The following is a 57,671-nucleotide window of genomic DNA, read 5'->3' on the forward strand; positions in this document are numbered from 1 at the left end:
TATTGGTTAGCTCTTGCTTTTCGCCTTTCAGTTGAAAAGAAAAACGTGTATGACAAAAATTGCATTCATTTATAACGTAAACCTTCAAAAGCAATTGATTTAAGATCTTATTTTTGTTTACACTGATAATAAATCAATTAATAATGATTCATAACTAATTTTCACTAAGGAACCTTGAAATGCCACCAATTTCTGATGCAGATGTTATCATTTATTGTCTCATTAAGTTTTATATAAACAAACCAGAGCAACAGTTAATGGATAGGTTTGGCTCAGATAAATTCAGTGAAAACCATTTAAATTTTGAAGCTAAAATTAAACCCTTTTTGAATTTAAAAATTGGCTTGGATCGAATATATGATTCTCTTACTAATACATCTAGAGCCTATGTACTATTTCGAAACGCGATAGCTAAATCTGATGTACAATATAAACAAAATGATGAAAGAAAAGTATTTATGTCAATAAATAACATGTTGGTTAATAGTCTTATGATAGAGTTTTCAAAGTTCAATGAGCTAATCAACAAAACAAAAAGATATTTTATAAAAGATGTTGAACTTAGAAGTTACTTTCTAAATCTGGATAACTTTAATAATAGAATATCAAATTCGCAATTAAGAAGAATTAGAAATGGATGGTTTGCACATCCCTTTGAGGACGAAACAAATTTAACTGTTTTCAGAGAGGGTAGTTTTCAAAACTCAATATTCAAAGTCCTTGAAGAACTAACCTCACCAGAAAGTAAGAATGACTTTAATAAAAGTAAAGATAGAGTCCTTTTTTTCTGTGAAAAGTATCTTTTTTCATGCAAAAATAATTGGACTGCAAAAAATGGATTTACTATATCAACCAAACCTCAAGAAATCTTAATTGATATGAACAAATTTTCTTCTGAGCTAAAAAAATTAAGACTTTATAATATCGAACCTTTTTTCTCAGTAGACGATAAAGAGCTTTATATATTCATGGAAGACCCTGCACACTATATATATAATGACCCTCACTTCAAAAAATAAACATTTAATTTTTTTTGTATATTTTTAAAATAAAGCCCTTTTGTTTCTTTAAATGAAAACGAAAATGAAAATTAACGATTGGGATAAAAAAATAGTACTACCAAACACTATATTAACATATTTACTTTAGCGACATAAGATAAAATATATAATATGGGAAGGAATTCGTATGGATATAAAAACAATCAATCTCCGATATTTAATTATAAATCTCATTCGTTACATCCATTATTGAGGTCTCATTGTGTTAGTGTCCGATTAAATGCTAAGGAACTATAACCTCTTAATATAAATAGAGGCTCTTACAGAAAAGGCGAATGGCTCCGCATGTAATTTCTGCAAAACCAGCCACCAGTAATACCGACGATTAATACTGCAGCCTAGAAAAAATTGTCTGACATATCGCAAAAGCTAAATCGAATAGCGACCCATATATATTGTAAAAGCAAAGAAAGTCAGCTTACTCATACTGAATTGTTCGCTGTAAAGCGACAACTGGAAGAGCTTCGTCACAACTTGTTGAGACCAGATTTTTGGAGTGTCCCTCGTGAAGGGTATGCGGAAGATCAAGAGGGGTAAGAGCTTCGCTGGTGTTGTTCGTTATGCATTGCTGCCGGGAGCACATCATAAAAGCGATCCAGTCGTAATCGGGGGCAATATGCTGGCTGGCTCCGCTCTTGAACTGATTGCTGAATTTGATAACACCAAACAGCTTCGGCCAGATGTTCAGAAGACCGTTTGGCACAACTCGCTTCGCCTGCCTGATGTTGAATCACTAACGGCTGAACAATGGTCCAGCATCGCAGATGACTACATGAAGATGATGGGGTTCAGTGATACCCATCTCCGTTGCTATGTCTTACATGACGACGAAGGCCAGCATATACACATTATTGCCAGCAGAATCGACATAGCCGGTGGGAGGCTCTACTTGGGTAGGAATGAAAATCTCATCAGCACACAGATCATCAGTAAACTTGAAGTCGCTCATGGCCTGACAGTGACAAAAACTGCATCCCCCCCCCTCGTAAGCACAACCGAAGCGGAAGAGTGTGACCCGTAATGAGAAAATGCTATCGGACGAACCGGGGTGCTTTCACCAAGAGAAGCTCTGCAGCAAATACTTGATAAAAGTTTAATATTATGTACACCTAATACCTCGAAAACTATCTCACTTCCTTACTAATAAACGGTCATAAAAATAATGTAAGTTATTCTGTAAGGTTTTAAGCCAAAATATGGAGCCAAACTTTACATTTTCATAAAAGCTCTTAGTCCAATAGATATAAAATTATCCGCTTCGCTAGGAGTTTCATTTCATCAGGACATTTAATTAGAGAGAGCTAGGTCTCGTAAACATATATCTGTTTGGAAGCATTAAGCTCTGAGATCGAATCTAAAGGTTCTCTCAAATTTCCTACAAGGTACTGACTGAGCCAGCAAATGATTTGTTTATTCAACTCGTTATTGGGTAAGTCATAAATCACTTCTGGATCAAAGATCTTGTAAAAAAGATCTCCGCATAAATTGCACATATGGTTATCTTCACTCACAAATTCTTCGATATTCATAATATGTCTCCCCAATTTAACTAAGCAACATTATTTCTGCTTGTTTCGATAACTGATTGAATCCACTGGTCAACTTCACTCTCGACAAAAGCAACGGCACGAACTTCGATCTTTACTGGTGCCGGAAACCGACCTTCACTGATCAAACGATAGATCCATGCCTTGCCGAAATCAGTTCGTTTCAAGACTTCTGGTAAACGAATTAAGCTTTGATTGATTGTATTCATTTGGCTGTCTCCTCCGCTTCCGTTAAGGAGATATTAGCAACACAGATTTGTATCTATGAAGAGAGTGCTGATAACTGAAAATTTAGATGAGGGATGAATGGAGAGAAAATTCGGGGAAGAAAAATATTTTCGCCCTCCCCTCGACAATTAACATGATGATTTGAAACTAGAAAGAGCCGAGTTCAAAAATCGGTATGTTGAGGAGATGGCTGTTTTTGCTGATAAAGTATTCGAGACTACGGGTTGTTTCTCCATTCAAAGACTTCTCTGCAACAGGCCTGTCTGTATCTTTAATGTGATCTTCTCCTCTGATCTCACTTGTAAAGTCGGGATACAAGATACGAGACAACACCATATTTGAGATTTTTACTTTTTTAAATTTTGCCCAAATCAATAGGTCCATCATTGGGATAATATTGTAATCGACAACTTTTCTTATTTTTTTCAGTCCAATTTTTTCTGTTTTCACTGGCTCAATTTCATATTCTTTCCTAAGATCTGGTAATATCGTTTGTAAGGCTGTTATAATTTCTTCATCGCTGGATATTCCTAAATCAAATGAAACATACATCTTGCTGCTATTTTGGTTTAGAAAAAATTTTCTCTTAGTTTTTGTTATTGGTTTCTTTTTCAACTCTTTTTTGAAATCGCGATTTTCTTCAAAAAAATCCATGCTAAACATTATTAACTTGTTTTCTAATTTTTTATATCACCAAAGCTAACCTGCGCAACAGGTATTTGGCCCTTGCCAAAATGACCATGATTATTATCTTGCCTGCTTAAAATTGGATTACCTTCAAGGATAGACCTTAAATTTTGATTATCATCTTCCCATCCAAAATTTACACTGTCGAAAATCGCTTCCCTAAATGCAAGATCAGTATGCAGTTCTTTAATTGTAAGTGATATTAACTGTTCATAATTTTCGAGACTAAACCAGCTTTTTAATTCTTCATAAGGGCTTACTACTTTCATTAATCTCTCCATTGTTTCAAAGCTTGAATGAGTTAACACTGCTTATTTTAATTAATTCTCCCTTAACAAGGTTGATAAGGGAGAACGATTACTTAACTACTTATTCATAGTTAAATTCTTTTAAAATCAAATGGTGAAACTTGTCTTATTCTAAGGAGGTCAAGGTAATCGGCCCACCACTGCAACATAAGCTTTCTCTCATCAAGGTGCTCTGCTTTATGTATATAGGCAGCACGAACTGAGTTCCGCTCCTGATGGCTCATTTGACGTTCAACAGCATCTTTCGACCACAAACCGGATTCAATCAAGGCACTACAAGCCATAGCCCTGAATCCATGTCCACAGACCTCCACGGTTGTGTCATAGCCCATAGACCTCAAAGCCTTGTTTACCGTATTTTCACTCATAGGCTTTCTGAAATCATGGTCGCCAATGAACACGAGTTCATGATCACCGCTGATCTCTTTAATTTCCGTCAACACAGCCAATGCCTGACAACTCAAAGGAACAAGGTGTGGAGTTCGCATTTTCGAACCACGATGTGAATGTTTCACTCCGGGTAATAGCTCTCGCTCTGCAGGAATAGTCCACATAGCATTGTCGAAATCGATCTCTGGCCAACGAGCAAACCTGAGTTCACTGGAACGGATAAAAATGAGCAATGTGAGCTTTACAGCTAACTTAGTAAGTCTCCTACCTTTGAAGCTCTCGATACGCTCTAAAAGCTCTGAGAACCTCTCAAATGGTAAGGCTGGCCTATGCACCCGCTTTGCTGTCGCAATAGCCCCTGCCATTTCCTGGGCGGGGTTATAATGAATTATGCCGTTCTGAACAGCGTATCGCATCACTGCCGTTGTTCTTTGCTGTAAACGGGACGCAACTTCCAATCTTCCAGATGCCTCAACAGCTTTGATGGGAACGAGAAGATCTCTTGTTTTAAGTTCGGCAATTTTCTTTTTGCCAATAACAGTGAAAAGCTCGTCTTCCATGCTTTTTAGAACACGTTCGCTATGGGAGGCCGACCATTTCCTTTTGCAGGCGGTATGCCAGTCTCTGGCAATGGCTTCAAAAGTTAGAGCTTCGCTTTGCTCGATCTTGTCTGCTTTTTTCTTTTCTGAGGGGTCGAGACCAAGCGATACTAATTTTTTGGCTTCATCTCGTTTCTTGCGGGCTTCACTAAGAGAGACCAATGGATAAACACCCAATGCTAAAACTTTCTGTTTGCCATCGAAACGGTATTGGAGTCGCCAGTACTTCGAGCCGTTAGGATTGATCAGCAGGTGCATTCCCTGGCCATCGGTGAGTTTGAAGGGTTTGTCGGAGGGCTTGGTAGTCCTAACTTTGATATCGGTGAGAGCCATCAGTTGATACATCCAGTGTTGGTACCAAAATCAATCGAACCGGGAATACCATCAGTTATACCCTCATCAGTTGGTATATGTTCAAGGAATTGAGTAGACGTGTACAGACTAAGAAAAGCCAGAAACCTGCTTAACTTACTGTTTTTATGGAATAAAGTAGACGTTAGTAGACTTGAAAAAAGCTTTGTATGGTGCCGAAGGCCGGACTCGAACCGGCACGTATTTCTACGGTTGATTTTGAATCAACTGCGTCTACCGATTTCGCCACTTCGGCACTGAAGGGGATGCGGAAACGTTGTGGATTATACCTGTCACGCGCCGCCATGCAAGCGGCGGCGCGCTAAACCTGCGCTAAGTGTTGAAAAAACCAGCGTAACCGCCCTTACAGGTCTGACACCGCATAGCGGATCAGCCCAGCGGCGTTCTTCTCTGGCAGCGTCAGCACGTTGTTCCACAGGTCCTGCACCAGCTCGCAGCTCACCTTCTCTTTGCCCACCGCCTTGTTCGGCGCCTGCAGCAGTTCGAAGTCCTGGCCGTACTTCTCTGCCAGCTTCTGCACAATCGGCACCACGTCGGTCTCGGCGCGTTTTACCTCTTCCGGGGTCACGGTGTGCTTGTTCGGGCCGAAGGCGGCACGCATCATGGTGGCATCTGCCTCCATGCGGCGCTGCATCAGCTCTTTACTCAGCAGGCGCATCGGGTTCACGCCCCCTTTCACTTCCGGATAGAGGAAGCGGAAGCAGCTATCGTCGCTCACCTTCTGCATGGCGGCGGTCTGCTCCATATTGATCTTCATATACTCCACCACGTTGGCATCCGGGGCGTTTTGCAGGCGCGCCATCTGCAGATGCAAAATCTGCGGCTGGATGGTGTCGATAATCTGCTGCTCGTTCTTGCCTGCCTTTTGCAGGGCGATCATCTCATCCTGAACTTTTTTGCGGAACGCCGGGTCTTGCTCTTTAATCACCTGCCACACCGGCATGCTGCCCAGCGCGGTGTCGAGCTGCTGTTCCGTGGTGGGCTGCTGGTCGCGAAAGATCCAGCCCGCTACTACCATGCCCAGCACGACGGCTGCCGCAATACCTAACCCCTTTTTCATTATCCTTTGTCCTTATCAATTAAACCGGCACGCCGCTATGAAAGCGGAACTCGCTATCTGCAGACGTGATAAGCGTAGCCTCGACGTCGCCAAAGTGCTTAATGCGCGGGGTGATGTCTTCGTCACTCACCTGCTGCGCAAGGTGCAGATAGTCCTGATAATGGCGCGCCTCAGAGCGCAGCAAAGACAGGTAAAACTTCTGCAGGTCGTCGTCGAGGAAGGGGGCCAGCGCGGCAAAGCGCTCGCAGGAGCGCGCCTCGATATAGGCCCCACAGATCAATTTGTCGATCAACGTCAGCGGCTCGTGGGTGCGCACGGCTTTCAGCATCCCTTTGGCGTAGCGGCTGGCGGTGATTTTGACGTACGGGATGTTACGTGTGACCATCGCCTCGCGCACCTGCCAGAAATGGTGCAACTCTTCTTTAATTAACAACACCATGCTGTCGATAAGCGCCTGACCCCAGGGGTCGTCGGTTTTGGGCATCACGCTTTTGCTTATCTGCTTATGCAGGGCAATAAAGTCGGGTTCCGGCCCGTCGCGAAAGGTGAAGGCTTCGTAGGGCTTAAGCCACGCCAGCAACGCGTCGGCACCGCTTTCATCGGCGACGTATTTTCGCACTAATAACAGCGCGGTCTGGGCGGCCTTCAGTTCGCACACCATATGATCGGTAAGCAACAGCGGCAGGTTGGCCGGGTCGCGGGCTTTGTCTATCCACGCTTGCGGGGTGGGGCACGGGAGGAAGTTTAGAACGGGAGCAAGTATCTGCGGGTAATCCATGTTTGAACCTTGAAAGCGGCAGTGTGCACTGCCGCTAATACGCTATTAGTGACGCACGCCGTCGTCATCTTCGTCGACGTAGTCTTCGTCGTCGCCTTCTTCACCCTCTTCGCCGTTCGGATCTTCGAAGTAGGTGCCCCAGCCGTCGTACTCCACTTCAAAGCGCTCGGCCAGGTCCATCAGCTGTTCTACCTGCGCGTCGATCAGCTCAGCTTTCAGGGCGCCTTCGCTCAGGATATCGCAGCAGATGACGGTGTCGCCCTCTTCCACTTCCAGCTCTTCCGGCTCGGTCACTTCATAACCCAGACGGAACGCCTCCACCGCCAGCTTCTCCAGCGCTTCAAAATCATCCGCAGAGAAATGGTGCTCAATGGTGTACAGCGCATCCGGATCGCTGCCATCTTCCAGCAGCTCTTCAATAATCAGGCGCGTCTCTTCGCGTTGCTCTTCCAGTAGTTCCGGGTTTGCCATGGCTCAATCCTCTTTAAAGTGCGGCAGTACTTCTATTTTCACACACGGATGTGTTTGCCTCCACCTTTCGACGAAAGATTTGTGAAACAGGGTTGCAAATGAATATTCATATAGATAAATTGAATTTTAATTCATTAAGTGGCCTCTGCCATGTGAGGATAAAATGTCTGAACTGTTTAAAAAACACTTCCTGAAATTGCTCGACTTTACCCCTGCCCAGCTTACCGGGCTGCTCGCCCTGGCGGCGCAGCTGAAGTCCGACAAGAAAAAAGGGACTGAAGTACAAAAGCTTACTGGCAAAAACATCGCGCTCATCTTCGAAAAAGACTCAACCCGTACCCGATGCTCTTTCGAAGTTGCCGCTTTTGACCAGGGTGCTCGCGTCACTTATCTCGGCCCAAGCGGTAGCCAGATAGGGCATAAAGAGTCAATTAAAGACACCGCGCGGGTGCTGGGCCGCATGTATGACGGCATTCAGTATCGCGGTCATGGCCAGGAAGTGGTTGAAACCCTGGCGCAGTTTGCCGGCGTGCCGGTGTGGAATGGGCTGACCAATGAGTTTCATCCCACGCAGCTGCTGGCGGACCTGCTGACCATGCAGGAGCACCTGCCGGGCAAGGCGTTTAACGAGATGGTGCTGGTCTATACCGGCGATGCCCGTAATAACATGGGTAACTCGATGCTCGAAGCGGCAGCGCTTACGGGGCTGGACCTGCGCCTGGTCGCGCCACAAGCCTGCTGGCCGGAAGCGAGCCTGATAGCCGAGTGCAGCGCCCTGGCCGAGAAGAACGGCGGTAAGATCACCCTTACCGAAGATGTGGCGGCCGGTGTGAAAGGGGCCGACTTTATCTATACCGACGTCTGGGTGTCGATGGGCGAGCCGAAGGAGAAGTGGGCGGAGCGGATTGCTCTGCTGCGCGGTTATCAGGTGAATAGCCAGATGATGGCGCTGACCGGCAACCCGAACGTCAAGTTCCTGCACTGTCTGCCCGCCTTCCACGATGACCAGACCACCCTGGGCCAGCAGATGGCGAAGGAGTTTGATTTGCACGGCGGCATGGAAGTGACCGATGAGGTCTTTGAATCTCCGGCGAGTATCGTGTTTGACCAGGCGGAAAACCGCATGCACACCATTAAGGCGGTGATGGTGGCGACGCTGGGGGAGTGATCTCAGGTTTGTCCTCTGCGGTCTGATGCCCTCACCCCGGCCCTCTCCCACAGGGAGAGGGAGCAAATAATAAAAAGCCAACTTACGTTGGCTTTTGCTTTTACCTTGGCGCCATTCGATTGATTTTTCAGCGAAAAACAGGTACTTTTTTCGCCTGTTTCCAGCGCGAGTGATGCCTGATTATGCCTATTATTCAATCTGTTGAACGTGCCTTACAGATCCTCGACCTCTTTAACGAGCAGGCCACGGAGCTGAAGATCACTGACATCAGCAAACAGATGGGGCTGAGTAAAAGCACGCTTCACTCGCTGCTCAAAACCCTGCAACTGCATGGCTATATCGATCAGAACCCGGAGAACGGTAAATATCGCCCCGGCATGAAGCTGGTCGAGCGCGGTCATTTTGTGGTGAGCACCATCGACATCCGCCAGAAGGCGAAAAGCTGGCTGCAGGCGTTGTCCGATCGCACCGGGCAGACTACCCACCTGGGAATTCTGGACGGGCGCGAAGGGGTCTATATCGAGAAGATTGAAGGCAAACTCGCGGCCATCGCCTATTCGCGCATTGGCCGTCGCCTGCCGGTGCATGCCACCGCCATCGGGAAAGTGTTGATTGCCTGGCTCGGCGAGGCGGAGCTGAATGCCCTGCTGGAAGGGTACGACTACGCCACCTTTACCCCGGCGACCCTCGCCAGCCGCGAGGCGCTGCTGGCGGCGCTGGCCGAAACCCGTGCGCAGGGTTACGCCCTGGACAGCGAAGAGAACGAACAGGGAGTGCGCTGCGTGTCGGTGCCGGTGCGCAACCATGAATCACGCGTCATTGCCGCGCTAAGCCTCTCTACCCTCACCTCCCGGGTGGACGACGCGGAGCTGGCCCGCTTCCGCGAGCAGTTGCAGGAGGCCGGGCAACAGCTGTCACGAGCCCTGGGCTGCCCGGCCTGAGGCGTTACGCCTCTTCTGGCGTGTAGCTAAAGTAGTCGAAATCAGCGTGGCAGCCGTCACCGCTGATATCCTCGCAGTGCAGCCCGACAAAGGCCCCGGTAAAGAAGCCGCGCCCGCCAATATAGTCATCTGACAACTTCCACGCCTCGAAGGTGATGGGCACGCTGTGCCAGGTTTCACCGTCGAAGGAGTAGCTGTAGTGATACTCAAGACGATCGACCTCCACCCGCAGCCAGATGCTTTGCGCGTCGTCAGGCACCGGGATGGGCTGCTCGTGCAGCGGCCAGAGCGGCTGGTTCTGATCGAGCTGAATCACCTTCAGAGTGCGCCCCTGCCCCTCCTCATAATCGACAAAGCAGTAGCTCCAGTTTTTGCTGTTGTAGTAGCAGGTGAGCCCGGCGCTCTGCTGGAAGTGGCGCGGCGAAAATTCCATGCGCGTCTCGGCCGTAAAGGTGAAATGTTGCCAGCGGCGTGCGACGGTAGATTGCACAAAGGTCGAGTTCAGGGAGTCGTTGCCGTACAGCCGCAGCCAGCCCGCGCGGGCGCTCAGGGAGCCGAGCGAGGCATCGAACGGGATGCGCAGGGTCTGCAGTTCCGGGTCGAGGGTCGCGTGGTCAAAGTCATCCCGCCAGGTGGCGGGCGCAGCCACGTTGCTCTCTGCCATCTGCGGCCCCGGCACGCTGAGCTGCGCGTGTTTTCCCCCTTCCACGTACGGCCAGCCGTCGCGCCATGCGATGCGGGCGATACCCGTCTCGCGCCCCAGCGAGCAGTAGCCGCGCCCACCGCTTGCCAGCAGCGGGATGCCCGGCCTGCGTTGCGGGCGACTGGTGAGGTAGGCCATAAACCACTCTCCGGTGTGAGTCTGGAGCAGCGAGCCGTGGCCGCTTTTTTGCAGCGGATTCTCCGGCAGGTGCCAGCTGGTCATCATCGAGACCTCCGGGTGCAGTTCGTAGGGCCCCTCCAGCGTGCGTGAGCGCAGCACCACCACCGCGTGCTCGTAGCTGGTGCCCCCCTCCGCCACCAGCAGATAGTACCAGCCCTCTTTACGATAAAGGTGCGCCCCCTCGGTGTAGCCCAGCGGCGTGCCGGTGAAGAGCGTTTTACGCTCGGGCGACAGGGTGTGGGTCTCGGGGAAGTACTCCTGCATTACGATGGTGTTATGCGGATTACTGTGGTGGCGCGGCCCCCAGGGGCGATAGAGGTAGTATTTGCGTCCATCGTCGTCATGGAACAGGGACGGATCAAACCCGCCGTTGCCCATCGGGATCGGCTCGCTCCACGGCCCCTCGACGGAGGGGGCGGTGACGAGGAAGTTGCGCCCATTTTTCCAGGGTGAATCGACAATTTTAACGTCGGTGTAGAGCAGCCAGAACTGCCCGTCGGCGTAGCTCAGGCACGGCGCCCAGATCCCGCCGGAGTCCGGGTTACCTTTCATGTCCAGCAGCGACACGCGGTCCAGCGGGGTACTCGCCAGCCGCCAGTTTTTCAAATCCCGGGAGTGGTAGATGCGCACGCCAGGGAACCACTCGAAGGTGGAGGTGGCGATGTAGTAATCCTCGCCCTGCCGGCAGAGCGACGGGTCCGGGTTAAAGCCGGTAAGAATCGGGTTGGTAATGGTGTACATGGTGCCTCCGGCTTAATGCGATGCTGCGGTCGTGGCCGCCGGAAGATCGTCGCCTCTGGCCGCCCGGTGCTTGATCAGCTGCTGGCTGATAGCCTCCACGCGCGCGTCCGTGAGCTTGTAAAAAGAGAGCATGATGAACATGCCCACGTAGAGAATGACCGGCACCACGCAGAACAGGATTTTGATGGTGGAGAGCACTTCCACCGGCTGCACGCTGCTGCTGGCGGAGTAGTTCACCCAGGCCAGGATCCAGCCTACCAGCGCGCCGCCAATGGCCAGGCCAATCTTCAGGGCGAAGAGATAGGTCGAGAACACCAGCCCATCCAGACGGCGGCCGCTGCGGCTCTCTTCGTAATCCACCACGTCAGAGGCCATCAGCCACTGCAGCGGCGTGGTGGTGTTAAAGACAAACAGGAACAGGATATTCAGGGCGAAGATCAGCGCGATGTGCTCGGCTGGCGTGAAGAAAATCAGCAGGCTAATCAGGGAGTAGGCCACGATGATCCATTTGAAGGCTTTAACGCGATCGAAGCGGCCCAGCAGCCGGGATGAGCAGAGCGAGCCAAACATGGTGGCGATGCTGCCGTACAGCAGAAACTGGGTCGCCATCTCCGGATGGTCCATCACATATTTCACGAAGTAGAGCGTGGCCCCGCCGCGCACCACGTTGGAACAGGTCGCCATCATTTTAAAGGCACACATAATGCGCCACTGGCTGTTGCCCAGCAGCAGCTTAAGATCTTTCGAGACCGACGCCCCCGGCTGCACCTCAAAGGTGTAGCGCTCTTTGGTGGTGAAGAAGCAGACATAGAGCAGCACCACGCCGCAGAGCCCCAGCACGCACATGGCGCCGAAGTAGCCGAGCTGTTCGTCACCGCGGCCGATGATCCCCACCAGCGGCAGCGCGATACCGCTGATCGCCAGCGATCCCGCCGCCGCCAGGAAGAAGCGCCACGACTGCAGGGCATGGCGCTCTTTCGGATCGGCGGTGATCACTCCCGGCATGGCGCAATAGGGCACGTTAACGAAGGTGTAGACCAGCGTCAGCAGAATGTAGGTGATGCAGGCGTAGATGATTTTGCCATTGGCCGAAAAGTCGGGCGTGTAGAAGGTGAGCATGCAGACCAGGCCAAAGGGGATCGCCCCCCACAGCAGAAACGGGCGGAACTGGCCGTGGCGCGTGCGGGTGCGGTCCACCAGCAGCCCCATCAGCGGGTCGGTCACGGCATCCAGCACGCGAGAGACTAAAAACAGCGTGCCCATTATTCCCGCCGAGAGGCCAAACACGTCGGTGTAGAAATAGGCCAGCAGGAACATGGTGGCCTGCCAGACGAAACCACAGGCGGTGTCACCCAGCCCGTAGCCAATTTTATCTTTCATGGTTAACTGCATCTTTACCCCCAACGCAAAGTGGAACGGTACCGACGTCAGGGACCTGAGCCAGGGAAAAAGCGCCCCGGCGCATCGACAGGAATACACCCTTTGGTCATCTGATTAATTACAAACTCGTGTTAATAAAGTGTAATAAGGGGCTTATTTTTCCGGCAATGGTCATTTCTGGTTTATGAATTATGATATTTTTCTTTTGTGATTCCGGTCGTTATTAGCTCGCCAGGTAGAATATTTTCACCTTATATTTTAGTAAGTTATTAAATTCTCATTGTGTTAATCTAAATATATTTCAGACAGCAAAAAGCCGTCCGCGAATTTCTCTTCGCAGACAGCCTTTTTATTTCAGAACCTAAAGTCCGAGCGCTTTTTTACCGGCGTTAATAACCTCGATAATTTTATCTGTATCGTAAATACACCCTTTCCAGGTGCCACCGCTCACCGACTGCAGTGCCGCCCACAGGCGGGTATCGTCCGGCAGGAAATCGTGGGCATGCAGTTCCGGATGCGGCGCGCGCAGGGCCAGCACCGCCGCCCCCTGCGCCGGGGTAAGGGGATCTTCCAGCGTGCCGATAAAGTTCACGCTCCCGGTCAGGCGAAGGCGATCGACCTCGATGGCGATGATGTCATTATCGCGCAGCTTACCAATCGGCCCGCCCGCCAGCGCCTCGGGGGCCACGTGGCCGAAACAGGCCCCGGTTGAAACGCCCGAAAAACGGGCATCGGTGATCAGCGAGACCGTCTTACCCCAGGAGACATGCTTCAGCGCCGAGGTGAGCTGGTAGGTCTCTTCCATCCCGGTCCCGGAGGGGCCGCCGCCTATCACCACCATGATGTCGCCCTCGGCAATCTCGCCGTTTTTAATCGCTTTAATGGCCCGCGCTTCCGAGACAAACACCCGCGCCCGTCCGGTATGGCGATAAACACCGTCTTCCCCGACCACAGAGGGATCGATGGCCGTGGCTTTGATTACCGAACCGTCCGGGGCGATGTTGCCCACCGGGAAGGCCACCGTCGAGGTGAGGCCGCGCGCTTTGGCACGCGCCGGGGGCAGGATCACGTCATCCGGATCCACGTCGTCTTCCTCTTGCAGGCACTGGCGGAAGCGCGCCCGGCGCTCGGAGGCCTGCCACCAGTCAAGGTTTTCACCCACCGTCTGGCCGGTGACCGTCATCGCATCTTCATGCAGCAGGCCCAGCGCACGCAGGTGGAGCATCACCTCCGGCACGCCCCCGGCAAGAAACGCCCGCACCGTGGGGTGATAATCCGGGCCGTTCGGCAGCACGCTCACCAGCCGCGGGACTTTACGGTTGATGCGCGTCCAGTGTTCCACATCCGGAATGGTGCAGCCCGCCGCGTGGGCGATGGCCGGAATGTGCAGCAGCAGGTTGGTGGAGCCGCCAAAGGCCGCGTGGATCACCATCGCGTTCTCGATGGCTTTATCCGTCAGGATGTCGCGGGTGGTGATGCCGCGGGTATCCAGCTCGCTCACCGCCCTGGCGGACTGGCGCGATATCTCCAGCCAGACGGCCTGGCCAGAGGGAGCCAGCGCCGAATGGGGCAGCGCCAGCCCTAAGGCCTCGGCCACCACCTGCGAGGTGCCTGCGGTGCCAAGAAATTGACACCCGCCCCCCGGTGACGCGCAGGCGCGGCAGCCCAGCTCGGCGGCCTCCTGCAACGACAGCTCGTGGTTGGCATAGCGCGCGCCGATGGTCTGAACCTTACCGGCATCTTCCCCGTGCGTCGGCGGCAGCGTGGCCCCGCCCGGCACCAGAATGGTGGGCAGATCGTGCATAGAAGCCAGCGCAATCATGGTGGCGGGCAGCCCTTTATCACAGGTGGCAACGCCAATCACCGCCCGGCGCGTGGGCAGCGAGCGGATAAGTCGCCGAAAGACGATAGCGGCATCGTTACGGTATGGCAGGGAGTCGAACATGCCGTGGGTGCCCTGCGAGCGGCCATCGCAGGGGTCGCTGACAAAGGCGGCAAACGGGATGCCACCGTTACGGGTGATCTCTTTCGCCGCCGCCTGCATTTGCAGGCCAATCTCCCAGTGGCCGGTGTGGTAGCCCAGCGCCACCGGACGTCCGTCGCCCGCGCGGATCCCCCCCTGGGTGCCGATGATCAGCACCTCTTTGCCGGTCAGCTTGTTGGCATCCCACCCCATCCCGGCGTTTTGCGTCATGCCGAACAGGTTACCGCTGGGTGACTCCATCAGCATTTGCGGGGTCAGCGGCAGCGCCCCCTGCGGCCCGGCGGCGTGGGTTTTCACCGAGTAGAAGGCGTGATCCTGCGGCGTAAAAATCGTTTCAATCGACATCGTGACCGTCCGGCTCAGCAGAGTTTGAGCTGTTGTAGCAGCGATTTCAGCTGCGCTTTGCGCGCCTCATCCAGCGGCCCGGCAGGCGGCAGCACGTAGGTTGATACCGGGCGACCACAGAGGGAGATGGCCTCTTTGATCACGTTCACGAACGGCGTATCCAGCTGATACATCTGCGGAATTTGCAGCATGGTCTGGTGGTACTGCGCCGCCCGGGCCAGATCGCCGTCGCGGAAGGCCTGCAGCAAGTTGACCGACACCTGCGGGGCGAAGTTACCGCTGGCCGAAATGGCGCCATCGCCCCCGAGCAGCAGGGTATTGAACAGATGGTCATCGTAGCCGCAGAGCACCACAAAGTGCGGATGGGCCGCCTTCACGGTAAGGATCATGCTGCGCAGATGGGCCACGGAGTCGATGGTGTCTTTGATCCCCACGATATTGCTGCGCGAGTCCACCAGGGTTTTCACCAGCGCCGGGGTGAGATCCTGCCCAGTCAGGGCCGGGAAGTTGTAGAGGATCACCGGCAGGGTGACGCTGTCTGCCACCTGCTGGAAGTAGCGAATCAGGTTGGCTTCTGAGACTTTCCAGTAATAGGGATTGATGACCACAATCCCGTCCGCCCCTGCCTGCTGGGCATGCTGACTCAGCTCAAGGGTTTCGCGGGCGTTGGTGCCTCCGGTGCCAATCAGTACCGGTACGCGGCCATTCACATGCGCAATGGCAAACTCGGCAATCGCTTTGCGCTCGTTGGTATTGAGCTGGGTAAACTCCCCGCCACTGCCGAGGAAAAACAGGCCATCCACCCCGGCGTTGATCATGTCGTCGACCAGCGCGGCGGTGCCCGCTTTATCGAGCATGCCGTCCGGGGTGAAAAGGGTGGAGACAGGCGGAATAATTCCCGAAAACTGCGCGGTCTGCTGCATGGGATCTCCTTGCTTAATCGTTTTGTTCTACATTATAGAACATCGTTCGTTTATTTAACGATCATACTATGACGCAGAAAAAGCGCAGGACAATGGGATGAGATGAGGGAGTGCGGGAAATTTAAGCTGGATCACATTCTACAGGGTGCGGTCTGGTGCCCTCACCCTAACCCTCTCCCACAGGGAGAGGGAACTTTTACACCTTCTGCTTCAGGGTGAGGAAACTTTTAAACCCTCTCCCCAAAGGGGCTAGGAAGAAAAGACGGCCCGGTACAATCCCCTCTCCCCTCTGGGGAGAGGGTTAGGGTGAGGGGTAAGAGAATTACCCCACCAGCATCTTCACAACCACCTTACGCACCTGCCCCGGCGCGCCCACCGCGCAGAGCGGCTTGTGCACTTCACCAGGGTAGAAGACCACAAAATCCCCTTCGTTCAGGACTACCGTCTTCTCTTGCTCCCCTTCCGGCAGGAAAGCGATATCTTTGTCCGCCAGCCAGTCAGTATCCGGCGTGCCGTTTGGCAGGGTGCTGAAGGTCATCCCCTCCTGGCCTTTCAGGACAATCTGGATATCCAGATAACGGGCATGATACTCCGCGCGGCGCTCAGCAAAGGGCTGGGTCATATCTTCCGAGACCAGGAAGAACAGACGGTTGCCGTCGATATCATGTTTACCGGTCGGGGTCGCCTCGGTAACGTGCGTTTTTACGTGCTCAATCGCCTGACGCAGTTCCGCAGGCAGCCAGCTCTGGAGGTTATGAATATTGCCAACGATCATGGTTGAATCCTCAATATAAAACACCGTTTCATTTTAAACTTTTATACGAAAAATTTGGCTGCCATACCACTACTTTTTGGCCGGGATTTGCCGCAGCGCATAACCATGCAATGCAAACCGTTTGCTTTGCTTAAAGCGTGAATTTATCGCTTGATCCCGCCTTCAGGCTGCGTATAATGCCCCACAATTTGCCGGGAGGAAGCATGGTTCAGTGTGTACGACATAATGTCTTACCGCGTCTCAAAACAGACGCTGGCCTGCCGTTTTTCTTCCCGCAGCTATCCCTATTCCCAGAGCCCCTCATTTGAGGGGCTTTTTTTTGCCCGGCGTCAGGAGATAAACATGAATCCGCTTTATCAAAAACACATCATTTCCATAAACGACCTTAACCGCGAAGAGCTGGAGCTGGTGCTGGAAACCGCGGCAAAACTGAAATCCAACCCGCAGCCGGAGCTGTTGAAGCACAAGGTCATCGCCAGCTGCTTCTTCGAGGCCTCCACCCGTACGCGCCTGTCGTTCGAGACCTCAATCCACCGCCTGGGTGCCAGCGTAGTGGGCTTCTCCGACAGCAGTAATACTTCGCTGGGCAAAAAGGGCGAAACCCTCGCCGATACCATCTCGGTCATTAGCACCTACGTGGATGCCATCGTGATGCGCCACCCGCAGGAGGGGGCCGCGCGCCTGGCAACCGAGTTTTCTGGCGGTATTCCGGTGCTGAACGCCGGGGACGGGGCTAACCAGCACCCCACCCAGACCCTGCTGGATCTCTTCACCATTCAGGAGACCCAGGGGCGGCTGGAAAATCTGAACATCGCCATGGTCGGCGACCTGAAGTATGGCCGCACCGTCCACTCCCTCACCCAGGCGCTGGCGAAGTTTACCGGCAACCGCTTCTACTTTATCGCCCCGGACGCGCTGGCGATGCCGCAGTACATTCTGGATATGCTCGACGAGAAAGGCATTAAGTGGAGCCTGCACGCCAGCATCGAAGAGGTGATGGGCGAAGTGGATATTCTCTATATGACCCGCGTGCAGAAAGAGCGCCTGGATCCCTCCGAATACGCCAACGTAAAAGCGCAATTCGTTCTGCGCGCCAGCGACCTGGAGGGCGCACGCGCCAACATGAAAGTGCTGCACCCGCTGCCGCGCATTGATGAGATCACCACCGACGTCGATAAAACGCCGCACGCCTGGTACTTCCAGCAGGCCGGCAACGGCATCTTTGCCCGCCAGGCGTTACTGGCACTGGTTCTGAATCGCGATTTAGCTCTGTAAGGGGAGACGACCATGACACACGATAACAAACTCCAGGTTGAAGCCATCAAGCGTGGCACCGTGATTGACCACATCCCCGCGCAGGTGGGCTTTAAGCTGCTGACCCTGTTCAAGCTGACCGAAACCGACCAGCGCATCACCATCGGTTTGAACCTGCCGTCCGGTGAGATGGGGCGTAAAGATTTGATTAAAATCGAGAACACCTTCCTCACCGACGAGCAGGTTAACCAGCTCTCGCTGTATGCGCCAGACGCCACAGTGAACCGTATCGACGACTACGAAGTGGTGGGCAAATCTCGTCCGAGCCTGCCAGAGCGTATCGAGAGCGTACTGGTCTGCCCGAACAGCAACTGCATTAGCCACGCGGAGCCGGTTAACTCCAGCTTTGCGGTAAAAAAACGCGCCAACGATATCGCGCTGAAGTGCAAATATTGCGAAAAAGAGTTTTCCCATACGGTGGTGCTGGCCGGTTAATCCGCAATGACGTGTATAATGGCCGGGAATCCGTTTTTATCACGCTGTTATTCAGGAGAAAACATGACCAAAGTACTCGCGACGGAAAATGCACCAGCCGCTATCGGCCCGTATGTTCAGGGCGTTGATCTGGGCAGCATGATCATCACCTCAGGCCAGATCCCGGTGAACCCGAAAAATGGCGAAGTGCCGGAAGACGTGGCCGCGCAGGCGCGCCAGTCGCTGGAAAACGTGAAAGCGATTGTTGAATCCGCAGGCCTGAAAGTGGGCGATATCGTGAAAACGACCGTTTTCGTTAAAGATCTCAACGATTTCGCTACCGTTAACGCCACCTATGAAGCCTTCTTCACCGAACACAATGCGACCTTCCCGGCGCGCTCTTGTGTAGAAGTGGCCCGTCTGCCGAAAGACGTGAAGATCGAGATTGAAGCGATCGCCGTACGCCGCTAACGCTTGTTTTTTAATATTAAGGCAGCCCAGGCTGCCTTTTTTTATTTCCCCGATACACAGCCGAAAATAGCCTTCAAGTTTTTTCAATATTATTTTTCATCCCGCCATTCCATGACTTCATTTTTATTCCGCGCAACACTAACTGCGCCCAAAAGCATTACTCTCTTTTAATGGAATAATAAATGAAACTGTCTAAAATTGCGTTGGCACTTGCCACACTCACGGTTGCTTCATCGGCTTTAGCTCACGGTTATGTCCAGTCTCCGGCCAGTCGTGCTTATATGTGCAAACTGGGTCAGAACGTTGACTGTGGCACCGTACAATATGAACCGCAGAGCGTGGAACGCACCTCCGGCTTCCCGAACGGCGCCCTGCCGCCTGATGGTCAGCTCGCCAGTGCGGGCATCTCCCAGTACTCTCAGCTGGATCGCCAGAGCCTGAACGCCTGGACCAAAACCCCAATGACCGCCGGCGCGCATACCTTTACCTGGTATCACACCGCACCGCATAAAACCACCAACTGGCGTTATTACATCACCAAACAAAACTGGGATCCAAATAAGCCACTGACCCGCGCGCAATTTGAATCCACGCCATTCTGTACCGTTAATGGAAATGGCCAGGCGCCAGCCGTTACCCAGAATATGAATTGTAATGTTCCGGAACGTACGGGTTACCAGGTTATTTACGCGGTATGGGAAATTGCCGATACCACAAATAGCTTCTATCAGGCTATCGACGTTGATTTCGGTAATGGCGGCAGCCAGACGCCGGACGAAACCCCGGCGGTCGTGTCTGAGTGGGCGAAAACCCTTAACGGCCAAATTTCCGGTAATAACCTGAACGCTGGCGATAAAGTGATTGCCCGCTTCTTCGATGCCAACGGTGAAGTGGTCTCCATGCGCACCGAAATGACCATCTCCTCTGACGCCCAGGGCGATGCTAACCAGTGGTCTTACGACCTGGCGCAGAAAATCAACGCCGAGCAGAACGATGTCCGCGTGGGGATGAAAGATGAAGGCGGCGATGTGAACCCGGTTCACGGCGCAAACAGCGTGTATGTGAGAGAGGGCAGCGCCCTGCGATCCGTAGCCATCTCTTATGAAGAGCAGCAGGCTCAGGTGGACGAAAACATTGCCGTGAGCAATGTCCAGTACAGCAAAATCGTTAACGGCAACGCGACCGTCTCCTTCCACGTTAACACCCAGGGTGATGTGAATCTGGAAGCGCACGTGATGAACCATCAGGGCGCGGAGAAAGGCTATCTGAAGCAGGATATGAACAACGCCAATCAGGATGTCACCATGAACCTGACTAACGTGACAGCTGGCCACCACATGCTGAAATACTACGCGACCAATAAAGACGGCACCCTGTTTGCGCAGGACGTTGTCAACATGATGCTGGAAGAGGATTCAGCCAGCGCCGATACCGGTACTGCGGGCCAGTATGACTACCGCTTCCCGGAAAACCTGAGCAGCTACACTGCGGGCACCGTTGTTCTGCAGCCGAAAAACGGCAAAACCTACCAGTGCAAACCGTTCCCTTATAGCGGCTACTGCGTACAGTACAAGAAAGCGGCTAACCAGTATGAACCGGGTGTCGGTTCACACTGGCAGCAGGCCTGGGTGCTGAAAAAATAACACCCCTTCCCTCTCCCGCCCGGGAGAGGGATTTTTTTACTGATTGCGCGTCGCGCGCAGCAGTTTTTCCAGCGGATAGACTACCGCGATCACCACCTCATCCTGAATCTGTGCCGCTCCGTCCAGTTCGCGCTGAATTGAGGCAATCTCGGCATCATCCAGCGTCCCTTGTCGCGCCACCAGATCGGTGAGCCGCAGGCCAATAGACGACAACTTATCCACCTCCTGAATTATCGGCTTCAGCGCTTTTAACTGATAGTTGCTTTCGCTGAGCGCCAGCGCATCGCTGGTGTTGTTCTGCAAGCGGGTAAAGACATGCCGCAGCGCGTCGGCGCTTTCGTTGTCTTCGGCATCGCTCACCAGACGTTCCGCCCACTTGTTCATCTGACGCACGGTATGACTTTCCGCACTCAGGGCATCCGCGTAGCGGTTCAACGGCTCGAACTGATGGTAGTTGCCTGCCTGGAACTTCAGGTGCTGGCGCGTGTAATACTGCGCAGGCTCCAGCGCCTGGGCGAGAATGTGCAGCGCCACGGTATCGGTATTATTTGCCAGGCGGATAAACTGCGTCTGCTGCTGGCTATGCTGCTGCAGGCCTGCAGAGACGGTACTCCAGGTGTCCATCGCCTGCAGGCGGGTGTACATGTTGTCGATGTCCGTCACCTCTTTCGCCGACCATAGCCGCTCCGCCACCGCAAACGCCCGCGGCCAGAGCTTGATATCCAGCACCGGCGCGGCTACGTTCTCGGCCCACAACGCCACTTCGCCACCCAGCAGGTTCGCCTGTTGCGCGGTATCCGGAACGGCGGGCATGATCCCCTTCGGCACCGCATCCAGGCGGGCACCGGTCACCGGATAGCGTACATTGCCCACGAGGAAGTAGCCGCTGAGCTTATCATCCGTGACGGTGATGACCGGGCGGGTTTCCCCCATCCAGGTATCCACCGTGAAGCTCACCTGATTGTCGGCGCGCCACTCAATGTCGTTTACCGCCCGACGGGATTTACCGTTGAAATCGATAAATCCGCGCCAGCCTTTCTCGCCGGTCACCAGCGTAAAGCTGCCCTCTACCGGCTTGCCTTTCAGACGCGGCATGCTAAATGACCAGCTTTGGGCGCTGTCGTTGTCGGTAATCACATCCACATTATTGAGCCCCTCGGGCACCACTTCGTTGCGGTAGTGATAAGCGGTGCTCTGTGGCTGATCGAGATAAAAACCGGTGGAGAGGATGCCCTTATACCCCTGCTTCGCCACTTCCCCCAGTGCGTCCTGTCCCTGCCAGGACTGGATCAGGATGCTTTTTGGCAGATCCGGGTGGAAGATTTCGTCCCAGCCCACCATCTGGCGCTGATTTTTCTCGAGGATGGTCTCCAGCTTGCGGTTGAAATACGCCTGCAGCGCGTGGCTGTCGGCCAGCTTGTTGTCGCGCATAAACTGCTGGATCCTGGCATTGGCTTTCCACTGGCTGTCGTCCACCTCATCCCCGCCGATGTGCAGATAAGGATCGGGGAAGATCGCCGCCAGTTCGCTGACCATCGCCGCCGCAAAGGTATAAGTCGCCTCTTTGGTCGGATCGAATACTGGCTTCAGCACGCCCCAGTGACGCTCCATCTCATACGGGCCGGGGGCGCTCATCAGCTCAGGATAGGCCACCGCAATTGCCGAGGCGTGGCCTGGCATGTCTATTTCAGGCACCACGCGGATCCCCCGCGCCGCGGCGTACCTGACCACCTCACGCATCTGCTCCGGGGTATAGAACAGCCCGTCGCTGGCGAGCTGGGTCAGCTTTGGATAACGCTTCGAGGTAAAGCGCCAGCCCTGATCGTCGGTGAGGTGCCAGTGCAGCACGTTAAGTTTCGCCGCCGCCATGCCGTCAATCTGGCGTTTGATCGCCTCCAGCGGAATAAAGTGACGGGCAGAGTCGAGCAGCAGGCCACGCCAGGGGAAGCGCGGCGCATCTTCAATCGAGACCCACGGCAGCGCGGTGTTTTCCGGGCCGTTCTGAATCAGTTGCAACAGGGTTTCCATCGCCCGCAGCGCGCCGAAGCGGGTATTTGCGGTAATAGCCACGCCATTCGCGTTGACGGTCAGTTTGTAACTCTCATCACTGTCCGGCTTTGGCAGCGCGTCCACCTTGCGGGCAACGGTAATGGTGATGGTCGGCTTATCCGGGTTGGCGGGCTGCGGCTGTAAAGTCCAGCCGGTTTGCAGGGCAATGCGATCGCGCAGACGGGTCACGGCATCGCTGAGATCGTCGCCGCTGACCTTGACCGCGACCTGATTGGTCAGCACCAGCGCGCCCTGCGTAGCGGGATGCTCTACCTTTGCCGGCCAGGGCATCAGGGGAAGATCGCCCACCGGGGAGGCAAACGCAGACGCGCCGAGCATAAGCCCGGCGGTTAAGAGGCTGTACCGTAACATGAAAGTTCCTTATTTGACGGGCCAAAAAAAGTAAAACATTTTGTTAACATGCCCCTTATTAGGGGTCAAGCTAACAGGATGACGTAGATCACAGCCTGTCTAATTTAGGAAAAAATAGGGGTCTGTTTGAGGAGTGCTTACCGCAATGCGCTGCGTGGAGAGAGTAAAATGGCAAACGGGGTTGTAATGCCAGTCAGTTAAGCAATCCGGTATTTCTATGTCACTGAAGTGGAAAGTTTCCGTTCACCAAGGCATCTCTGCTTTATGCCGGTTCCGCTGCGGTGAACGTGCCAGGGGGGCTCGCCGGCTCGCCCCGGCCTGCGGTCAACGCCTCGGCGATTTTCTGCCGGACTGGTCCCCTCCCTCCGGCCACTCTGCGGCCTGACCGGGGCACGGGTGTTGACTCCCCGCTGAAATCGGCGAACCGGAGACCGGATGACAAGGGCTGGACGCCATGGATGGCGGCCAGAGGCGAAGCGAGACAGGGACGTCGAGTTGAGCCGACCGCAGGCAGGAGGTCGGGAGGTGAGCGCAGTGCGAAGCACCGATTTCGTCGCGGGGCCGCGGGGATTGATAAGGGGGGCCCGGCGGTCCCCCTTATCACGTTCACGGGTGGTGTGATGCCATATTCTGCTGAACATGAGGTGAACGGAACGATTCCACCGTGCTAACTGATCGGCATTACAACCGGGGTTGCCATTTATTGTTAAAACGCTTACTGCCAGCCATAGCGGCGGCTATAGAACCCTTTAACCATCTGGGTCAACACCATGTACCCGGCCAGGATCGCCACCAGCCACGGGAAGTAGCTCAGCGGCAGCGCCTGTAGCTGCAGGTAACTCGCCAGCGGCGAGAACGGCAGCGCAATGCCCAGCAGCATCACCAGCCCGGTCATCAGGATCAGCGGCCAGGCCGCACGGCTCTGGATAAACGGGATGCGGCGGGTACGGATCATATGCACAATCAGCGTCTGCGACAGCAGCCCGACCACAAACCAGCCGGACTGGAACAGCGTCTGCGCTTCCGGCACGTTGGCATGGAACACAAACCACATCAGGCAGAAGGTCAGGATGTCGAAGATGGAACTGATCGGGCCAAAGAAGAGCATAAAGCGTCCCAAATCCGCCGGATTCCAGCGCTGGGGTTTGCGGATCTGCTCCTCGTCGACGTTATCGAACGGGATCGCGACCTGCGACACGTCATACATCAGGTTCTGAATCAGCAGGTGCAGCGGCAGCATCGGTAAAAACGGCAGGAAGGCGCTGGCAACCAGCACGCTAAAGACGTTACCGAAGTTGGAGCTTGCGGTCATCTTGATGTATTTCAGCATGTTGGCAAAGGTGCGGCGTCCTTCGATGACCCCCTCTTCCAGCACCATCAGGCTTTTTTCCAGCAGGATAATATCTGCCGCTTCCCGCGCGATATCGACCGCGCCGTCCACGGAGATACCGATGTCGGCCGCCCGTAGCGCCGGGGCGTCGTTAATGCCATCCCCCATAAAGCCCACCACGTGCCCTTCGCGCTTCAGCAGGGTGACGATGCGCTCTTTGTGCATAGGCGTCAGGCGGGCAAACAGGGTGGTACGTTTAGCCAGCGCGGCCAGTTCATCGTCTGACAGCCGTTCGATATCGCTGCCTGTCACCACGTCGCCCGCGTCCAGCCCCACGTCGCGGCATACTTTGGCGGCCACCAGCTCGCTGTCGCCGGTGAGGATTTTTACCGTGATGCCGGAGGCTTTTAGCGCCTTCAGCGCCGGAGCGGTGGTCTCTTTTGGCGGATCGAGGAAGGCGATATAGCCTTCGAGGATCAGATCCGATTCATCGATACGCTGGTAATCCCCCTCGCGCGCAGGCAGCCGTTTTGTCGCTACCGCCACCACCCGCAGCCCCTGACGGTTCAGGGTATCGGTCACCCGGGCGATGCGGCGCAGCATGCTCTCATCCAGCGGCACTACGTTGCCGTTATGACGCACGTGGGTCGAGACCGCGAGAACCTCCTGCAACGCCCCTTTGCAGATAAGCGTATGCACATCCTCCTGCTCGCTGACCACCACCGACATACGGCGGCGTTCAAAGTCGAAGGGGATCTCGTCCACTTTTTGCCAGCGGGCAGAGAGCGTCCGCGCGGCGGTTTCGTCCACCCCTTCCAGCACCGCCACGTCGAGCAGGTTTTTCAGCCCGGTCTGGTAGTGGCTGTTCAGCCAGGCGCTGTGCAGCACGCGCTCGCTGCTTTTGCCGGAGATATCCGTGTGGTTCTCCAGCACGATTTTATCCTGCGTCAGGGTGCCGGTTTTGTCGGTACAGAGGATATCCATGGCGCCAAAGTTCTGAATGGCGTCGAGGTGTTTAACAATCACTTTTTGCTTTGAAAGCTTCACCGCCCCGCGCGCCAGCGTGGAGGTGACAATCATCGGCAGCATCTCCGGGGTTAAGCCCACGGCCACTGACAGAGCAAACAGCGCCGCCTCCCACCAGTCGCCTTTGGTGTAGCCGTTGATCACCAGCACGATGGGAGTCATCACCAGCATAAAGCGGATCAGCAGCATGCTGACGCGGCCAATCCCCTGCTGAAAGGCATTCGGTTCACTCTGCTGCTCGCTGACGCGCCCGGCAAGCTGGCCGAACCAGGTATTGCCGCCGGTGGCGATCACCATCGCTTGCGCTGTACCGCTCACCACCGTGGTGCCCATAAAGCAGAGGGTATCGCACTCCAGCGGATGGGTTTGCTGCGGGTTGCGGCTGCGGGCAACCTTCTCTACCGGCAGCGATTCCCCGGTGAGCGAAGCCTGGGCCACGAACAGATCCCTTGCCTGCAACAGGCGTAAATCCGCCGGGATCATATCCCCGGCGGCCAGCTTCACAATATCCCCGGCCACCAGTTGATCGACGGGCAACTCACGCCACGCGTTCTCGCCTTTATCATTAATGACGCGCAACACCGTGGCGGTATTGCTGACCATCGCTTTCAGGGCATCGGCGGCTTTGGTCGAGCGCGCCTCCTGCACAAAGTTCAACAGCGTGGCGATGGCCACCATCAGGGCGATCACCCCGGCGGCAAAGAGATCTTCCGTGGCGTAAGAGATGATCCCCAGCAGCGTGAGCAGCAGATTGAACGGATTGCGGTAGCAGGACCAGAGGTGCCGCCACCAGGGGGCCGGCTGTTGCGCCGGAATTTGGTTGTCGCCATGGGCTTCGCGCACGGCGGCCACCTCGGCAGGATTCAGCCCTTCCGGGTGGCTGCCAAAGGTGTGCCACAGCGTCTCTTCGTCCATCGCCGCCACGCGCAGGCAGTGGGCAGAAAGGCTATCTGGCAGGGTGGCATCGGCCAGCTGTTTGCCAGTCATCATCGGGTCGCGCTGTACCAGACGACGCGGCAGGTGGCGGCTCAGTTGGCTGAGCAGCAGTTGGGTTAAATTTTTGAACATAGTCAGTCCCCCGCACCCGCAACAGCGGGTGCAGAATATCCTTCAGACGTGACAAGGCCGCGCCTGAGAGGCGATCTGTTTTATGCAGGGACGTTTTTAGACGTCACTGCCTTACGCATCCGGTAAGGCAGTGAAAACAGGCTTACCGGCGTGAAGGGGCTCTCCGTCGGGGGAGAGGGGTGGGATCGGGATCCATAAAGCCTCCGGTAAGAAAAAAAGTAAGCCGACGCGCAGTATAGGGTTTTAACCATACCGTGAGTGACATTTCGGGCGGTATGATAATCGCCGGGGACTAAACCAAACGTAAACCAGACTTTGCCCATTGCGGATCCCCCTGCCCGAATTAGAACCTATTCCACAGGGCCGACTTATTACGGCCAGTCTGGAGACGCACAACGCGGCCCAGGCCCAAACTGGCCATTAAACGAGCCCAATGGGGTAGACTGTTAGGCTTATTGATCACTTCATTGTCGTATTACAGGGAACAGAGCATGCAGAACCGCCTGACCATCAAAGACATCGCGCGCTTAAGCGGCGTGGGCAAATCGACCGTTTCACGCGTGCTGAATAACGAAAGCGGTGTCAGCCAGCGTACCCGTGAACGCGTCGAGGCGGTGATGGAACAGCATGGCTTCTCCCCTTCTCGTTCCGCGCGCGCCATGCGTGGGCAGAGCGATAAAGTGGTGGCGATCATCGTCACGCGTCTCGACTCTCTCTCGGAAAACCTGGCGGTGCAGACCATGCTGCCGGCCTTTTATGAGCAGGGTTACGACCCCATCATGATGGAGAGTAAGTTTTCGCCGCAGATGGTGGAAGAGCACCTCGGCATGCTTCAGCGCCGCAATATCGACGGCGTGGTGCTGTTTGGTTTTTCCGGCATAGAAGAGCAGATGCTCGCGCCGTGGCAATCCTCGCTGGTGCTGATGGCGCGCGATGCCGCCGGGTTTGCCTCGGTCTGCTATGACGACGAAGGGGCGATCCTGACGCTGATGCAGCGCCTGTATGAGGGCGGTCATCGCCATATTAGCTATCTGGGCGTGCCGCACAGCGATATCACCACCGGCCAGCGCCGGTATGACGCTTATCTCTCCTTCTGTAAAAAACGGGCGTTGCCTGCCGTGGCCTCGCTGCCGGGGCTGAGCATGAAGCAGGGCTATGACCAGGTGGGCGCCGTGCTTACGCCGCAAACCACCGCCCTGGTCTGCGCCACCGATACCCTGGCGCTGGGGGCGAGTAAGTACTTACAAGAGCAGCGCATCGATAACCTACAGCTGGCCAGCGTGGGCAATACTCCCTTGATGAAGTTCCTGCACCCGGAGATCATCACCGTCGATCCCGGCTACGCCGAATCGGGTCGTCAGGCCGCCTTACAGCTGATCGAGCAGATCACCGGCCGCAGCGAACCCCGGCGAATTACCATTCCCGCCACCCTCTCCTGATCCCTTCCGTTACGGTTTATTGTGATCTTCGCCGGGTTTCGGGAACGTTCCCGTTTTCGTGCGTCTGCTTAAAGAGTAGCCTTGCGTGCAGTTCCTTCCCTACACCTGTGTCATGAGGCTTCATGATGAGTAAAGTAAAACAAGACGATATTGATCAGCTGATCGTACTGGTTGGTGGACGTGAAAACATCGCCACCGTCAGCCACTGTATTACCCGCCTGCGCTTCGTGCTGAACGATCCGGCCAAAGCCAACCCGAAGGCCATTGAAGAGTTGTCGATGGTGAAAGGGTGCTTCACTAACGCCGGGCAGTTCCAGGTCGTGATTGGTACCGAGGTGGGCGATTACTACAAAGCCCTGCTCGCCACGACCGGCCACGCGTCAGCGGATAAAGAGCAGGCCAAAAAAGCGGCGCGACAGAATATGAAGTGGCATGAACAGCTCATTTCACATTTCGCCGAAATCTTCTTCCCGCTGCTGCCTGCGTTAATCAGCGGCGGCTTAATTCTGGGCTTCCGCAACGTGATTGGCGATGTGCCGATGAGCGACGGCAAGACCCTGGTGCAGCTCTACCCGACGCTGCAAAGCATCAATGACTTTCTGTGGTTGATCGGCGAAGCCATCTTCTTCTATCTGCCGGTGGGCATCTGCTGGTCGGCGGTGCGCAAGATGGGGGGGACGCCCATTCTGGGGATCGTGCTGGGTATCACGCTGGTCTCTCCGCAGTTAATGAACGCTTACTTACTGGGTCAGCAGGTGCCGGAAGTCTGGAACTTCGGCCTGTTTACCATCGCCAAAGTGGGCTATCAGGCGCAGGTGATCCCGGCGTTGCTGGCTGGTCTGGCGCTGGGCATGATTGAAGCCCGTTTAAAACGCATGGTGCCCGATTACCTCTATCTGGTGGTGGTGCCGGTCACGTCGTTAATTCTGGCGGTCTTCCTCGCGCATGCCTTTATCGGCCCGTTCGGCCGGATGATCGGCGACGGCGTCGCCTGGGCGATGCGTCACCTGATGATCGGCAGCTTCGCGCCGGTGGGCGCCGCGCTGTTTGGCTTCTTGTATGCGCCGCTGGTTATTACCGGCGTGCACCAGACCACCCTCGCTATTGATATGCAGATGATTCAAAGCATGGGCGGTACCCCGATGTGGCCGCTGATTGCCCTGTCGAACATCGCACAGGCTTCGGCAGTAACCGGCATTATTCTGGTGAGCCGCAAACATAACGAACGCGAAATATCGGTTCCGGCGGCCATCTCTGCCTATCTGGGGGTCACTGAACCGGCGATGTACGGCATCAACCTCAAGTACCGCTTCCCAATGCTGTGCGCCATGATCGGCTCAGGTCTGGCGGCGCTGCTGTGCGGCCTGAACGGCGTGATGGCGAACGGCATCGGCGTGGGCGGACTGCCGGGTATCCTCTCCATTCAGCCAGACTTCTGGCAGGTGTTCGCGCTGGCGATGGCGGTGGCCATCATCGTGCCAATGGCGTTAACCACCGTGATGTATCAGCGCAAGTTCCGTCAGGGCACGCTACAGATTATTTAACTCTTTTCGGGGCGCCCTTGCGCCCCTTCGCATTTGCAGGAACGTATTATGACTACCCTTCCCCACTGGTGGCAAAACGGCGTTATCTACCAGATCTATCCAAAAAGCTTCCAGGACACCACCGGCTCCGGCACCGGCGACCTGCGCGGGGTGACGCAGCGTCTCGACTATCTGCAAACGCTGGGCGTTGATGCCATCTGGCTCACCCCGTTTTATATCTCCCCGCAGGTGGATAACGGCTACGACGTGGCGAACTATACCGCCATCGACCCGACTTACGGCACGCTGGATGATTTTGATGAGCTGGTCGCCGGCGCCCACGCCCGCGGCATTCGCATCGTGCTGGATATGGTCTTCAATCATACCTCCACGCAGCACGCCTGGTTTCGCGAGTCGCTCAACAAAGCGAGCCCGTACCGACAGTTTTATATCTGGCGCGACGGCACCCCGGATCAGCTCCCCAATAACTGGCGCTCTAAATTTGGCGGCAATGCCTGGCGCTGGCATACGGAGAGCGAGCAGTACTACCTGCATCTGTTTGCCCCTGAGCAGGCCGATCTCAACTGGGAAAATCCGGCGGTGCGTAACGAGCTAAAAAAAGTCTGCGCGTTCTGGGCCGATCGCGGCGTGGACGGGCTGCGCCTCGACGTCATTAACCTGGTGTCGAAGGACCAGGCCTTCCCGGACGACGAGCTGGGCGATGGGCGTCGTTTCTATACCGACGGGCCGCGCATTCATGATTACTTGCAGGAGATGAGCCGCGACGTCTTTACGCCGCGTAACCTGATGACGGTGGGTGAGATGTCCTCCACCACGCTGGAGCACTGCCAGCAGTATGCCGCGCTGGACGGGCGCGAACTGTCCATGACCTTTAATTTCCACCACCTGAAAGTGGATTATCCCAACGGCGAGAAGTGGACCCTGGCACAACCCGATTACGTAGCGCTCAAAGCCCTCTTCCGCCACTGGCAGCAGGGGATGCACAACCGGGCGTGGAATGCGCTGTTCTGGTGTAACCACGATCAGCCGCGCATCGTCTCCCGCTTTGGCGACGAGGGCGAGTATCGCGTCCCGGCGGCAAAGATGCTGGCGATGGTGCTGCACGGCATGCAGGGCACGCCATACATCTACCAGGGTGAAGAGATTGGGATGACCAACCCGCACTTTACCCGCATTACCGACTATCGCGACGTAGAGAGCCACAATATGTTTGCCGGGTTGCGCACCGCGGGACACGATGCGGACGCGCTGCTGGCGATTCTGGCGAGCAAATCCCGCGACAATAGCCGAACCCCGATGCAGTGGGATGCCAGCCTCAATGGAGGCTTTACCGGGGGCGAACCCTGGATTGCCCTGTGCGATAACACCCGCGACATCAACGTGCAGGCGGCGCTTAACGATCCCGATTCGGTGTTTTATACCTACCAGCGACTTATCGCCCTGCGCAAAGCGATGCCAGTGTTGACCTGGGGCGATTATCAGGACCTGCTGCCCGAACATCCCTCCCTCTGGTGTTATCGCCGTCAGTGGCAGGGACAAACATTGATGGTAGTCGCCAACCTGAGTCGGACATGCCAGTCCTGGCAGCCCGAGGCCGCAGAGGGGGAATGGCAGACGGTGATAAGCAACTATAGCGAAACGGCCAGCCATCCTGCTGCCATGACGCTGCGCCCGTTTGAAGCGGTATGGTGGCTGCAGTCATAAACCAGAAGGCCGGGTGTAATAATTACCCCGGCTTATTATGCTGTTTTTGTTGAATATTTAATCAGCTTTATTCTCTGCATATTTACAATCGTCCTAACGCCCGCCATTTGTACGCTCGTCTTTTTGCTTTGTCCTGAATCAAATAAATCGCAAACATGTTTGATGCAAATCACTATATGTAGCACTTAAAATGCACGCCAACCCAACATCTTGTATTAAGCGTCTACGCTTTCAACAACAAGATGACAAGAAATTGTGGATAACAACTGTGGGTAACGCGGGAAGTCGCTGGGCCCTGTGCCATTGCGCCCAGTGCATACTTCTCCACCTCTGTGGATAACCGGTAGTTATAAATAGATAAAATGGAGTGATCATGACACCGCATGTGATGAAACGTGATGGCTGTAAAGTGCCGTTCAAATCAGAGCGCATTCAGGAAGCTATTCTGCGTGCAGCTAAAGCAGCGGGAGTCGATGACGCAGATTATTGCGCCACCGTCGCAGACGTCGTTTGTAACCAGATGAACGGCCGCAGCCAGGTCGATATCAATGAGATTCAGACGGCGGTGGAAAACCAGCTGATGTCCGGCCCCTATAAGCAGCTGGCGCGCGCTTACATCGAGTATCGCCATGACCGTGATATCCAGCGCGAGAAGCGTGGCCGCCTGAACCAGGAGATCCGTGGCCTGGTGGAGCAGACCAACCCGGCCCTGCTGAACGAAAACGCCAACAAAGACAGCAAAGTGATCCCCACTCAGCGCGATCTGCTGGCCGGGATCGTGGCCAAACACTATGCCCGTCAGCACCTGCTGCCGCGTGACGTGGTGCAGGCGCATGAGCGCGGCGAGATCCACTATCACGATCTCGATTACTCCCCCTTCTTCCCGATGTTTAACTGCATGTTGATCGATCTGAAAGGGATGCTGACCCAGGGCTTCAAGATGGGCAATGCCGAGATTGAGCCGCCAAAATCCATCTCTACCGCCACCGCTGTCACCGCACAGATCATCGCCCAGGTGGCCAGCCATATTTACGGCGGTACCACCATCAACCGCATTGACGAAGTGCTGGCCCCGTTCGTAACGGCAAGCTTTGAGAAGCACCGCAAAGTCGCCCAGGAGTGGCAGATCCCGGATGCAGAGGGTTACGCGCACTCCCGCACCGAGAAAGAGTGCTACGACGCCTTCCAGTCGCTGGAATATGAGGTGAACACCCTGCACACCGCTAACGGCCAGACGCCGTTTGTCACCTTCGGATTTGGTCTCGGCACCAGCTGGGAGTCGCGCCTGATCCAGCAGTCGATTCTGCGCAACCGCATCTCGGGCCTTGGCAAGAACCGCAAAACGGCGGTGTTTCCGAAGCTGGTCTTCGCCATTCGCGACGGCCTGAACCATAAGTTCGGCGATCCTAACTACGATATCAAACAGCTGGCGCTGGAGTGCGCGAGTAAGCGCATGTACCCGGACATCCTCAACTATGACCAGGTCGTTAAGGTTACCGGCTCGTTCAAAACGCCAATGGGCTGCCGCAGCTTCCTTGGCGTGTACGAAGATGAAAACGGCGAGCAGATCCACGACGGGCGCAACAACCTGGGCGTGATTAGCCTTAATCTGCCGCGCATCGCGCTGGAGGCGAAGGGTAATGAAGCGGCGTTCTGGTCGTTGCTGGAGAGCCGTTTGACCCTGGCGCGTAAGGCCCTGATGACCCGTATCGCCCGTCTGGAAGGGGTAAAAGCCCGCGTCGCCCCCATTCTCTATATGGAAGGGGCGTGCGGCGTGCGCCTGAAAGCGGATGACGACGTCGCGGAGATCTTCAAAAACGGCCGTGCCTCGATTTCGCTGGGCTATATCGGCATTCACGAAACCATTAACGCGCTGTTTGGCGACAAGCACATGTATGACAGCGCGGCCCTGCGCGCCAAAGGGGTCGCGATTGTGCAGCGTCTGCGCGACGCGGTTGACCAGTGGAAAGACGAAACCGGCTACGGCTTTAGCCTCTACAGCACCCCAAGCGAAAACCTCTGCGACCGCTTCTGCCGCCTGGATACCGCGGAGTTTGGCGTGGTCGACGGCGTAACTGATAAAGGTTATTACACCAACAGCTTCCACCTTGACGTGGAGAAGAAGGTGAACCCGTACGACAAGATCGACTTCGAAGCGGCCTACCCGCCCATCGCCAACGGCGGCTTCATCTGCTACGGCGAGTACCCGAACATTCAGCACAACCTGAAGGCGCTGGAAGACGTGTGGGATTACAGCTATCAGCATGTGCCCTATTACGGTACTAACACGCCAATCGACGAGTGCTATGAGTGCGGCTTCACCGGTGAGTTTGAGTGCACCAGCAAGGGCTTCACCTGCCCGAAATGCGGTAACCACGATGCCGCCCGGGTGTCCGTCACCCGCCGTGTGTGTGGCTATCTTGGCAGCCCGGATGCGCGTCCGTTCAACGCCGGGAAGCAGGAAGAGGTGAAGCGCCGCGTGAAGCATTTGGGGAATGGGCAGCTCGGTTGAGTTTTTACCGGGTTCTCCCCCTCACCCTACCCCTCTCCCTCAAGGGAGAGGGAACCGATCGAGCACGTTGTTATGCCTGTCGCCGGTTTTCTCCCTCTCCCTGTGGGAGAGGGCCGGGGTGAGGGCATCAGGTTAAACCTATGAATTATCATCAGTACTACCCCGTCGACATCGTCAACGGCCCCGGCACCCGCTGCACGCTCTTTGTGGCAGGCTGCGTTCACGAATGCCCCGGCTGTTACAACAAAAGTACCTGGCGTCTGAACTCAGGCATGCCGTTTACGGCAGAGATGGAAGATCAGATCATCACGGATCTGAACGACACGCGCATTCACCGCCAGGGGATCTCCCTCTCCGGCGGTGACCCCCTTCACCCGCAGAACGTGCCAGAGATCCTGAAGCTGGTGAAGCGAATCCGCCGCGAGTGCAGCGGCAAAGACATCTGGGTCTGGACGGGCTATAAGCTGGATGAGCTGAACGACGCCCAGCGGGAAGTGGTGGATCTAATTAACGTGCTGGTGGACGGCAAATTTGTGCAGGATTTAAAAGACCCGGCGCTGATCTGGCGCGGCAGCAGCAACCAGGTCGTTCATCATCTGCGTTAAAAGCGGCTCAGGCACTCCACCGCCACCGTTTTAAATGCCGCAAAATCACCGCAGCCGCACAGCCGCGCCATCGCCCGCTCGCGTAAAAAGGTGACGAAAATATCGTAGATCGCCATCGCCTCTTCGTACTCGCTTTTGCTAATGGCCAGCAGGAAGATAACGTGCGCGGTTTCATCCCCCCACTGGATCCCCTGCGGGGCCAGCACCGTATAGACCACGGTCTTTTGCGCCAGCAGACCCAGCGAGTGCGGCAGCGCTATGCCATCGCCCAGCATGGTGCTGACGATGGCTTCACGTTCAATCACCGAGTCGAGAAATTCGCTGTTTACAAAGCCTTCTGACTGAAGCTGTTCACACAGCTGGCGGAACAGCGTCTGCTGGTCGATGGGCTGGTCAATAATGCGGAAATGAGCGGCGTCGAAATACTTCTCCAACATCCACGGGCGGGTGCGGTCCACCAGCACCAGCTTGCCAATCTGCTCCAGTTGATAATCGGTCGGAAAGGGGGCGATCTGCACCACCGGCTTGGCCTTTTCGCTGATACGCGCGGTAGAGATAACAAAGTCTTCGGCGATGGCCTCACTCTGCTCGTACTCGCGCAGCGTCACGGTGCGGGTCACCTCCACCTGCGGGTATTTGCGCTGCAGCACCGCTTCGATCATTCGCACCATCGCGTTACCGGCATCACACACCAGCAGCACCCGCGGCTGGCGCTGGTAGCCGATATTGTAGTGACGCTCCAGCCCCACGCCGATATGCAGCACCAGAAAACCAATTTCGTTTTCGCTGATGACATAGGGGGTATATTTGCCCCAGCTCGACACGGCGGCCAGAGTCATATCCCAGGCCATCGGGTAGTGCTGTTTGATGTTATCCAGCAGCGGGTTGGGGATCATGATCTGATAACGCACCCGGGTGATCATGGTCTTGATGTGCGTGAGCAGATCCGCATGCAGCTGGGCATCGCTGAGCAGGTTGTAGTTATAGTGGGTGTTGATATAACCCAGAATATAGTTAACCAGCGCTTCGTCGTCGTCGGCATTGATGGCGCTGGGGGCGATATCCTGGATCTGACGCGCCGCAAGGTGCACGCAGAGCCAGTTCTCTTCGGAGGGGGCCAGCGCTTTATCCGCCAGAAGCGCTATCGCCGCGGCAATATCCTTTGCGGCATCCCGCACGTTCTCTTCCACATCTTCCGCGCTGAACTCCGGCAGCGGGTAGCCTTCGCTGATGCGCCGTACCGACACCGCGCAGTAGAGGCGGACAAACAGCTCCCCCTCATCGGTAAGGCGGATGTGATGGCGGGTCAGAGTATCGTGGAGTACGGCCACCAGCTGTTCCGGAACGCCCGCGTTCAACGCCACCTCGGTGACCAGCGGATTCAGGCCGTCCTGCTGCGCCAGTTCCCACAGCAAATCGGTCAGGCAGGCGCGAATGGACATCTCGCTGCCAAACAGCTTCATACCGTGGCGCGGACGCGTCTCCAGCGTCAGGTTATAGCGGGTAAACCATTCCCGAACTTCAACCATGTCACTTTGCAGGGTGGCACGGCTGATAAACCACTCATCGGCCAAATCTTCCAGCTTGAGGGAAAAAGCCGAGGTAAGAAAACGCACCACCAGGTAGTGCACCCGCTCCGGCCCGGTTCGCGGAATACGCAGCGCGCGCGGGTGAGATGACTGCAGTTGCTGATAGCGCTCGGCGTCGTCAATTTTGAGTTGATAGCCATTGCCACGGCTCAGAATAAACTGCGCGCCGTGGCTCGCCAGCAGCGCGTTCAGGGCGGTGATATCAGCACGGACGGTTCGCGTGGAGACCGACAGCCGCTGCGCCAGTTCGTCCTGCGGCAGCGTCTCGTTTTGCAACAGGTCGAAAAGTTGCGCTAAACGTTGGTTCGGGAATCGCACGGGGATGTCCTCTTACAGCTTAAGGTGAAATGACCATCTGGGATGGGCTGCCGACCGGGGTATAGTCCGGCTCGAAGCGGAGCTTGCCGTCCTGCGCCACGCGAAAACGGGTAATGTTATCGCTGCGCTGGTTCATGACGTACAGCCAGCGTCCCTGCTTATCAAGCGTGAGGGTGCGCGGATAATCACCCCGCGTCCAGACGTCGTCCTGATGCGTCAGCGTGCCATCGGCTGTTACGGTAAAGTGCCCGATGCTGTTATGCAATCGGTTAGCCACGTAGAGCTGCTTTCCATCAGCACTTAATACCAGCCCGGCGGCAAAACTGGTGCCTTTGTAACCTTCCGGCAGGGCGGAGAGGGTTTTGCCCTCTTTGAGCTGGCCGTCGCTGTTCACCTCGTAATGGGTCAGCGTCGAGGCCTCTTCGTTAATCAACCACAGGGCATCGCCTTTTGGTGTGAAGACGAAGTGGCGCGGCCCGGCCCCTTTCGAGGAGGCGTTAATGAACGGCGGATCGTTGGGCGTCAGCTTGCCGGTTTGATCGTCAAAACGGTACTGGTAGATCCGATCCAGCCCCAGATCGGTAGAAAACACGTACTTCCCGCTCGGATCGGCGGCGATCATGTGGGCATGGGGACCATTGTGATCGCTAATGGCGAAGCTGCCCTCCACTGCCGCCTCGGGTTTGGCCACGCCCGGTTCCCCGCTATCCTGATGAATATCCGTGGCCTCGCCCAGGCTGCCGTCCGCTTTAATCGGTAAAACGGCGATTGACCCGCTAACGTAGTTCGCCACCAGCAGATGCTGGCCGTTCGGCGTCAGGGAGAGATAGACCGGCCCCGCGCCGCCGGAAGCCACCTGATTTAACTCGCTCAGATCGCCGTTATCACCGATGCGCAGCGCCTGCACAACCCCCTGCTCCACCTCGCTTGCCAGATAGAGCGTTTTGCCGTCGTGCGAGACGGTCAGCTGTGCGGCGTTCGGCAGCTTGCTCACCAGCGTTTTGTTCGCGAGCGCGCCGGTTTGCGGGTCGAGGGTAAAGCGGTACAGCCCTTCACCGTTCGGGTTGTAGGTTCCCACCCAGGCGTACTGCGTCTGGGCGACGGCGGTAGTAGCGAGTAACGAGAGTGAAGCGACGAGCAGGTTGCGGGTGTGCATGGTGGCTCCTTTGGGGTTGTGCGGTTTGTTTCCCCTCACCCCGGCCCTCTCCCAAAGGGAGAGGGGGTAAAGGTTCCCTCTCCCTTTGGGAGAGGGTTAGGGTGAGGGGCAGTTTTTATTTCACCAGCTTCTTCGTCATCTCCAGCAGCGTGCGCACATCTTCCGGGCGCGTATCGCCGCTGGCTTTATCGATAATCGAACTGTAAATATGCGGAATGATCTTGCTCACGCCCGCGTCCAGGGCAATCTGCAGGATCGCTTCAAAGTTTTCCAGATCGATACCGCCGGTCGGCTCGAGCCAGAAGTCGTGACGGGCGCAGGCTTCCGCTACCGCGGTGTACTCATCGCGGCACTTCAGACCGCCCATCGGGAAGTATTTGATGGAGCTGCCGCCGAAATCTTTCAGCAGGGCAATGGCGGTTTCGACCGGGACGATCCCATCCGGTGCCGCGCTGCTCAGCGGGCCGGTGGAGATCTTGACCATGCCGACGGTGCCGGTTGGCGAGACCAGGCCGTTCACCACGGACTCGCTCTGCCCCAGCAGCGCACGGCTGGTGGCGACGCCGGTAAAGACCTGATTAACGTGCTGCGGCTGCACCTGACGGGAGATTTCGCTCACCATTGCAGACTGGTTCGGATCGCCCGCCCCTAGCCCCACGGAAAGGGCGTTATCGATAAGCGCGGCATACTCGCGCATGTCGGCGACCGCGCTGTCTACGTCCGGATAATTTTTGGAGAGCACGCCCACCAGCACGTGGCCTTCCGCCGCCTCGTAGATGGCGCTGGCGTTGGCTTTGGAGCCTGCCAGCACGTTCAGGCACACGCGGTCACGGTAAAAATTGGGGGTCAGTTTCATGCGTTTTTCTCCTGTCCTACTACTTCGCTAATGCGGCGGTACACAATATTCAGCTGGTCAGCATTCACGCTGCGCACGTCCGCCTCGATAATCCCTTCGTTGGCCTTGTAACCACGGAAGTAGATGGCGTATTCGCCCTGCTTCAGGGCGTGCACAAGGTCACCGGTGCCGACGCCAGTAATGGCTTCGTCAAACTTAATTTCTGCGCGGGCGATATCACGTCCGGCACTGTCCCAGACTACGCGCGCCGTGACGCCGTTCAGGGTGTTAAGAGCATCGATAAACGGCGTCATCTTCGCCACCATCTCCGCGCCGTTCTCTTTCGTCGCCGTCAGGTAGTGTTCGATGGCGCAGGTCAGGCCGAGGATCCCCTCTTTACCCACCTTCATGGCGCGGCCAATGCCCGCCGTCTGGCGTTTCACCCACTCGACGTACTGGGTTTTGCCGATCACCAGGCCGCTGGTCGGGCCTTCGATTGCCTTCGCGCCGCTGTAGATCACCAGGTCCGCGCCGGAGCGGTAATAGACATGCAGATCTTCTTCCGCGGCGGCATCTACGATCAGCGGCAGATCGTGTTTACGGGCGACCACCGCCGCCTGCTCGACGCTGAGCATGCTTTTCTGCACGCAGTGGTGAGATTTAATATAGAGGATCGCCGCCGTACGCGGGGTGATCGCCGCTGCCAGCTGGTCGGCAGAGCACTCGTTCGCGTAACCAGCCTCCACCAGCTTGCCGCCGCCCAGCGCCACCATGGTGCCGACCGGCGCGCCAAAGTTGACGTTGTGCCCTTTCGGCAGGACGATTTCGTTGTTCTCAATCGGGGTGACGTGCAGGTTTTCCAGCAGCCAGTCGCTCTCTTTGACCAGGACCGCCGCCACGGATTGCGCAATACCCGCCGAGGCGCAGGAAACCACCGTCGCCCCTTCCACGTCCAACAGCTTTGCGATGTACTCCCCGGTTTTGTTCACCAGGTCTTTCATTTCGAAGTACTGATTCATGCCGTCCATCGCCGCCTGCACCACCTCCGGGCGCGGCGTGGAGACACCCAGCGCCGTCATACGGCCAGAGGTGTTGATAACCTGCTTTAAATTGTACTTTTCAAAAATCGAAGGCATGTTCCGTGCTCCCTTGTTCGGTCATGTAGCCCTTGCCCGCGCGGATAGCGGCAAGCGGCACCAGAATATGTTCAGCCTGCAGGCTGTCGTTTTCAGCATCGGTCAACAGCGTCAGCTGACGTTTAACGGTGAAGAGCGTAAGGTCGGCGTCGAGACCCGGCTGAATGCGCCCTTTGCGCGTCAGGCGCAGGCCGTCGGCAGCGTTTTCGGTCACGCAGGCGATCACCTGCGGCAGCGACATGCCGATGGCGAGGAATTTCGACATCACGCTCGCCAGTGAGCCGACCGGACCGTTGATGCGGTTGCGGCAGTAGATATCCGAGCTGATGGTGTGCGGCAGAATGCCCATCGCGATGGCGCGTTTCGCCACTTCAAAGCTAAAGCTCGCCGTGCCGTGGCCGACGTCGAGTCGCACGCCGCGCTTCAGGGCGGAGGTGACAGACGCGCGCAGCTCACCGGAGGGGGTCAGAATGCGGTTCGGCTTGCCGTTGTAGCAGTGGGTGATGATGTCGCCGCTGCTCAGCAGTTCGGCAATTTCATCGAGGTTCGGCGGGTTGTTGCCGATGTGCACCATCAGCGGCAAATCGCCGTTCTCTTTCTGAATGGCTTTCGCGCGCTCCAGCGGCGTAATGCCGTTGTCGCCCACCACGCTGCTGCTCATGCGCGCCTTCAGGCCAACGATAAAATCAGGGTGGCGTGTTACCGCCTGCTTCACTGCCCCGGCGTCGATATTCGCCATATTGGCGAGTTCATTTTGGGCGATTAGCCCAACGCGGGAGATGTTCAGCAGGGCAAAGACCTCGGTTGTGGCCTTGCGGGTAATCGCGTAGAAATCGTCAACGTCGTCGGCTCCGGTACTGCCCGCGTCTACCACCGAGGTGACGCCGGTGGCGATGCCGACGCTGTCAGGCTCGTCGTGGTAAATGGGAGAGTTCGGGTAGCAGTGAACGTGAGAATCGATCCAGCCGGCGCTGACAAACACATCGCCGTTCAGCTCGACCGTTTTACGTGCGGGAGCGTCAATTTCGCCCAGCGCCGCGATTTTCCCGTCCTGAATGGCGATATCGGTCAGGGTATCGTCGGTAAGGCGCGCACGGCGCAGGAGTAAATCAAACATGCGTATCTCCTGAAGGAGCGGGCGCCGAAGCGCCCGCGGGTATTAAAGGGCGACCGGGAACAGCCAGCCCAACAGCATCGCACCAAGGATGGCGCCGCCGGTAATCGGCTTCTGCCAGATGTAAAACAGCAGTGCGCCCAGCAGTGAACCCACGCCGATCGGAATGGAGGCGGTCATGGCGCTGAGGATGATCAAGGGGCCGAGGAAGCGGCCGGAGGCGTTACCCGCGCCCATCATTACGTCTGCGCCGTAGGTGGAGTTGCTCTGGTTGATGGTGAACTTACGCGCCAGAATGATGACGTAGCCAATCGCCAGGCCAATCACCAGACCGGTTATCAGGGCGGCGATAAAGTTGGTCACCGGGAACATAATCCCCGCGCCCAGCAGCAGCGCCGGTACACCCAGGCCTACGCCGGTCTGGATCGCCCCGCCGATATCCAGAATACCGACCAGCGACCCTTCAATGATGCGCGCGAACAGGAAGCTGGCGCCGAACGCGGCAACCGCGCCGTACACGCCGGTATCCATTCCCGCTTTCAGCATCGCCACAAAGGCCACTTCGTTAAAGGCGCCGATGCCGTACAGGTAGTACATGTGCGTCCCGGCGAAGACGCCGGAGGAGAGCAGGCCAACAAAGATGGGGAACGACCAGTCGGCATACCAAAAACCTTTATTCTGTTCCATTTAGAGGCTCCTGTTATTTACCGCTGAGCGAGTTGTGGATCATGTCGAGCCAGTTCGGCACGGTCAGATGGAAGGATTCGATCATCTTCATGTCGAAGCCGCGGAAGAAGCCGCTCAGCACGAACAGCAGAACGATAGCCACCATCATCACTTTGGTGACGTGGTTCCAGCCGCTCTCTTCCACGCCTTTACCAATCAGGATACCCAGCACCAGACCCGGTACGGCGTTACCCATGATCAGCTGCGCCGCGCCGCCAAACACGGTGGCCCAGAAGCCCGATTTTTTACCCGCGTCGATGGCCGCCAGCCAGAAGATCACCGGCATCACGGTATTCACCAGCAGGTTGGCCGCAGGGACCAGCACCTTCACGGCGGTGACCTGAAGCGCGGCGGGAACGGAAGAGGCGGTAAGGTTAAGGAAGGTCACGACGAGCATGCCGATCACGCCGCAGGCAATCGCCATTTTGCGTGGGTCGTGCAGCGTCTCGCCGACGTTACGGTTTTTGATCATCAGCGCAGCCGCGCCCCAGTTCGGGATGATGCGATGGTCAACGTCCTGCGTGAAGGAGCCTGCTGCGACGGAAGAGGCCCAGGCGTTAAAGAAGAAGCCTAACCCAAAGGAGAAGTGAGACGCCGGATCTCCTTCACAGGAGTTCAGTTCCCCCAACGTACGAAACGCGCCCATACCCTGTGTGGTAGGCGCATGAAACATGCGTGCAGCCCCGGCGCCTACGCCGACGCCAACCAGGCCGCCGATGATGAGCGATTTTATTAAAATTATCAGGAACATTAGTCTGCCCTATTAGTAAGAATCAGCGTTGCGTGACAAAGTCCACCTGGTCCAGATTGATGGCAGTCACGTTGACGGTCACATCCAGCTCCACGCTGTAGGTGCGTCTTTCCCGGCGCAGAAAGAAGAACAGAAACGCCTCTTTCCGCACCGCTTCTTGCGCCTGAACAACCTGCACGTCCTGTGGCTCAATACGCAGTAAGATATGCGGCGATGCTTTCATCACCGCGGCCTGAACCTGGTTCAGCGCGTCGGCAAAGGCGCGCGCTTTGGCCTCGCCCTTGCCTTTCACTCTCACCGTGGTGGTGAATTGCTCTTTCATGTTTATGCGCCGTGCTTCTTCTGCCACGCCTGAACCAGACGCTCGCCCAGCTCTTCTTTATCCATAAAGCCAAAGCCCAGTACGTTGCAGCCTTCGTTGATGGCGGTCACGCCCTCTTCCACGGAACGCATGCCGTATTTCGCTTTGTAGCCATATTTGGTCTGCGCGGTGATCGCACCTGCGCCGCCGCTGCCGCAGAAAGAGATCCCGAAGGTCGCGTTTTCCGCTTTCATGACGTCGCCCAGCTTCATATCCGCCGCAACGCCCGGCACAACCACTGCACGACCGCCCGCTTTCTCTACACCTGCCGCCACTTTCTGGCCTTTACCCAGACGATCGCCAATAACCACAGTAATTTGTTCCATTGTGTTGCTCCTTAAAGGTTGTCTTTCGCGACTTCGAAGTGAACGGAGAGCAGCCAGGCCTCTTCATCAGGAAGGTTGCCAAACTGCGCTACCACTTCACGGGCAAGCCGCATTGAATCAGGTGAAATTTCATCAAACAGGTCCGCTTCGACCTCCGGCAAAGGTTCGCCGGTCACTGACCGGTGCGCCATGGCGCGAACGTGGGAGGTCAGCATCTGCTTTTGCACGTCATTGGGGATGATGGTGTGGCGGCCAAGCAGGGCAAAAACCTGCTCTAGCATGGTGTCAGCGAGCTGTTCAGTTTTCGCTGCCTGGTCCTCAACGTCGTTCATTACCGCTCCGTTTATCACTCGTCTTATCCCGTTAATGGCTCTGGAATAAAACTAACGTTGCAGGTGGAGAGTTTGTAGCGAGTTGTTTTCCACTTCGAAGTGGAAAGGCGGGCGGCACCAGTGATCTGTGCCACAGAAATGGGTGAAATGGAGATAAAACCCGGGTTTTACGTGATGTGCATCACGCTATTCAGCGGGAGATAACGGGAAGCGAAGTGGAAAAGTTTACGAGCAGCCTCGTAGAAATGTGACGCAGATAAGGTTTTCTTATGGGGATGGGATAGAGTGGCTGCGGGTGCTTGAGACTGACCGTCTCAGGCAAGAGACGGAAAGTGGAAAGCCCCGCCTGACATAAAATCAGGGCGAGGGCCCGAAACATTACGTCTAACCACGTGACGTTTGCTACCTCGCCCGCATAAAAGCAAGGAGGCATCCATGAAACGCAGAGACCCCATTATCAGGGCTCTGATGATTATTTCTTTGACAATAATCATCTTAACACTGGCAACGAGGAAAACACTGTGCGAGATCGGTTTTCGTAACGGATCTTTCGAAGTGGTAGCGCGACTGGATTGTCGCTCCGGTAAGTAAGGAGCAAGCATGCGGAGGCGTTTCGCGCGCCTCCGCACACGGGGAGAAGACGTACAGCTCAGGCACCCATTTAACGGAATTTTTTGTGGTTCTCATTGCGGGTGGCAGCAAACGCATCCGCAGCGGCCCGCGCCTCTTTCACTTTGCCTTCGTTAGCCAGTTTCAGTGCACCATCGATCTGACCGACCAGCGTCTCAAGACCCTGACGGTAATCTTTCATCTCTGCGCTATCGGGAGCTTTGTCTTCCAGCTTTGGCGGTGTCGCTTTCTGCGAATCGACCGCGGCGGCGCGCATCTTCGTTAATGCGGCTTTCATTTCATCCGCATTATCGGTTTTTTGCACCACTTTCAGATTTTCAGCGAGGGTATCCATGTTGTCTTCCAGATCGGCTGCGAAGACAGATGAACTCAACACCAGCGATGATGCCGCCAGGATAGCTAACAGGTTTTTACGCATTGCTCACTTCCTTTTTTTTGTTATTAAAAAAGCGCGCCGGGCGCGCTTGTTTTACTCACCAGCAATTTTCATCTCTGGTAACAGTACTGAACCACACTGAATATTGCTGCGTGTTTCGATATCGTTTCCGATCGTGACCATATTGCGCCACATATCTTTTAGATTTCCGGCGATGGTAATTTCGCTCACCGGGTACTGAATCTCGCCATTTTCTACCCAGAAACCGGCCGCGCCACGGGAGTAATCACCGGTAATACCGCTGACGCCCTGCCCCATCAGCTCGGTGACCACCAGCCCGGTGCCCATCTCTTTCAGCATCTGCTCGAAGCTCAGCCCCTGCCCTTCTATGCGCCAGTTATGAATGCCGCCCGCATGGCCGGTGCTTTTCAGCCCGAGTTTACGTGCCGAGTAGCTGGTGAGCAGCCACTGGGTGAGAATCCCCTCTTTGATGATATCGCGGCGTTCTGTGCGTACCCCTTCACTGTCGAACGGCGTTGAGGCCAGTCCTTTCAGCAGGTGTGGATGCTCTTCAATGGTGAGCCACTCCGGCAGGATCTGTTTGCCCAGCGAATCGAGGAGGAAAGTGGATTTGCGGTAGACCGCACCGCCGGCGATCGCCCCCACCAGGTGACCAAACAGACCGGTAGCGACTTCGTTGGCGAAGATCACCGGCGCTTTCATAGTAGAAAGTTTACGCGGCGCCAGGCGAGACAGCGTGCGGCGTGCGCACTCTTCACCGACCCATTCCGGCGTCTGTAAATCGCCAAAAGCCCGGCCAATGGTGTAGGCGTAATCGCGCTCCATGTCGCCGTTCTCTTCGGCAATCACGCAGCTCGACAGGGAGTGACGCGTCGAGCTATAGCCCTGCATCATGCCGTGGCTGTTGCCGAAAACTTTAATGCCGTAGTGGCTGTTAAAGCTGCCGCCTTCAGTATTGGTGATGCGTTTATCGGCTTTCAGCGAGGCCTGTTCGGCGCGGGCTGCCAGTTCGATCGCTTCGTCCGGCGAGATTTCTGCCGGGTGGAAGAGATCGAGATCCGGTGCATCAAAGGCCAGTAACTCTTTATCCGCGACGCCGGCGAAAGGATCCGGCGAAGTGTAGCGGGCAATATCCAGCGCTGCCTGTACGGTACGGGCGATGGCGTCCGGACTCAGGTCGGTAGAGGAGGCGCTGCCTTTGCGGTTTTGATGATAAACGGTGATGCCCAGCGCACCATCACTATTAAATTCAACGTTTTCCACTTCACCATAGCGGGTGCTTACGCTGATGCCGGTGGTTTTGCTGACGGCGACTTCTGCCCCGTCGGATTTCCCTGAAGCCAGCTCCAGCGCCGTGGATACTGCGTCTTCCAGTGCTTTACGCTGCGCTGCAACTTGTGAGATCACTTTCATCGTAAATGCCATAATGTAAGGTGTAGTTAGCTGAAGTCTAACAGAGAACCGTTTCTCAGTACGCGTCTTAACTGGTAACATTAGCCTCTTTTTTTAAGGAGCCTGACATGACTAAGCAGCCCGACGACTGGCTCGACGACGTTCCCGGTGATGACATCGAAGACGAAGATGATGAGATCATCTGGGTCAGTAAAAGTGAAATTAAACGCGACGCCGAAGAGTTAAAACAGCTTGGCGCAGAAATGGTTGATCTGGGTAAGAACGCGCTGGATAAGATCCCGCTCGACCCGGACCTGCGTGCCGCCATTGAACTGGCACAAAAAATCAAAAAAGAAGGCCGTCGCCGCCAGCTGCAGCTGATTGGCAAAATGTTGCGCCAGCGCGACGTTGATCCTATCCGCCAGGCTCTTGATAAGCTGAAAAACCGCCACAACCAGCAGGTTGCCCTGTTCCATAAACTGGAGCAGATCCGCGATCGTTTGATTGAACAAGGTGATGACGCGGTACCGGAAGTTCTGAACCTGTGGCCGGAGGCGGATCGCCAGCAGTTGCGCTCGCTAATCCGTAACGCGAAGAAAGAGAAAGAAGGGAATAAGCCGCCGAAGTCTGCGCGTCTGATTTTCCAGTATCTGCGCGAGCTGGCCGAAAACGAAGAGTGATAAGCATTAAAGCGGTGCAGGCGTTTCCTGTACCGCTTTATTCACTGACTTAACGCATTTTTCCAATGCTGATATACCCAAAAATACAGAGATGAATTCAGATGTCTGAGTAGAATTCATCGTTGAAAGCCGCCAATAAAATCATCCTCTCTCCCTCTCGTCTAAATAATTTAAAAGAGTCAGCCTTAATATTTTAAAAAACACATCTGCCAAACTTCGGGAAATAGCGACGGTCAGCGCTGCTGCAGAATAAATCCCTGACTTTTTTTAAAAGACCCAGACAACTTTTTTCATATATGGTTTATTGACAGGAAAATTAACGGAAGGATGAGAATGACCAGTAGTGTTTATAACCTCTTGCCTTACCATATAAAATAATATTAGTGCGCGTTATCCTTCCATAAAAATATTCTGCAGGCAATATAAACATAAGAACTCTTCATATAAATCCTGCACCACTATGCTTCATATTCATATTTCATACGTGAAATAAAATCACACACCTTCTCATCATGTTCATTCGTTGCTACCATTTTTCGGCAGATTACGGGGTTTATTAAAAGACGCTCTGTAATTTGTGTTTTACTCAGGATGAAATAAATTATCAATGGAGATTAAAAATGCGTGAACTTAACGTTATGGAAATGCAGGTCGTCAGTGCTGCCGCAGGTGAATTAACCGCTGACCAGCGTTTCGAAGGGGCTGTCTGGGGGTTTTTTGACGGTATTTCCACCGGCGTGGCAGTAGGCGGCAAGGTCAGCGGTGCGGGTGGATTAGTCATAGGCGGTATCAACCAGGCCGTCAGTGCAGTCATTGGTGTCGTCTGCGGCGCACTGTTTGGCGTAGTCGGTGGATTTATGGTGGGTCGCGAAGCTATCGCTGAGACCTGGCATGACTATCGCGCGACCTTTGGGCCGGCGAGTCAGGCATTCGGTACTATATAAGCGCGTCTAGTGTTTCAGTGCACGGGGTCATCCCCGTGCATTTGGTTATCGTTGCTAAGATAAATGTCTAAATTAATATAAATTTTTCCACTTCATATTCATATTTCATTTGTGAAGCAATACCTACTCTCTTCTCATTCCTTGTAGTAGTTGTTAATCTTTTTGCCGCAAATTACCGGGTCCACTAAAAATGCTTTGTAATTTGTTTTTTACTCAGGAATAAATCAATTATTAATGGAGATCGAAAATGCGTGAACTTAATATTATGGAAATGCAGGTCGTCAGCGCCGCCGCGGCTGCATTAACCGCTGAACAGCGTTTCGAAGGGGCTGTCTGGGGTATTTTTGACGGCATTTCCACTGGCGTGGCCGTTGGCGGAAAAGTCAGTGGTGCCGGCGGATTAGTTGTGGGTGGCATCAACCAGGCGGTAACCGCGGTCATTGGTGTTGTCTGCGGCGCACTGTTTGGCGTTGTAGGTGGATTTATGATGGGCCGTGATGTTATTGCGGAAACGCTGCATGACTATCGCGCGACCTTTGGTCCGGCGGGTCAGGCATTTGGCTCAATTTAAGTCATTTATGATGACCCTGCCTGAGGCAGGGTCATTTTTACCGTGACTTACTCAGCGGACGCCTTCTTCGCCAGCCCGTCCAGCAGCTTCTGATGGATCCCACCGAACCCGCCGTTGCTCATCACCAGAATGTGATCGCCCGGCTGCGCGGTTTTCACCACCATCTCTGCCAGGGTATCCACATCCGCGCTCCAGTGCGCCGGCTGAATGCAGGCCTCGGCCACTTCCGCGACCTGCCACGGAATATGCTGCGGCTGCAACAGGAACACCTCATCGGCGCGGCCTAACGACGGCGCGAGATCGTCTTTGCAGATCCCCATCTTCATGGTGTTAGAGCGAGGCTCCAGCACCGCCAGAATACGCGCGGTACCGCCAACCTTGCCGCGCAGGGCTGCCAGTGTCGCCAGGATCGCGGTTGGGTGATGCGCGAAATCGTCATAGACCGTCACGCCATTGGCTTCGCCGCGCAATTCAAGGCGACGACGGGCATTCACGAAGGAACCCAGCGCGTTCGCCGCATCCGCAGGCAGCACACCCACGTGGCGGGAGGCGGCAATCGCCATCAGGCCATTGTGCATGTTGTGTTCGCCAACCAGGCCCCACTTCACTGCGCCCACTTTTTCACCGTCGAGCAGCACTTCCCACTCGGAGGCGTCGGTGGTCAGCTTTTTCGCCTGCCATTTGCCCTGCTCGCCCACCAGCTCTTGCTCGCTCCAACAGCCCATCGCCAGCGTCTGCTTCAGGTTGATATCGCTCTCCGGCGAGATGATACGTCCCTGCCCCGGCACGATGCGCACCAGATGGTGGAACTGCTTCTGAATTGCTTTCAGGTCGTCGAAAATATCCGCGTGATCGAACTCAAGGTTATTGAGGATCAGGGTACGCGGGCAGTAGTGAACAAACTTGGAGCGCTTATCAAAGAACGCGCAGTCATATTCATCCGCTTCGATCACAAAGAACGGGCTCTCGCCCAGGCGGGCAGAAACGTCGAAATTACCCGGCACACCGCCGATCACAAAGCCGGGCTTGTAGCCGCAGGCTTCCAGAATCCAGGTCGCCATCCCGGCGGTGGTGGTTTTGCCATGTGTACCGGCAACGGCCACTACCCAGCGATCGCGCAGCACGAAGTCGTGTAGCCATTGCGGCCCTGACATGTAAGGAATGTTGCGTTCCAGCACGGCTTCAACGCAGGGGTTACCGCGCGTCATGGCATTACCAATGATCACCAGATCCGGCTGAGGATCGAGCTGGCTGGCATCATAGCCCTGAATGAGATCAATGCCCTGCTTCTCCAGAAGCGTGCTCATCGGCGGATACACATTGGCGTCCGAACCCGTCACTTCATGGCCAAGCGAGCGCGCCAGCATGGCCAGTCCGCCCATGAAAGTGCCACAAATCCCCAATATATGAATGCGCATACGTCACTATCCTTCTTCAATGTGGCGCACATTTTACTCATATGTCTAACAGGTGAGAAACGCATTTCAGGTAAATCTGTAATTTGCTGGCGCGATTCACCTCTGCGCTACTATTTGAATATTTGTTAAGATTGTTGGAGTTTTACCGCTTTATTATCATCCGATCGCTTTACTCAACATACGATGCAGGGAAAGTGTTATGAAAACGTTAGGTGAATTTATTGTCGAAAAGCAGCACGAGTTCTCTCATGCTACTGGTGAGCTCACTGCTTTGTTGTCGGCAATAAAGCTGGGCGCCAAGATCATCCATCGCGATATCAACAAGGCCGGTCTGGTCGATATCCTGGGTGCCAGCGGTGCTGAAAACGTTCAGGGCGAGGTTCAACAGAAACTTGATCTGTTCGCGAACGAAAAACTGAAAGCTGCACTGCGCGCGCGCGACATCGTGGCGGGTATCGCCTCTGAAGAAGAAGACGAGATTGTGGTCTTCGAAGGGTGTGAACACGCAAAATATGTCGTGCTGATGGATCCGCTGGATGGTTCCTCCAACATCGACGTTAACGTCTCCGTCGGGACGATCTTCTCTATTTATCGTCGCGTGACCCCGGTAGGCACTCCGGTCACCGAAGAGGATTTCCTGCAGCCGGGCAATCGCCAGGTGGCCGCAGGCTATGTGGTTTACGGCTCCTCCACCATGCTGGTCTACACCACCGGCTGCGGTGTGCACGCCTTTACCTACGACCCGTCTCTGGGCGTGTTCTGTCTCTGCCAGGAGCGTATGCGCTTCCCGCAGAAAGGCAGCACCTACTCCATCAACGAAGGGAACTACATTAAATTCCCGAACGGCGTGAAGAAGTACATTAAGTTCTGCCAGGAAGAGGATAAAGCGACGCAGCGTCCTTATACCTCGCGCTATATCGGTTCTCTGGTGGCGGATTTCCACCGCAACCTGCTGAAGGGCGGGATTTACCTCTACCCAAGCACTGCCAGCCATCCGGAAGGGAAACTGCGTCTGCTGTATGAGTGCAACCCGATGGCCTTCCTCGCAGAGCAGGCGGGCGGTAAGGCCAGCGATGGCAAAGAGCGTATTCTGGATATTCAACCCGAGAGTCTGCACCAGCGTCGCTCGTTCTTCGTGGGTAATGACCATATGGTTGACGATGTTGAACGCTTTATTCGGGAATTCCCGGACGCGTAACGCAGAATGTTAAAAGGGGCGACAGCCCCTTTATTTGTCAGCACCCCGCGCGATTTCTTTCGCACGCAATAAACAGATACTTCTTTGATTACCCTGCAAAAAGAAACACAACGCGCTTTGCGTTGAGTGAATTCTTCACGCTGATTTATATTTTAACGAGTATAAATACATATAAAAATCTCGCTATTATTACGGGTAACTTCCCCGCATTATTGCCCCGGTAAATACGCTTTGTTGGAACCGGCTGCTAATGAAAAATCTCTCACGCTCATCGACAGGTATCGATCTGAATTTAATTCCTGTTTTTATCGAAGTGGTTCGCTGCGGCAGCCTGGCGAAGGCCTCATTACGGTTAAAAATGTCCCGCCCTGCGGTAAGCCTGGCATTAAAACGGTTTGGCTTGCTGTTTAGCGAGCCGCTGTTCACGCGCAAAGGGCTGTTTCTGGAACCGACCGCGGAAGCGCTGCGCCTGACCAACGAACTGGAGAAATTGCTAAGCCTGATTCATCAGAATCTGGCGGGGGAAGTGGCAACTGTAGAGGGTGTCCCGCCGCCTGTCGCGGCGGAACGCCTGCGCACTATGCCTGCTGCATCGACAGTTTAAAGGATGACATCGCTTCGATAAGTTCGCGGGACTGCTCTTCCAGCGAACGCGTCGCCGCAGAGGATTGCTGCACCAGCGCCGCATTTTGTTGTGCGGTTTCATCCATCTGGCTAACGGCAATATTGACCTGCTCAATGCCCCGGCTCTGCTCCTGCGAAGCACTGGCGATTTCGCGCATCAGCTTTGTCATTCGCATCACTTCGTTGGCAATCTCATCCATGGTCTCGCCCGCCTGCTGCGCCAGCTCGCTGCCCTCGCTCACGTGTGACTGAGAATCACTAATAAGCAAGCGGATCTCTTTGGCGGCATCGGCGCTACGGCTCGCCAGGTTGCGTACTTCCCCCGCCACAACCGCAAAGCCCCGACCCTGCTCACCCGCGCGAGCCGCTTCCACCGAGGCGTTCAGCGCCAGGATATTGGTCTGGAATGCGATACCGTCAATAACGCTAAGAATATCGGCGATACGGTCAGAACTGCCGGCGATATCGCGCATCTTCTCAATTACATAACAGACCATCTCACTACCGCGGTCAGCGGTATCGGAGACGGTCTGCGCCAGCTGGTGGGCCTGATCGGCATTATCGGCGTTTTGCCGCACCGTGGCGGTGATCTCTTCCATACTGGCTGCCGTCTGCTCGAGCGAGGTCGCGGTTGATTCCGTGCGCTGGGCCAGGTGGTTGTTGCCCGCAGTCAGTTCGCGGCTGCCGGTATCAATCTGCGCACTGGCATCGCGCACCCGCAGTACCGACTCCATCAGGGACTGACGCATTATTTCGATGGCAGTATTCAGGCGGTTAATCTCCTGGCTGGCCGGGGCATTCAGGGCGTGGGTCAGATCGCCTGCCGCCACATGCTCCAGTTGGGCAATTGAGCTGGAGAGGGGTTTCAGCAGCATATGACGCAATGCCAGCCAGGCCAGCACGATAATACCCGCCGTCAGCAGCGCGGCTACGATGATGAGGATCATCACCCGATTTTTACTGGCCTGCACCGCCGCCACTTCAGCATTGCCGCGGGTTTCGCTCCAGGCCTGAAAAGCCTGCATGTCGTTATTAAACTGACGCGCCACCGGTACCAGACTGTTTTCCAGCAGATCGTAGTAAGCATCGGCGCTCTGCTCATTCAGCGCAGCCTGCATCGGGGCGATCCCCTTCTCTTGATAGGCGGCAAAGCTCACTGCAACGCGCTTTAATAGCGCGTCACCCTGCGGATCGGTCACGCCACCGTCGATCACGGCTTTTAATGTTTTCTGTGCCTGGGCGAATTCGGCGTTGATGTTTTTCACCGATTTGGCGGCATCATCCAGCAACCCCACCTCCATCATGCGAACCGCCTGACCCGCTTCGTTGCGCGCGCGCAGGATCAGGGTGTAGCCCGCGTTCAGCTGGACTAGCTGTTCACCCTGTAGGTGGTTGATGCGCTGCAAAGAGGAGGAACTCTGTGTGAGGGCATAAATGCCAATACCGCTGACAAGCAGCAGCAGAAGGGTCATAACGGCCAGTAACGAAAGCAAGCCGGTACGAATCGATAGCGTTTTAAGCATGATGTTATTTCCGGTAGCGAGATATATCTGGACAGAAAGAAAGGTTATCGGCCGCTACCGGAAAAAGTTTATACTTTGCGCAAATTCAGCAGGTTACTGCCTGGCTCCTGGGGTGCCCACCCGGGTCACCGGTGAGCTCTGGCGGTTCTCCCAGAGTACGGTCAGGCCACGCTGCAGAGCGATAAAGACAAACAGCAGAATGCCAATCGCAATCTTGGTCCACCACGAACTCAGGGTGCCGTCGAAGTTGATATAGGTCTGGATCAGCCCCTGGATTGCCACGCCAAACAGCGTCCCCAGTACCGTCCCGACACCGCCGCTCAACAGCGTACCGCCGATAACGACAGAGGCGATAGCGTCCAGCTCCACCCCAACCCCCGCCAGCGCGTAGCCCGCCTGGGTATAAATGGAGAAGACGATCCCCGCCAGCGTCGCCAGCCCGGTAGAGAGCATATAGATACGAATGGTGGTGCTACGGGTGGAGATCCCCATCAGGTTGGCTGAGGTCGCGCTACCGCCAATGGCATAAACTTCGTTACCAAAGCGGGTACGGTGCGCGAGGAAGATCCCGATCACCACCACCCCCAGCATCACCAGGCCCAGAATGCTGAGCCGTCCGCCGCCGGGGATTTTCCACGCCAGGCTGGAGAGAGTGTCATAGATCGGGTGGTTAATGGGAATCGACTCTTCAGAGACCAGATAACTGACACCGCGCAGGAAGAACATCCCCGCCAGGGTGATGATAAAGGCCGGGATCTTCAGGGCGTCGATCAGCAGCCCCATAAAAGCGCCGAAGGCACAGCCCATGATCAGCACCAGTGGGAACGCCAGCAGCGGTGAGATCCCCCAGAAGCCGATCGCCTTAGCGAGAAAAACGCCGGTGAAGGCGATCACCGAGCCGACCGAAAGATCAATCCCGCCGGAGAGGATCACAAAGGTCATCCCCACCGCAATAATGCCAAGAAACGCATTATCCGTCAGGATGTTGCAAATGACCCGCGTAGAGGCAAAGCCGGGGAATTGCGTCAGGCAGTAGAGATACCCCAGCACAAAGACGCCGAGGGTGATCATTAGCGGTAAGTTACGTTTTATCATGACCACGCATCCCCTTAATTATACTGATAAAGCGCGGTGACTGGACGATCAGCACGCAGAGCACGACCACCGCTTTCACCACCTGATTGAGCTCCGGCGGGAATCCTGACAGTAGGATCCCGGTGTTCATCCCCTGAATAATCAGTGCACCAATCACCGACAGCAGCAGGTTAAAACGCCCGCCCATCAGCGAGCCGCCGCCGATGACCACCGCCAGAATGGCGTCCAGCTCCAGCCAGAGGCCAGCGTTATTCGCATCGGCGCCGCGTATATCCGCCGCGACAATCACCCCGGCAATGGCTGCACAGACGCCGCTCAGCACGTACGTCAGCATCACCATCAGGCGGGTACTGACCCCGGCGTTTTTTGCGGCGCGAATGTTAATCCCCACCGCTTCGATAAACATGCCGAGGGCCGTTTTGCGGGTGAAGAGCCAGAAGGCGATCAGCGTGACCACCACAATGATCACCGGAGTCGGGAAGAAGAGCAGCGAGCCGCTGCCGATCCAGGCCAGGTTCGGCGCATTAAAGGTGACGATCTGCCCGGAGGTGATCAACTGCGCCACTCCGCGTCCAGCCACCATCAAGATTAAGGTTGCCACGAAGGGCTGGATTTTGAGGATCGCCACCAGCACACCGTTCCATAGTCCTGCCAGCACGCCGGTGCCCAGCGTCACCAGCAGCACCACCGGCAGGCTATGCCCGGCCACAGTCATCGAGGCGGCGGTCGCGCCCGCGATCGCCATCACCGCCCCGACCGACAGGTCAATGCCGCCGGTGGCGATCACCAGCGTCATCCCGATGGCCAGCAGCGCCACCGGCGCGGCGCGGTTTAAAATATCAATCGGGCTGCCGAACAGACGGCCATCCTGCAACACAATCTGAAAGAAATGCGGCGCCACAAGGCTATCGACCACCAATACCAGCAGGAGCGCGATAATTTGCGGCATGCCGGTGGGCCAGGAAAAACGGCGTTTGGGCTGCCCGGTTTGGGGGACTGTACGAGACATCACGCTGCTCTCCTTATGCCGCGATGGCATTCATAATTGCCGGAACGGAAAGCGCATCCAGCGGGATCTCTGCCACCTGCTTGCGATCGCGCATAATAATGACGCGATCGGCGTACCCCACCAGCTCCTCCAGCTCGGACGAGATGACCAGCAGCGCCAGTCCGTCGGCACACAGGGTTTCGATCAGGCGAATGATCTCCGCGTGCGCCCCCACGTCGATGCCACGCGTGGGCTCATCGAGGATCAGGAATTGCGGTTTGGTGAGAAGCCAGCGGGAGAGCAACACTTTTTGCTGATTACCGCCGGAGAGGAATTCAATGGGCTGCTCGGCGCTGGGGGTGCGGATCCCTAGCTGGCGGATAAAGCGCTCGGCAATGGCGTTCTGCTCTTTACGCGGGATCGGGCGCAGCCAGCCACGCTGGGCCTGGAGCGCCAGAATGATATTTTCCCGTACCGAGGCAGCGGCAATAATGCCGTCGGTTTTACGATCTTCCGGGCAGAAGCCAATCCCCAGACAGGAGGCGTGATGGGGAGATCGCAAGGTCTGCGGCTTGCCCTTGATCAGGGCCGTACCGCTATCGGCAGGCTTAATGCCAAAAATCACTTCAGCGGTTTCGGTGCGCCCGGAGCCTAACAGCCCCGCCAGGCCGACGATCTCACCGGGACGAACCTCCAGATCGAACGGCGCAATGGTCCCTTTTTTGCCGTAATCCTTAAACGCCGCCACGGGTTTATCGCTTAACAGCGTGCGGCCCGCGCGTTGCAACGCATGGGTGTCGAGTTCGCGCCCCAGCATCATTTTCACCAGCTCGATCTGCGGCAGTTCGCGGGTTTCGCGGCAACCGACAAAGCTTCCGTTACGCAGCACGGTAATGCGGTCGCTCACCGCATACACCTGATCGAGGAAGTGGGTGACGAAAATCAGGCTCACCCCCTGATCGCGCAGCTGGCGCATCAGGGTGAAGAGCATTTCGACCTCCTGGGTATCGAGGCTGGCGGTGGGCTCGTCGAGGATCAGTACCTTCGCCGAGAGGTCGATAGCACGGCAGATGGCGACGATTTGCTGCATCGCCACGGAAAAGCGGTTGAGCGGCTCGCGCACGTCGAGCGAGAAGCCATAAGATTCCATCAGACGGGTGGCGCGCGCCTCCATCTCTTTGCGGCGTAGCAGGCCAAAGCGTCTGGGTTCCCGACCAATAAACAGATTATCGGCCACCGACATGTTCGGCAGCAGATTCACCTCCTGGTAGACCGTGCCAATCCCCAGCTGCTGGGCATGGGCCGTATTTTTCGGGGAGATGGCGTTCCCTTCCAGCCAGATGGTGCCCCGATCGGCGTGATAGACCCCGGTCAGCGCTTTGATGAGGGTCGATTTGCCGGCGCCGTTTTCACCCAGCAGCGCCATGATCTCCCCGCGACGCAGACTAAAGTCGACCCCATCCAGCGCTTTGACGCCGGGGAAGTATTTACAGAGCCCCTCAGTGCGAAGGATTTCCTGATGTTGGTCAGTTGTCATAGTGTTCTCTCACCCTCTCCCCAACGGGGGAGAGGAAAGTAAAGACTCAGTAGCCCATATTTTTCTTTTTCTCTAACTCTTCTTTTGCAGTATCAGGCAGATAGAGAGTGGACTTGGTGATGGTGACTTTCTCTGGCAGGGTGCCGTCTTTCTTGAATTTTTCCAGCGCGTCGAATGCCGGGCCCGCCATGTTCGGCGTCAGCTCGACGCTGGCATTGGCTTCGCCGTCAATCATCGCTTTATAGATATCCGGTACGCCGTCGATGGAGCCGGTGAGGATATCTTTACCTGGCTTCAGACCCGCCTCTTTGATGGCCTGAATGGCCCCGATCACCATGTCATCGTTATGGGCGTAAACCATGCAGATGTTCTTGCCGTTGTTTTCCGCTTTGATAAAGCTCTCCATGACCTCTTTACCTTTACTGCGGGTAAAGTCGCCGGACTGGGAGCGGATGATTTTAATGTTTGGCGCTTTGGCGATGGCCTCGGCGAAGCCCTTCTTACGATCGATGGCGACGCTGGCACCCACGGTCCCCTGCAGCTCCACTACGTTACAGGGCTTGCCGTTGACCTCTTTGATCAGCCATTCGCCTATTAATTGTCCTTCCAGAACGTTGTTGGCGGTGACGGTGGTCATATAGAGAGATTTGTCTTTGACATCCACTGATCGGTCGAGCAAGAAGACCGGAATTTCAGCGTCTTTTGCCTCTTTCAAAACCGGTTCCCAGCCGGTCGCCACCACCGGCGCGATGAAGATGGCGTCAACGCCCTGCGCAATAAACGAACGCACAGCTTTGATCTGGTTTTCCTGCTTTTGCTGGCCGTCGGCAACCTTCAGCGTAATGCCGCGTTTCTCCGCCTCGCTTTTGGCGACGCTGGTCTCAGCGGCGCGCCAGCCGGACTCAGAGCCGACCTGCGAGAATCCTACGGTTAAAGGGGCGGCCATTGCCATAGACGACATGGCTGCCGAAACTGCTGTGACGAGAAGTAAGCGCTTCCACATAAGAACGTCCTCGTAGGGTAGTTTATTGTTGGGTAAAAGGTGTTCTGCGAACAAACTATAGCCAATGGCAGGTGTTACAGATTGCGTTACATCACACTTCGGAAAAGTGAATAAAACGTTAATCACAAGTTTGTAATCGCTTTCATCGAACCATTAAAAATGCGGCTGAGTTTATGGACATTCCTGTCATGAGAAGAGGCTGAAAAGGGCCCTGAGCAGGCAGAAGAGACAAAAACAGGAAAAGACATTCAGCGTGAGTTGGCTATAATACTCGCCACTTGTTTGCCAATCATTTTATAGGACACAGACATGAGCTTACTCAACGTCCCTGCGGGTAAAGAACTGCCAGAAGACATCTATGTAGTTATCGAAATCCCGGCTAACGCCGATCCGATCAAATACGAAATCGACAAAGACACCGGCGCACTGTTTGTTGACCGTTTCATGTCTACCGCGATGTTCTATCCGTGCAACTACGGCTACATCAATAACACCCTGTCTCTGGATGGTGACCCGGTTGACGTTCTGGTCCCTACGCCGTACCCACTGCAGCCAGGCTCAGTGATTCGCTGCCGTCCGGTTGGCGTGCTGAAAATGACTGACGAAGCGGGCGAAGATGCGAAGCTGGTTGCCGTACCGCACACCAAACTGAGCAAAGAGTACGATCACATTAAAGATGTGAACGACCTGCCAGAGCTGCTGAAAGCGCAGATCTCCCACTTCTTCGAGCACTACAAAGATCTCGAGAAAGGCAAATGGGTTAAAGTTGACGGCTGGGACAACGCAGAAGCGGCGAAAGCTGAGATCGTTGCCTCCTTCGAGCGCGCAGCGAAGAAGTAATGTTTTCCTGATTATAAGACCCCGATACGTCGGGGTTTTTTTTTGCCTGTATACC

At 55.5% G+C, this 57,671-nt stretch carries 51 protein-coding genes, 1 tRNA gene and 5 pseudogenes; 23 read left to right on the forward strand and 34 right to left on the reverse strand.

The features are described 5' to 3' along the window. Positions 1-179: 179 nt before the first annotated feature. The 3 genes and pseudogenes from B3511_RS16290 to B3511_RS16300 form a co-directional block, all read left to right on the forward strand. The gene (locus B3511_RS16290; protein ID WP_286783807.1) at positions 180-1,019 is read left to right on the forward strand and encodes a hypothetical protein; all 840 of its coding nucleotides are present in this window, start codon (positions 180-182) and stop codon (positions 1,017-1,019) included. A 153-nt stretch (positions 1,020-1,172) separates the two neighbouring features. Beyond that, positions 1,173-1,598: pseudogene (locus B3511_RS16295) on the forward strand (hypothetical protein). Beyond that, positions 1,567-2,157, forward strand: a pseudogene (locus B3511_RS16300) (relaxase/mobilization nuclease domain-containing protein); the annotation flags it as partial. The pseudogenes B3511_RS16295 and B3511_RS16300, both read left to right, overlap by 32 nt. A 133-nt stretch (positions 2,158-2,290) precedes the next feature. Here the strand turns inward: B3511_RS16300 and B3511_RS16305 are convergent. From B3511_RS16305 to rraB, 8 genes and pseudogenes are all read right to left on the reverse strand, one after another. Next, positions 2,291-2,590, reverse strand: a pseudogene (locus tag B3511_RS16305) (hypothetical protein). Positions 2,591-2,610: 20 nt separating this feature from the next. After that, positions 2,611-2,817, reverse strand: coding sequence for a helix-turn-helix transcriptional regulator (locus tag B3511_RS16310; RefSeq protein WP_286783808.1), 207 nt, complete (start codon positions 2,815-2,817; stop codon positions 2,611-2,613). A 166-nt stretch (positions 2,818-2,983) separates the two neighbouring features. Next, a pseudogene (locus B3511_RS16315) lies at positions 2,984-3,792 on the reverse strand (DUF6387 family protein). Positions 3,793-3,902: 110 nt separating this feature from the next. Next, the gene (locus tag B3511_RS16320) at positions 3,903-5,153 is read right to left on the reverse strand and encodes a tyrosine-type recombinase/integrase (protein ID WP_286783809.1); all 1,251 of its coding nucleotides are present in this window, start codon (positions 5,151-5,153) and stop codon (positions 3,903-3,905) included. 189 nt (positions 5,154-5,342) lie between these two features. Further along, positions 5,343-5,427, reverse strand: a tRNA-Leu gene (locus B3511_RS16325). Positions 5,428-5,535: 108 nt separating this feature from the next. Next, complete coding sequence (locus B3511_RS16330) at positions 5,536-6,252, reverse strand: hypothetical protein (protein ID WP_046886439.1); 717 nt, start codon at positions 6,250-6,252, stop codon at positions 5,536-5,538. A 19-nt stretch (positions 6,253-6,271) separates the two neighbouring features. Then, positions 6,272-7,030 carry a tRNA isopentenyl-2-thiomethyl-A-37 hydroxylase MiaE gene (gene miaE / locus B3511_RS16335; protein ID WP_040077410.1) on the reverse strand — a complete coding sequence of 253 codons (759 nt, stop codon included), beginning with the start codon at positions 7,028-7,030 and terminating at the stop codon, positions 6,272-6,274. 45 nt (positions 7,031-7,075) lie between these two features. Further along, entirely contained in the window at positions 7,076-7,501 is a 426-nt protein-coding gene (gene rraB, locus B3511_RS16340; RefSeq protein ID WP_040077411.1) for a ribonuclease E inhibitor RraB, read from the reverse strand. Between the two features lie 98 nt (positions 7,502-7,599). Here rraB and argL point away from each other — a divergent pair, with 98 nt between their 5' ends. From argL to B3511_RS16350, 3 genes are all read left to right on the forward strand, one after another. Next, positions 7,600-7,695, forward strand: a complete 96-nt coding sequence (gene argL, locus B3511_RS20685) for a putative translational regulatory protein ArgL (RefSeq protein ID WP_414671881.1) — start codon at positions 7,600-7,602, stop codon at positions 7,693-7,695. Beyond that, complete coding sequence (argF, locus tag B3511_RS16345; RefSeq protein WP_286783810.1) at positions 7,665-8,669, forward strand: ornithine carbamoyltransferase; 1,005 nt, start codon at positions 7,665-7,667, stop codon at positions 8,667-8,669. The genes argL and argF overlap by 31 nt, the downstream gene beginning before the upstream one ends. Before the next feature lie 182 nt (positions 8,670-8,851). After that, positions 8,852-9,610 carry an IclR family transcriptional regulator gene (locus B3511_RS16350; RefSeq protein ID WP_286783811.1) on the forward strand — a complete coding sequence of 253 codons (759 nt, stop codon included), beginning with the start codon at positions 8,852-8,854 and terminating at the stop codon, positions 9,608-9,610. 4 nt (positions 9,611-9,614) lie between these two features. Here the strand turns inward: B3511_RS16350 and B3511_RS16355 are convergent, their stop codons facing one another. The 6 genes and pseudogenes from B3511_RS16355 to B3511_RS16380 all read right to left on the reverse strand — a co-directional run. Beyond that, positions 9,615-11,234 (reverse strand): glycoside hydrolase family 43 protein, encoded by a 1,620-nt coding sequence (locus B3511_RS16355; protein WP_286783812.1) that lies wholly within the window; start codon positions 11,232-11,234, stop codon positions 9,615-9,617. 12 nt (positions 11,235-11,246) lie between these two features. Next, positions 11,247-12,626, reverse strand: a complete 1,380-nt coding sequence (locus B3511_RS16360) for an MFS transporter (protein WP_286783813.1) — start codon at positions 12,624-12,626, stop codon at positions 11,247-11,249. Between the two features lie 349 nt (positions 12,627-12,975). Further along, the gene (locus B3511_RS16365) at positions 12,976-14,943 is read right to left on the reverse strand and encodes a YjhG/YagF family D-xylonate dehydratase (protein WP_286783814.1); all 1,968 of its coding nucleotides are present in this window, start codon (positions 14,941-14,943) and stop codon (positions 12,976-12,978) included. Between the two features lie 14 nt (positions 14,944-14,957). Continuing rightward, complete coding sequence (locus B3511_RS16370; RefSeq protein ID WP_233803549.1) at positions 14,958-15,866, reverse strand: dihydrodipicolinate synthase family protein; 909 nt, start codon at positions 15,864-15,866, stop codon at positions 14,958-14,960. A 322-nt stretch (positions 15,867-16,188) separates the two neighbouring features. Further along, on the reverse strand, positions 16,189-16,641 hold the full coding sequence (locus tag B3511_RS16375; protein ID WP_040077420.1) for a YhcH/YjgK/YiaL family protein: 453 nt from the start codon (positions 16,639-16,641) through the stop codon (positions 16,189-16,191). A 146-nt stretch (positions 16,642-16,787) separates the two neighbouring features. Then, a pseudogene (locus B3511_RS16380) lies at positions 16,788-16,865 on the reverse strand (hypothetical protein); the annotation flags it as partial. On the opposite strand from B3511_RS16380, the gene pyrL reads away from it, so the two are divergent. The 5 genes from pyrL (at position 16,845) to gbpA (ending at position 20,483) form a co-directional block, all read left to right on the forward strand. Beyond that, positions 16,845-16,949, forward strand: a complete 105-nt coding sequence (gene pyrL, locus B3511_RS16385; RefSeq protein ID WP_072039576.1) for a pyr operon leader peptide — start codon at positions 16,845-16,847, stop codon at positions 16,947-16,949. The pseudogene B3511_RS16380 and the gene pyrL sit on opposite strands and share 21 nt — an antisense overlap. A 34-nt stretch (positions 16,950-16,983) precedes the next feature. Next, positions 16,984-17,916 (forward strand): aspartate carbamoyltransferase, encoded by a 933-nt coding sequence (gene pyrB / locus B3511_RS16390; RefSeq protein WP_286783815.1) that lies wholly within the window; start codon positions 16,984-16,986, stop codon positions 17,914-17,916. Positions 17,917-17,928: 12 nt separating this feature from the next. Then, positions 17,929-18,390: an aspartate carbamoyltransferase regulatory subunit gene (gene pyrI / locus B3511_RS16395; protein ID WP_040077423.1), complete on the forward strand. Its 462-nt coding sequence runs from the start codon at positions 17,929-17,931 to the stop codon at positions 18,388-18,390. A 63-nt stretch (positions 18,391-18,453) separates the two neighbouring features. Further along, positions 18,454-18,840 carry a 2-iminobutanoate/2-iminopropanoate deaminase gene (gene ridA, locus B3511_RS16400; protein WP_040077424.1) on the forward strand — a complete coding sequence of 129 codons (387 nt, stop codon included), beginning with the start codon at positions 18,454-18,456 and terminating at the stop codon, positions 18,838-18,840. A gap of 182 nt (positions 18,841-19,022) precedes the next feature. Further along, complete coding sequence (gene gbpA, locus B3511_RS16405) at positions 19,023-20,483, forward strand: N-acetylglucosamine-binding protein GbpA (RefSeq protein WP_212478320.1); 1,461 nt, start codon at positions 19,023-19,025, stop codon at positions 20,481-20,483. A 36-nt stretch (positions 20,484-20,519) separates the two neighbouring features. Here gbpA and B3511_RS16410 read toward each other — a convergent pair whose 3' ends face one another. Next, complete coding sequence (locus B3511_RS16410; protein WP_286783816.1) at positions 20,520-22,904, reverse strand: beta-N-acetylhexosaminidase; 2,385 nt, start codon at positions 22,902-22,904, stop codon at positions 20,520-20,522. Between the two features lie 715 nt (positions 22,905-23,619). Then, positions 23,620-26,328, reverse strand: coding sequence for a magnesium-translocating P-type ATPase (gene mgtA / locus B3511_RS16415; RefSeq protein ID WP_286783817.1), 2,709 nt, complete (start codon positions 26,326-26,328; stop codon positions 23,620-23,622). A 491-nt stretch (positions 26,329-26,819) separates the two neighbouring features. On the opposite strand from mgtA, the gene treR reads away from it, so the two are divergent. The 5 genes from treR (at position 26,820) to nrdG (ending at position 34,132) form a co-directional block, all read left to right on the forward strand. Next, the gene (gene treR / locus B3511_RS16420) at positions 26,820-27,767 is read left to right on the forward strand and encodes a trehalose operon repressor TreR (protein WP_286783818.1); all 948 of its coding nucleotides are present in this window, start codon (positions 26,820-26,822) and stop codon (positions 27,765-27,767) included. Between the two features lie 125 nt (positions 27,768-27,892). After that, positions 27,893-29,311: a PTS trehalose transporter subunit IIBC gene (treB, locus tag B3511_RS16425; protein WP_046886521.1), complete on the forward strand. Its 1,419-nt coding sequence runs from the start codon at positions 27,893-27,895 to the stop codon at positions 29,309-29,311. Positions 29,312-29,359: 48 nt separating this feature from the next. Next, entirely contained in the window at positions 29,360-31,015 is a 1,656-nt protein-coding gene (gene treC, locus B3511_RS16430; RefSeq protein ID WP_286783819.1) for an alpha,alpha-phosphotrehalase, read from the forward strand. A gap of 373 nt (positions 31,016-31,388) precedes the next feature. Beyond that, positions 31,389-33,527, forward strand: a complete 2,139-nt coding sequence (gene nrdD, locus B3511_RS16435) for an anaerobic ribonucleoside-triphosphate reductase (protein ID WP_046886426.1) — start codon at positions 31,389-31,391, stop codon at positions 33,525-33,527. 140 nt (positions 33,528-33,667) lie between these two features. Then, the gene (gene nrdG, locus B3511_RS16440; protein WP_286783820.1) at positions 33,668-34,132 is read left to right on the forward strand and encodes an anaerobic ribonucleoside-triphosphate reductase-activating protein; all 465 of its coding nucleotides are present in this window, start codon (positions 33,668-33,670) and stop codon (positions 34,130-34,132) included. Here the strand turns inward: nrdG and B3511_RS16445 are convergent. The 10 genes from B3511_RS16445 to B3511_RS16490 all read right to left on the reverse strand — a co-directional run bounded on the left by B3511_RS16445 (position 34,129) and on the right by B3511_RS16490 (position 42,794). Beyond that, positions 34,129-36,039 (reverse strand): BglG family transcription antiterminator, encoded by a 1,911-nt coding sequence (locus tag B3511_RS16445; protein WP_040077433.1) that lies wholly within the window; start codon positions 36,037-36,039, stop codon positions 34,129-34,131. The two genes, nrdG and B3511_RS16445, sit on opposite strands and share 4 nt — an antisense overlap. 19 nt (positions 36,040-36,058) lie before the next feature. After that, positions 36,059-37,195 (reverse strand): lactonase family protein, encoded by a 1,137-nt coding sequence (locus tag B3511_RS16450; RefSeq protein ID WP_286783821.1) that lies wholly within the window; start codon positions 37,193-37,195, stop codon positions 36,059-36,061. A gap of 115 nt (positions 37,196-37,310) precedes the next feature. Further along, entirely contained in the window at positions 37,311-38,051 is a 741-nt protein-coding gene (dagF, locus tag B3511_RS16455; protein WP_212478328.1) for a 2-dehydro-3-deoxy-phosphogluconate aldolase, read from the reverse strand. Then, positions 38,048-39,166, reverse strand: coding sequence for a DgaE family pyridoxal phosphate-dependent ammonia lyase (locus B3511_RS16460; RefSeq protein ID WP_286783822.1), 1,119 nt, complete (start codon positions 39,164-39,166; stop codon positions 38,048-38,050). The genes dagF and B3511_RS16460 overlap by 4 nt, the downstream gene beginning before the upstream one ends. After that, positions 39,150-40,283 (reverse strand): amidohydrolase/deacetylase family metallohydrolase, encoded by a 1,134-nt coding sequence (locus B3511_RS16465; protein ID WP_286783823.1) that lies wholly within the window; start codon positions 40,281-40,283, stop codon positions 39,150-39,152. Before B3511_RS16465 ends, B3511_RS16460 begins: the two co-directional genes overlap by 17 nt. 42 nt (positions 40,284-40,325) lie before the next feature. After that, positions 40,326-40,967 (reverse strand): DUF4310 family protein, encoded by a 642-nt coding sequence (locus B3511_RS16470; RefSeq protein WP_006179056.1) that lies wholly within the window; start codon positions 40,965-40,967, stop codon positions 40,326-40,328. Between the two features lie 13 nt (positions 40,968-40,980). After that, positions 40,981-41,757 carry a DUF4311 domain-containing protein gene (locus B3511_RS16475; RefSeq protein WP_040077439.1) on the reverse strand — a complete coding sequence of 259 codons (777 nt, stop codon included), beginning with the start codon at positions 41,755-41,757 and terminating at the stop codon, positions 40,981-40,983. 22 nt (positions 41,758-41,779) lie between these two features. After that, on the reverse strand, positions 41,780-42,079 hold the full coding sequence (locus B3511_RS16480) for a DUF4312 family protein (RefSeq protein ID WP_046886420.1): 300 nt from the start codon (positions 42,077-42,079) through the stop codon (positions 41,780-41,782). Between the two features lie 2 nt (positions 42,080-42,081). Continuing rightward, positions 42,082-42,444 (reverse strand): SFCGS family glycine-rich protein, encoded by a 363-nt coding sequence (locus B3511_RS16485; protein WP_002437459.1) that lies wholly within the window; start codon positions 42,442-42,444, stop codon positions 42,082-42,084. Between the two features lie 11 nt (positions 42,445-42,455). Beyond that, on the reverse strand, positions 42,456-42,794 hold the full coding sequence (locus B3511_RS16490) for a PRD domain-containing protein (RefSeq protein WP_154298914.1): 339 nt from the start codon (positions 42,792-42,794) through the stop codon (positions 42,456-42,458). A gap of 450 nt (positions 42,795-43,244) precedes the next feature. Between B3511_RS16490 and B3511_RS16495 the strand changes: the two genes are divergently transcribed. After that, positions 43,245-43,367: a Hok/Gef family protein gene (locus B3511_RS16495; RefSeq protein ID WP_233803611.1), complete on the forward strand. Its 123-nt coding sequence runs from the start codon at positions 43,245-43,247 to the stop codon at positions 43,365-43,367. A 70-nt stretch (positions 43,368-43,437) separates the two neighbouring features. On the opposite strand, the gene cybC is transcribed toward B3511_RS16495, so the two are convergent. Both cybC and pmbA read right to left on the reverse strand, forming a co-directional pair. Then, on the reverse strand, positions 43,438-43,824 hold the full coding sequence (gene cybC, locus B3511_RS16500) for a cytochrome b562 (protein ID WP_040077446.1): 387 nt from the start codon (positions 43,822-43,824) through the stop codon (positions 43,438-43,440). Positions 43,825-43,875: 51 nt separating this feature from the next. Then, on the reverse strand, positions 43,876-45,228 hold the full coding sequence (pmbA, locus tag B3511_RS16505; protein ID WP_040077447.1) for a metalloprotease PmbA: 1,353 nt from the start codon (positions 45,226-45,228) through the stop codon (positions 43,876-43,878). Between the two features lie 95 nt (positions 45,229-45,323). On the opposite strand from pmbA, the gene yjgA reads away from it, so the two are divergent. From yjgA to B3511_RS16520, 3 genes are all read left to right on the forward strand, one after another. Continuing rightward, a complete protein-coding gene (yjgA, locus tag B3511_RS16510; protein ID WP_040077448.1) occupies positions 45,324-45,875 on the forward strand; it encodes a ribosome biogenesis factor YjgA in 552 nt (183 codons plus the stop codon). A 620-nt stretch (positions 45,876-46,495) separates the two neighbouring features. Continuing rightward, positions 46,496-46,819, forward strand: coding sequence for a hypothetical protein (locus B3511_RS16515; protein WP_212478333.1), 324 nt, complete (start codon positions 46,496-46,498; stop codon positions 46,817-46,819). 247 nt (positions 46,820-47,066) lie between these two features. After that, on the forward strand, positions 47,067-47,390 hold the full coding sequence (locus B3511_RS16520) for a hypothetical protein (protein ID WP_212478334.1): 324 nt from the start codon (positions 47,067-47,069) through the stop codon (positions 47,388-47,390). 47 nt (positions 47,391-47,437) lie between these two features. Here the strand turns inward: B3511_RS16520 and mpl are convergent, their stop codons facing one another. Then, positions 47,438-48,808, reverse strand: a complete 1,371-nt coding sequence (gene mpl / locus B3511_RS16525; RefSeq protein ID WP_286783824.1) for a UDP-N-acetylmuramate:L-alanyl-gamma-D-glutamyl-meso-diaminopimelate ligase — start codon at positions 48,806-48,808, stop codon at positions 47,438-47,440. Between the two features lie 199 nt (positions 48,809-49,007). Here mpl and fbp point away from each other — a divergent pair, with 199 nt between their 5' ends. Both fbp and B3511_RS16535 read left to right on the forward strand, forming a co-directional pair. Beyond that, positions 49,008-50,006 carry a class 1 fructose-bisphosphatase gene (gene fbp, locus B3511_RS16530; RefSeq protein WP_040077452.1) on the forward strand — a complete coding sequence of 333 codons (999 nt, stop codon included), beginning with the start codon at positions 49,008-49,010 and terminating at the stop codon, positions 50,004-50,006. A 250-nt stretch (positions 50,007-50,256) separates the two neighbouring features. Beyond that, positions 50,257-50,610, forward strand: coding sequence for a LysR family transcriptional regulator (locus B3511_RS16535; protein ID WP_263617460.1), 354 nt, complete (start codon positions 50,257-50,259; stop codon positions 50,608-50,610). On the opposite strand, the gene B3511_RS16540 is transcribed toward B3511_RS16535, so the two are convergent. The 5 genes from B3511_RS16540 to ytfQ form a co-directional block, all read right to left on the reverse strand. Next, complete coding sequence (locus B3511_RS16540; protein WP_286783825.1) at positions 50,585-52,153, reverse strand: methyl-accepting chemotaxis protein; 1,569 nt, start codon at positions 52,151-52,153, stop codon at positions 50,585-50,587. The genes B3511_RS16535 and B3511_RS16540 overlap by 26 nt on opposite strands. A 93-nt stretch (positions 52,154-52,246) precedes the next feature. Beyond that, entirely contained in the window at positions 52,247-53,248 is a 1,002-nt protein-coding gene (gene yjfF / locus B3511_RS16545) for a galactofuranose ABC transporter, permease protein YjfF (protein WP_040077454.1), read from the reverse strand. Further along, on the reverse strand, positions 53,235-54,257 hold the full coding sequence (gene ytfT / locus B3511_RS16550) for a galactofuranose ABC transporter, ATP-binding protein YtfT (protein WP_040077455.1): 1,023 nt from the start codon (positions 54,255-54,257) through the stop codon (positions 53,235-53,237). The genes yjfF and ytfT overlap by 14 nt, the downstream gene beginning before the upstream one ends. Positions 54,258-54,270: 13 nt before the next feature. After that, positions 54,271-55,773 carry a galactofuranose ABC transporter, ATP-binding protein YtfR gene (ytfR, locus tag B3511_RS16555; protein WP_040077456.1) on the reverse strand — a complete coding sequence of 501 codons (1,503 nt, stop codon included), beginning with the start codon at positions 55,771-55,773 and terminating at the stop codon, positions 54,271-54,273. A gap of 46 nt (positions 55,774-55,819) precedes the next feature. Then, complete coding sequence (gene ytfQ, locus B3511_RS16560) at positions 55,820-56,776, reverse strand: galactofuranose ABC transporter substrate-binding protein YtfQ (RefSeq protein WP_046886414.1); 957 nt, start codon at positions 56,774-56,776, stop codon at positions 55,820-55,822. Positions 56,777-57,085: 309 nt separating this feature from the next. Here ytfQ and ppa point away from each other — a divergent pair, with 309 nt between their 5' ends. Beyond that, positions 57,086-57,616: an inorganic diphosphatase gene (gene ppa, locus B3511_RS16565; protein WP_040077459.1), complete on the forward strand. Its 531-nt coding sequence runs from the start codon at positions 57,086-57,088 to the stop codon at positions 57,614-57,616. Positions 57,617-57,671 lie beyond the last annotated feature (55 nt).

The organism is Leclercia sp. UBA1284, assembly GCF_002308415.1.
Taxonomy (GTDB): Bacteria; Pseudomonadota; Gammaproteobacteria; order Enterobacterales; family Enterobacteriaceae; genus Enterobacter; species Enterobacter pneumoniae.

Bases quoted from the DNA above. Each gene is read 5' to 3' on its own strand.
- B3511_RS16290 (WP_286783807.1), top strand. From the start codon at position 180: ATGCCACCAATTTCTGATGCAGATGTTATCATTTATTGTCTCATTAAG.
- B3511_RS16310 (WP_286783808.1), bottom strand. From the start codon at position 2,817: ATGAATACAATCAATCAAAGCTTAATTCGTTTACCAGAAGTCTTGAAA.
- B3511_RS16320 (WP_286783809.1), bottom strand. From the start codon at position 5,153: ATGGCTCTCACCGATATCAAAGTTAGGACTACCAAGCCCTCCGACAAA.
- B3511_RS16330 (WP_046886439.1), bottom strand. From the start codon at position 6,252: ATGAAAAAGGGGTTAGGTATTGCGGCAGCCGTCGTGCTGGGCATGGTA.
- miaE (WP_040077410.1), bottom strand. From the start codon at position 7,030: ATGGATTACCCGCAGATACTTGCTCCCGTTCTAAACTTCCTCCCGTGC.
- rraB (WP_040077411.1), bottom strand. From the start codon at position 7,501: ATGGCAAACCCGGAACTACTGGAAGAGCAACGCGAAGAGACGCGCCTG.
- argL (WP_414671881.1), top strand. From the start codon at position 7,600: ATGAATATTCATATAGATAAATTGAATTTTAATTCATTAAGTGGCCTC.
- argF (WP_286783810.1), top strand. From the start codon at position 7,665: ATGTCTGAACTGTTTAAAAAACACTTCCTGAAATTGCTCGACTTTACC.
- B3511_RS16350 (WP_286783811.1), top strand. From the start codon at position 8,852: ATGCCTATTATTCAATCTGTTGAACGTGCCTTACAGATCCTCGACCTC.
- B3511_RS16355 (WP_286783812.1), bottom strand. From the start codon at position 11,234: ATGTACACCATTACCAACCCGATTCTTACCGGCTTTAACCCGGACCCG.
- B3511_RS16360 (WP_286783813.1), bottom strand. From the start codon at position 12,626: ATGCAGTTAACCATGAAAGATAAAATTGGCTACGGGCTGGGTGACACC.
- B3511_RS16365 (WP_286783814.1), bottom strand. From the start codon at position 14,943: ATGTCGATTGAAACGATTTTTACGCCGCAGGATCACGCCTTCTACTCG.
- B3511_RS16370 (WP_233803549.1), bottom strand. From the start codon at position 15,866: ATGCAGCAGACCGCGCAGTTTTCGGGAATTATTCCGCCTGTCTCCACC.
- B3511_RS16375 (WP_040077420.1), bottom strand. From the start codon at position 16,641: ATGATCGTTGGCAATATTCATAACCTCCAGAGCTGGCTGCCTGCGGAA.
- pyrL (WP_072039576.1), top strand. From the start codon at position 16,845: ATGGTTCAGTGTGTACGACATAATGTCTTACCGCGTCTCAAAACAGAC.
- pyrB (WP_286783815.1), top strand. From the start codon at position 16,984: ATGAATCCGCTTTATCAAAAACACATCATTTCCATAAACGACCTTAAC.
- pyrI (WP_040077423.1), top strand. From the start codon at position 17,929: ATGACACACGATAACAAACTCCAGGTTGAAGCCATCAAGCGTGGCACC.
- ridA (WP_040077424.1), top strand. From the start codon at position 18,454: ATGACCAAAGTACTCGCGACGGAAAATGCACCAGCCGCTATCGGCCCG.
- gbpA (WP_212478320.1), top strand. From the start codon at position 19,023: ATGAAACTGTCTAAAATTGCGTTGGCACTTGCCACACTCACGGTTGCT.
- B3511_RS16410 (WP_286783816.1), bottom strand. From the start codon at position 22,904: ATGTTACGGTACAGCCTCTTAACCGCCGGGCTTATGCTCGGCGCGTCT.
- mgtA (WP_286783817.1), bottom strand. From the start codon at position 26,328: ATGTTCAAAAATTTAACCCAACTGCTGCTCAGCCAACTGAGCCGCCAC.
- treR (WP_286783818.1), top strand. From the start codon at position 26,820: ATGCAGAACCGCCTGACCATCAAAGACATCGCGCGCTTAAGCGGCGTG.
- treB (WP_046886521.1), top strand. From the start codon at position 27,893: ATGAGTAAAGTAAAACAAGACGATATTGATCAGCTGATCGTACTGGTT.
- treC (WP_286783819.1), top strand. From the start codon at position 29,360: ATGACTACCCTTCCCCACTGGTGGCAAAACGGCGTTATCTACCAGATC.
- nrdD (WP_046886426.1), top strand. From the start codon at position 31,389: ATGACACCGCATGTGATGAAACGTGATGGCTGTAAAGTGCCGTTCAAA.
- nrdG (WP_286783820.1), top strand. From the start codon at position 33,668: ATGAATTATCATCAGTACTACCCCGTCGACATCGTCAACGGCCCCGGC.
- B3511_RS16450 (WP_286783821.1), bottom strand. From the start codon at position 37,195: ATGCACACCCGCAACCTGCTCGTCGCTTCACTCTCGTTACTCGCTACT.
- dagF (WP_212478328.1), bottom strand. From the start codon at position 38,051: ATGAAACTGACCCCCAATTTTTACCGTGACCGCGTGTGCCTGAACGTG.
- B3511_RS16460 (WP_286783822.1), bottom strand. From the start codon at position 39,166: ATGCCTTCGATTTTTGAAAAGTACAATTTAAAGCAGGTTATCAACACC.
- B3511_RS16465 (WP_286783823.1), bottom strand. From the start codon at position 40,283: ATGTTTGATTTACTCCTGCGCCGTGCGCGCCTTACCGACGATACCCTG.
- B3511_RS16470 (WP_006179056.1), bottom strand. From the start codon at position 40,967: ATGGAACAGAATAAAGGTTTTTGGTATGCCGACTGGTCGTTCCCCATC.
- B3511_RS16475 (WP_040077439.1), bottom strand. From the start codon at position 41,757: ATGTTCCTGATAATTTTAATAAAATCGCTCATCATCGGCGGCCTGGTT.
- B3511_RS16480 (WP_046886420.1), bottom strand. From the start codon at position 42,079: ATGAAAGAGCAATTCACCACCACGGTGAGAGTGAAAGGCAAGGGCGAG.
- B3511_RS16485 (WP_002437459.1), bottom strand. From the start codon at position 42,444: ATGGAACAAATTACTGTGGTTATTGGCGATCGTCTGGGTAAAGGCCAG.
- B3511_RS16495 (WP_233803611.1), top strand. From the start codon at position 43,245: ATGATTATTTCTTTGACAATAATCATCTTAACACTGGCAACGAGGAAA.
- cybC (WP_040077446.1), bottom strand. From the start codon at position 43,824: ATGCGTAAAAACCTGTTAGCTATCCTGGCGGCATCATCGCTGGTGTTG.
- pmbA (WP_040077447.1), bottom strand. From the start codon at position 45,228: ATGGCATTTACGATGAAAGTGATCTCACAAGTTGCAGCGCAGCGTAAA.
- yjgA (WP_040077448.1), top strand. From the start codon at position 45,324: ATGACTAAGCAGCCCGACGACTGGCTCGACGACGTTCCCGGTGATGAC.
- B3511_RS16515 (WP_212478333.1), top strand. From the start codon at position 46,496: ATGCGTGAACTTAACGTTATGGAAATGCAGGTCGTCAGTGCTGCCGCA.
- B3511_RS16520 (WP_212478334.1), top strand. From the start codon at position 47,067: ATGCGTGAACTTAATATTATGGAAATGCAGGTCGTCAGCGCCGCCGCG.
- mpl (WP_286783824.1), bottom strand. From the start codon at position 48,808: ATGCGCATTCATATATTGGGGATTTGTGGCACTTTCATGGGCGGACTG.
- fbp (WP_040077452.1), top strand. From the start codon at position 49,008: ATGAAAACGTTAGGTGAATTTATTGTCGAAAAGCAGCACGAGTTCTCT.
- B3511_RS16535 (WP_263617460.1), top strand. From the start codon at position 50,257: ATGAAAAATCTCTCACGCTCATCGACAGGTATCGATCTGAATTTAATT.
- B3511_RS16540 (WP_286783825.1), bottom strand. From the start codon at position 52,153: ATGCTTAAAACGCTATCGATTCGTACCGGCTTGCTTTCGTTACTGGCC.
- yjfF (WP_040077454.1), bottom strand. From the start codon at position 53,248: ATGATAAAACGTAACTTACCGCTAATGATCACCCTCGGCGTCTTTGTG.
- ytfT (WP_040077455.1), bottom strand. From the start codon at position 54,257: ATGTCTCGTACAGTCCCCCAAACCGGGCAGCCCAAACGCCGTTTTTCC.
- ytfR (WP_040077456.1), bottom strand. From the start codon at position 55,773: ATGACAACTGACCAACATCAGGAAATCCTTCGCACTGAGGGGCTCTGT.
- ytfQ (WP_046886414.1), bottom strand. From the start codon at position 56,776: ATGTGGAAGCGCTTACTTCTCGTCACAGCAGTTTCGGCAGCCATGTCG.
- ppa (WP_040077459.1), top strand. From the start codon at position 57,086: ATGAGCTTACTCAACGTCCCTGCGGGTAAAGAACTGCCAGAAGACATC.